The following is a 57,671-nucleotide window of genomic DNA, read 5'->3' on the forward strand; positions in this document are numbered from 1 at the left end:
AGCGCTACGCATACGCCGTTTACAGCCATAACATCGGAAATGAGCTGCAGGAGGTTCTTTCAGATCATGAAACGACCGACGCTTATAAAGAAATGGAGATACCGAGACTGATTGAGGAAGCCCTCATATACGACGACCGAATTTCTGCGGTAACCGATTTCGAGATTGAGCGTCAAGGCGATGCCTTCCACGTGTCCTTTTCGGTTGAAACCGATGAAGGGACGCTGGAAATCGAGGAGGTGATAGGGGAAGATGTTTGAAAACCAGACATTTGAAGAGATCATGGAACGCATGCTTGAGCGGGTTTCAGATGAGATTGACAAGCGTGAAAACAGCGTTATTTGGAATGCGCTTGCCCCGGCAGCTGCCGAGCTGGCGCTTTCTTATATTTGGCTTGATCAAGTGCTGAATTTGGTTTATGCGGATACGGCTGAAGGCGAATATTTGGACAGAAGGGCGGCTGAGGCCGGTCTTGAGCGCTATCGGGCGTCAAAAGCCATTTGGTCTGCGGCATTTACGGATGGAGTATCGGTTCCCCCCGGAACCCGTTTCTTTCTGGAAGACTTATATTTTACCATGCTCGAAGACGGCAAGCTGGAATGTGAAACAGCCGGGACAAAAGGAAACGCCAATTTTTCGGGGCGGCCTTTGCTTCCGCTCGATACCATTCCCGGACTTGAAAAAGCGGTTATGGGAAGGCTTGAAATTCCCGGCCGTGACGAGGAGACGGATGAATCCCTGTATGAAAGGTATTTGATCCGCGTCCGTAGGGAAGCAGTCAGCGCGAATCAGCTGCATTACAAACAATGGGCCGAAGAAGTGGACGGCGTCGGCAAAGCGAAGGTCTTTCCGCTGTGGAATGGCGAGGGAACCGTAAAAGTTGTCATTACAAACGCCAAAATGGAGCCAGCCTCTGACGCATTAATCGAAAGAGTCAAGCAGTATATCGATCCCGATCCAGGCAAAGGGGAAGGTATGGCGCCGATCGGAGCTTATACCGCAGTTGAAAGCGCGGTATGGAAAGACGTGAGCATATCTGCAAAAATCATACCTGAATCAGGCCGGACGATCGATGAGGCCAAACAGGAAATTGAAGAAAAAATCACAGAATTGTTTAAAGAAATGGCCTTTAAAGAAAGTGTCATCCGTCTCTCGCAGATCAACAATATGATCTATAAATCGTCCTCTGTCAGTGACTATTCGGAAGTCTTCATCAACGGGGAAGCGAAAAATCTGCAGTTGACAGAAACGGAAATTCCAAAGCTGGGGCAGGTGACCATCATTGAGCAAGATTGATGAAATGGCTTTTCATCTGCCGCCATACTTGACGGAAATCCGGGAGATTCAAGAAATTATAACGGCTGAAGCGCCTGAATTTGAAAGGCAAAATCAAGAGATTTTCGATATGACGGACCAGCTTTTCGTCACGACGGCCACATGGGGGCTGGACAGGTGGGAAAAGATTTTGAATGTCAGACGCGAGGCTTCAGACGGCGTCGATATTCGAAGGGCCCGTCTGTTAACCAAGATGTCCAATATTCCGCCGATTACAAGCCGCTCGATCGAGCGAGCGGTTAATGCTTTTTTAAAACAGCCGTCTGCCTCCGTCAGACTGACGGCCGGACGGTATCATTTTTTGCTGAGTGTAAACGGTGAAGATCTGCAGTTTATACCTTCGATCATTCAAACCGTCAATCATATGAAGCCCGCCCATTTGGCTTATACATTCCGGGGCGGGTTTCATTATGAATGTCGGCCGCCGAAAAGCGTTCATAACAGGCTCGTTTTAAGAAGTGAAAACGGCTTTTTCGGTACGATACCGGTCTATTTGGACGGACAGTATCTGCTTGATGATGCATTCTACTTGAACGGTTTTCGAGAAATCGACGGTCTGCCCCGCAGGTTTAAACAGCAGCTCACACTGCGCCACAAGAAGCGGCAAAACATTCGGTCCGCCTCGAGCTTTACAATGAAGGCGGCCGCTGAAAACCGGTGGAAACAGCAAGCAAAAGCAGGCATGAAAACCGGCATCAGCAATCAAAACAAACAGGTCCAATCCCTCAAAATCAGCTGCAAATGCGAGCATGAATTTAAGCAAGCAGGCGCGCTTGAAATGAGAGAGAAGTGGTGGACGCTAAACGGCGCATTTTTGCTCGACGGTACAAAGCAGCTGGCAGCAGCGGCGCAAAAAATCGCATTGTAAAGGAGAAATCAAAATGGCACAACAATTAACAGTGACAACGCTTTATGCAAGACAGCAAATGGCAAAAGCACGGGCTGAGGGCGGCAAGCTCACCAAAATCACAAAAATGGCTTTCGGAAACGGAGGTACAAACGATAAAGGCGAACCTGTTCCTCTACAGGGCAACGAACAGGCGCTGAAAAACGAACTCCTGCAAAAGGACATCGACAGCTTTGTCTTCATGGAGCCGGCGAAAGTCCGCTATACATGTACATTGGGAGAAAGCGAACTGGCAGGGGAAACGATCAACGAGCTCGCCCTTGTTGATGAAGCCGGAAAATTTACAGCGGTCAGAACGATGACAGATAAGCAAAAAGACGGCGACATCGAGTTCGTCTTTGAAATCGACGACATTTATTAAAGGAGCTGAAACAAGGTGGACATCCAAAAACCGAGACGCCCGGTTCCTGTTTTTTATCCTAAATAAGAAAACAAAATACACCAGAGTGGTGCCAAACAGAAATAAAAAAAATACAGCAATAGTCATCACAATTGAATGAGAGGCGAAGACAGGATGGATATAAAAAGACCAATGAGTTTTAAAACAACAGATCGGGCACATGCTGATCTTTTTAATAAAGTTGTCGATCAGCTCAATGAAAATGATCAACTGATTGCAAACTATATTGATGAGATCGATCAAAAAACAGCAACAAAAAAAGAGCTAGATTCACATGTAAAAGACAGCACACTGCATATTACTGAAAATGATCGACACAAATGGAATGAGAGTCAATTGTTTAATATTACTCAGGAAGATGGGCAAGGAAAAATTAATATTCGTGAAAATGAAGATTTTCATGTGGTTCTCCCGCAGCATACAGGGCTTATTCATTTTACGGCGGAGTCAGGGGCACTAAACGGCCCAGGGCCTTCTATCAGGGGAATTTGGACATGTAATCCTGAGGGAAATGAAGGACAAATTATCGCTTTTGACAGAGCAAATAAAACCTATCGAAAATCAATTTCGGGAGGCAAATGGACGGAATGGACGGAATTGGAAACTACGGAAGGGTCTCAAACAAAAGTAGATGCTCATGCGGACAACCCCGACCTTCATATTTCCGTCCAAGAACGTAAAAAATGGAGTAGCGGACAATTATACAAGTTAACGAATGATCAAGGTTCAAGGACAAGATTACAAGGTGGAGCAGATATTCTAAAACTGCCGACCGGATTTTATGTTGCATTAGGGAATGAGGTGCAAAATAACCCGGTCCAAGATAGTTCCTGGTTTACCTATGATGTCATTGAGGCTGATGCAGAACGAAAAACAATATATGCATGGCGTACTTATGATAATACATTATGGCATGGATCTGTTCATTCTGATGGAATTTTCAAGGGATGGAAGCGAATTATAACAGCTGCTGATTTAGAGCCATCATGGACCGAAGTTCCCCTTAAGAACGGAGCTTCCCATGGTGATCGAAAGGTGCGTTGTGGTTTAATGGGCGGACTTCTAATATTAGAGGGGGAAATTGTGACAAAAAGGGGTGTTGTTTTTGGGACACTTCCGGAAGCCTATCGGCCGTCAAAATTTCGAAGCAGAATTGTTCCGATTTTCGGTACCACAGGGATGACTAAGTTATATATTGAACCTGATGGAAATATGAGATTGGAAGGCCAGATTGCAGATAAACTTGAGAACATTACATCTTACGGTTTAGATGAAGTGATTCCCCTTTAAAAAGTAAGGGGTTATAAATTTCGATAACATACTTTTTTGTCAGCATAATAAATATCGAGGTACAAGTGTAAAGGGGGGATAAGAGATGGTGCAATCAAACGATATTTTTCAGAAAGAGATTACAGAATTAAAGTCCGGGCAAAAAATACTCGAAAAACGCGTCAGTACACTCGAAAGAACATCAGACCGCCACGATCAGCAAATCATCTCGATTAACGAAAAGCTGAACAAAATCGAAGAGAATACAACTTGGATCAAGCGCAGCATCACAGGCGCGATTATTACAGCGGTCAGCACCGGCATCATCGGCGGCGCGATCGCTGTTTTTTATAATTTATTGCAGAAATAAGGGAGGACATCATCATGAAACATATGGACAAAGGCACGGTCGTCAGGACGGTGCTTCTTTTTATTGCGCTGGTCAATCAGACGTTGATCATGTTTGGAAAGCCGGTTTTACCGGTCACAGAAGATCAGATTCATACATTGGCGGATGCCCTCTATTCAGCCGGGTCTGCGGCTTTTACGATCGCTGCATCGCTGATTGCCTGGTATAAGAACAACTATGTGACAAGCAAAGGGAAAATGCAAAAAGAAGTTTTACAGAAAAAAGGTTTAACGAAATGAAGCTGCTTTTCAGGCGGCTTCCTGAATTGCATTTGAAAAGGAATGATGAAGTTTGGTCAAAGTAATCAAGAACTTTGTAAAAATCAATCAATACACCCGTCCCGGGCTGAAGCTTGCGGCAGTCAAAGGAATTGTCATGCATTGGACGGCGACGCCCGGGGCTTCGGCTTTGAATGAGCGCAATTATTTCAATGGCACCTGCATTGCTGACAAGCGTTATGCATCGGCTCACTATTTTGTCGACCGTCATGAGGCGCAGCATATTATTCCCGATCATGAAGTCGCTTATCATGCGCATGATCAAAACCGCTGCTATGTCAGCTTCCTAAAGCCGAATGCCAATACCACGGCGCTCGGGGTTGAAATGTGCGTAGAAAAAGACGGTACTATCCATGAAGAGACGATTCGCAATGCGGCAGAGCTTGTAGCGGATTTGTGCAAGACATACGGTTTGTCCGCAGATCGGATTGTCCGCCATTACGATGTCACCAACAAAAGCTGTCCAACCCCGTGGGTGAGAGATGCCGGCCAATTGTCAGCTTTCCGTAAAAGAGTAGATGCCCTTTTGGGAACGAAAACCGTATCCGTGTCGGCTGCCTCCACCAGCCAGACAAGTTCGTCATCTGGCATCATACTCAAAAAAGGAATGTCAGGCGCTCATGTGAAAAAGCTGCAAACGCGCTTGATCGCTGCCGGCTTTTCGCTGCCTAAATACGGGGCGGACGGAAGCTATGGAGACGAGACGGTGCAGGCGGTTGTTTCTTTACAAAAGAAAGCGGGAATTAAAGCCGACGGCATTTACGGCCCGTCAACTGAAAAAGCCCTCTCGGCCGCTGAAGCGTCAGCGGGCAGCAAGAGCAAAACGTGGACCCTCCCGGACGGTATTTATAAGGTGAAAAACCCGCTGATGAAAGGAACGGCCGTCACACAAATCCAGACAGCCCTTGCGGCTCTTTATTATTACCCTGATAAAGGGGCCAAAAACAACGGGATCGACGGATACTACGGAGTGAAGACGGCAAATGCGGTGAAACGTTTTCAGTTGATGTACGGTTTGGGAGCGGACGGGATATACGGACCGAAAACAAAAGCGAAAATGATGGCCTTCTTGAAATAAAGGAACTTTTAAAGTTCCTTTATATTTTTGAAATTTTCGAAAAACATCTATTCCACAACCATACTTGTATGGTAGTATGGCAGAGAGGAGGTGAGAGTCATGACAATGAAACAATTAAACCCGCGTTCTGTCAGAGACCAAATCTATCAGATGCTGAAAGAAGAAATCATGAAGTTTCGGCTTGTGCCGGGTGAGCTGATATCGGAAAAAGAGATTTCAGAACGGTATGAAGTCAGCCGCACTCCGGTCAGAGAGGCTTTTTTGCAGCTATCGAGAGAAGGGCTTCTCGAAGTCTATCCGCAGAAAGGAACCCGCGTATCGCTCATCGATCTTGACCTGGTGGAGGAAGCGAGGTTTATGCGGGAAAACCTGGAAAAGGCTGTAGCTGAACTGGCGTGTGAAGACTTTCCGCAGGAAGCTATGTTTAAGTTGGAACAGAATGTGAAGATGCAGGAATTATCGATCGCACAGAAAAACTATGAAAGTTTGTTTGAATTAGATGAAGCCTTTCATCAGACGATTTTTGAAGGCTGTGGAAAAGCGAATGTTTGGGCTGCGATTCAGCAGATGAACGTTCCCTTCCAAAGAATCCGCTTTTTAAGGCTTGCCGCCGATTTTAACTGGAACACCATTCATCAGCAGCACGCGGCATTAACAGAAGCGATTCATACAAAACAGAAGGCAAAAGCCAAGGAGATTGCCGAAGAGCATTTGCAGCTGGTTATCGTCGATAAAGAGATGCTCGTTGATGAGTTTCCCGGTTATTTCAAAAAGTAAGCGTTTTAAAAGGAGTGGTGATGTGAAAGCTGCGGTGATGACGAAGCCTTTTTCGATCGAATTTCGCGACATTCCGCGTCCCGAACCGGCCAGCGGCGAAGTCCTTGTCAAGGTAAAAGCCGCCGGGATTTGCGGCAGTGATGTGCATTTTTACGACGGCTCAAATCCATATGCACAGTACCCTCAGATCTTTGGCCATGAGCTTGCAGGCATCATTGAAAAAACGGGGGCCGGTGTGAGGGAGCGATCCGCAGGCGAACGGGTTGTCATTGAACCGGCTATTCCGTGCGGAGGCTGCTACCCTTGTCGGAAAGGGAGGACAAACGCCTGTGTGAATATCGACATGATTGGGTCGGTTCGCAGAGGAGGGTTCGCTGATTTTATCATTGTTCCGGAAATGCATGTCCATCCGATTCCTGATCAAATGGATTTTGCAACCGCTGCGTTGTGCGAGCCGTTTTCAATCGGAGCGCAGGCGGTTCGGCGGGCAGATATTCAAACAGGCGAAACGATTGTCATATTGGGAATGGGTCCGATCGGGTTAACGATTTTGGCACAGATTAAAAAGCGCTTTGACGTTCGTGTGATCACTGTCGATCCTGTAAGGGAAAGGCTTGAGCTTGCCGAGGCATTCGGTGCGGATGCCGTTATTCAGCCTGGTGAAGAGGATACCGAGCAAATGATTCTGAAGCTGACAGACGGAGAAGGAGCGGGGATTGTGTTCGAAGCTGCCGGGATTCCCGCGACCATTGAGCAATCTGTCCATTTGGCAGCTGCTGCCGGGCGCATTGTTATTGTCGGCTTAACGGGGGAGAATGTGACGATTCCGGGTCTTCTTCTCACAAAGAAAGATATTGAAATTTATGGAACAAAACACAGCGTCAATCAATTTCCCGGCGTTATTCAATTTTTGAATGAAAACCCTGAAATAGCCCGGTCTTTTGTCACTGAGATCATGCCTTTTATGAAAATAGAAGAGGCGTTGAAAAAAGCGAAAAACTGTCCCCATCAGGTCACAAAGATCATTTTATCTTATTGAATCGGTGAGGAGGAAGTGTGATGAAAATGGTTTTCAGATGGTATGGAGAAGGAAACGACTCCGTCACCCTTGAGCAGATCAGGCAGATTCCCGGTGTAGAGGGCATCGTTTGGGCGCTTCACCATCAGCCGCCAGGTGAAGAATGGCCATTGGAAGAGATCTTAGAGGTGAAACGGCAGTGTGAACAGCACGGTTTTCACATTGAAGTTGTTGAAAGCGTTAACATTCATGAGGATATTAAGCTCGGGCTGCCGACGAGAGATCTGTATATTGAAAAATACAAGCGAACGATTGAAAATTTGGCCAAAGCCGGCGTAAAAGTGATCTGCTACAATTTTATGCCTGTATTTGACTGGCTGCGGACCGATTTATACAAAAAGGCTCCAGACGGGTCCACCGCTCTGTTTTATGAGCACGCAAAGGTGCACACAATCGACCCTTTTGCGCTTGTCGATCAAATCGCCAATCACCGCGAATTCACGATGCCCGGCTGGGAACCGGAGCGGCTGGAACATCTGACAAGGCTGTTTGAAGCCTATCAAAATGTGACGGAGGAGGATCTGTGGAGCCATCTTCACTATTTTCTTGAACGCATCATTCCAACCGCCGCACGCTGCGGAATCAAAATGGCGATCCATCCCGATGATCCTCCGTGGCCGGTTTTCGGACTCCCGCGCATCATGACTTCAGGAAAAAGCATCGGGCGGCTGCTTCAGCTTGTCGATCATCCGGCTAATGGCGTGACACTGTGCAGCGGTTCATTGGGGGCCAACCCCGAAAACGATCTTTCCGCCATGATCCATGCGTATGCCGACCGGATTCCATTTGCCCATATCCGAAACGTCAAAGTCTACGAAAACGGTGATTTTATCGAAACATCGCACAGAACAAAAGATGGCACCGTTGACATTTGCGGGATTGTCAAAGCCTATCATGAAACAGGTTTTTCAGGCTATGTGCGTCCGGATCACGGCCGCCACATCTGGGATGAAAAGTGCAGGCCAGGCTACGGTCTGTATGACAGGGCGCTCGGTATCATGTATTTATGGGGCATATGGGATTCGCTTAATAGAGAAAAACGGGAGGCTTCACAATGCTTGAAATCCATGAAAATTTAGCGGGAAAAACTGCGGTCATCACAGGCGGCAGCGGGGTGCTTTGCGGCGCGATGGCGAAAGAGCTCGGCCGGCAGGGTATGAATGTTGCCATTCTTAATCGAACCGTTGAAAAAGGAGAGGTCGTGGCCGAAGCTATTCGAAAAGCCGGCGGCGCAGCGATTGCCGTTGAGTGTGATGTCATCAATCAACGGAGCGTTGAACAGGCGAAACGTGTTGTGGCTGACCGATTCGGCGGCTGTGATCTATTGGTGAACGGGGCCGGCGGTAATCACCCCAATGGCACGACATCAGATGAAACATTCAACTCCGAGCACCTCTTCCAGGACAACATTAAGACATTATTTGATCTGAACTGCGATGATGTCGGTTCTGTTCTCAATTTAAACTTCCTCGGTTCTTTCATTCCAACACAGCAATTTGCAAAAATGATGCTGAATCAAAAAGGGGCATCCGTGATCAATATTTCTTCAATGAGCGCCCAAACCCCGATGACGAAAGTGCCTGCATACAGCGCGGCGAAAGCGGGCATCGACAATTTTACGAAATGGCTGGCCGTCTATCTGGCCGAAACGGGAATCAGGGTCAACGCCATTGCCCCGGGATTTTTCCTAACCAATCAAAATGAACGGCTTCTTCTTGATCAAAACGGCGAATTTACTGATAGAGCAAAGAAGATCATCTCTCACACCCCGATGAAGCGTTTCGGCAAACCGGAAGATTTGCTGGGGACGCTGCTTTGGCTGGCGGATGAGAATATGTCCGGGTTTGTTACCGGCATAACAGTGCCGGTAGATGGCGGATTTACTGCTTATGCCGGTGTCTAAAAACGCGATAAAGGGGAGGCCGATACATGAAGCAGATTGTGTGTGAAAAGCCTTATCATTTTAAAATGACGGATGTGAAAATGCCGGAACTAAAGGATGGGGAAGCATTGGTCCGCATTAAACGGATCGGAATTTGCGGGACGGATTTTCACGCTTATTGCGGAAGACAGCCGTTTTTCTCTTATCCAAGAGTGCTCGGACACGAACTGTCCGGTGAAATTGTCAGCATCAATGATACCGGCGGAACGTTCAAGCCGGGCGATCAAGTGTCAATTATTCCTTATTTGGAATGCGGGACATGCATCGCCTGCCGGAACGGCCGGCCCAACTGCTGCGTGAATCTGAACGTCCTCGGTGTCCATACAGATGGGGGAATGCGGGAATACATAAATATCCCGGCAGACCACCTGATAAAAACAGAAGGATTGACGCTCAGCGAAGCCGCTGTCGTTGAATGTTTGAGCATCGGCGCCCACGCTGCAGAAAGGGCAAATATCAAAAAAGGGGAAACGGTGCTTGTCGTTGGAGCGGGGCCCATCGGACTCAGCGTGATGAAATTCGCAAAATTGAAGGGGGCGAAAATCATCGCGATGGATGTTAGAAAAGAGCGCCTCACGTTTAGCCGCGAATGGGCTGAAGCCGATGAAGTCGTATTAGCGGGAGAACATGCGGCAGAGGAGATCAAACGGTTGACGAACGGCGACTTTCCGACGGCTGTCTTTGACGCGACAGGGCATCTTGCATCGATGAACAGCGCTTATCAGTACGTCGCACACGGGGGACGGCTCATCTATGTCGGACTGATCAACGACCATCTGGCCATGCCCGATCCTGAAATCCACAAGCGGGAGCTGACGATTTTATCCAGCCGCAACGCATTAAGAAGCGATTTTGAGACGGTGATGAAAGCCATCAGGGATGGCGGAGCGGATGCGAACCGGTTTATTACCGGACAGATTGCGTTCCGCGATGTTGTTGACAGATTTCAATCAGCACTTGCTCCGGAAACCAATCCTGTGAAAGTGTTGATCCATCTGTAAGATCGCACAAAATGAAAGCGTTCTCTAAAACTGGAAAGAGGGGGTTGCCCATGTTTTCAAACGGCCGCGGGTTTGTCATCGTGATGCTTTTTTTGGCGGGAGTAATTAATTATTTGGATCGTTCGGCATTGTCTGTCGCTGCTCCTTTTATTCAGGAAGATTTGAACATACGTCCGGCGCAGATGGGCATGCTGTTCAGCAGTTTTTTCATCGGATATGCCATCTTTAATTTTATCGGCGGCTGGGCATCAGACAAATACGGAGCGAAACATACGCTGTCGGCCGCAATGGTCGTATGGTCGGTTTTCAGCGGCGCCATTGCACTGACATATAATTTCGTTTCACTGTTCATCATCCGCGTCATTTTCGGCATGGGGGAAGGTCCGCTGTCAGCAGCAACGAGCAAGTCGGTCAACAATTGGTTTCCGCAAAAAGAAAGAGCAAGAGCGCTCGGCATGACAATGTGCGGAACGCCGCTCGGCGGAGCCATTTCAGGTCCGATCGTCGGATTGATTGCCATCCATTGGGGGTGGAAAGCTTCCTTTGTGTTGATCATGATCATCGGGCTTGTCTGGACTTGGTTCTGGATAAAATTCATGAAAGATAAGCCGGATGATTCCCACAGTTTGTCCGCTGAAAAAGAAGTGCGTCCGAAAAAGGACACCGGCATCCCGCTGTCTTTTTATTTGAAGCAGCCGACCGTGCTGTTTACGGCATTCGCATTCTTTTCCTATAACTATATTTTGTTCTTTTTCTTAACGTGGTTTCCGAGCTATTTAACGACAGCCCGGGGGCTGAGCATTCACGATATGAGCGTTGCAACGATTATACCGTGGGTTGTCGGATTTCTAGGTCTTGCGCTTGGGGGATTTATTTCAGATTATCTGTTCAAGCTGACGGGCAAACAGATGTTTTCGAGAAAAGCCGTGCTTGTGTGCTGCCTTTTGGCTGCGGCGGTATGCATTGGATTTGCCGGGCTTGTCACTACCGCGTTTGGAGCTGTTGCACTTGTCGCACTATCGGTTTTCTTTTTGTATTTGACCGGCATCACATACTGGGCGATTATACAGGATATCGTTCATCCAGACAGGGTTGGGGGCGTGAGCGGATTCATGCATTTTCTTGCCAATACGTCCGGCATAATCGGTCCGACGGTTACAGGGTACATCGTCGAGTACACCGGGGCTTTCACAAGCGCTTTTTTGCTTGCGGGAGGGCTGGCGGTGGCAGGTTCTATTTGCGTCGCTTTATTTGTGAAACCGATACGTTCTGAAAAGCTGCCTCAACCTGTTGGAGAAGGCGGACAGGGGCATCCTTTATGATGCTCCTGTAGACATGAAAATAACCCCCTTCTCAGCAGAGAAGGAGGGTGAAAGTGCAAGTTTCACGGTTTGTTTTTTCTTCTGTTCAGCGTTTTAATGATTTTCTCGCTTCTTCTTCTGAGAAGAGAGGTATAGTCCGATAGGCCAAATTTTGCGAAATCGACGTGTTTGACTTGTTTTTTCAGTTTTTTCACAGCATCACCTAATTCAGCGCTTTTAGTTGATTGGTTTATTGTATGTATGAAACGGGAAAACGGAATAAGGACGGGAGAAATTTTCCCGTCCTCGTTTAAGCTTTTTTTCTTTTATACTCGCCGATCAGCCGTTCGTTTTGCCGGAAAATCCGTTCGGTATGGGGGCTGACTTCGTATTTCGCGATATTGGTTTTGGATTGCTTTTTAAACATTTTAAAGGCGAGGCGCTTTTTTACGCTTTCCTGGTCTTGCTGAAAAGCAGGCTCCATCAGTCGTCACCTTCCTCTTCGTTTGGTAGCAGAAGATCATAGATGCTTGTTAAAGAAGTAAACAGGAGATAATCAAATTCTGTGACAAGGTCTTCTGAGGTTAACTTCATGACATAGTCAAAATCGTGGATGGAAAAAGGAATGAGGACCATTTTTCCGTTTTCTTCATAATAAACGTCTTTGCGCTCAAGCTTTTCTTGAACATCGAACCGGTTTTCCATATGCTCAAGCAAATGATCCTTGCTTTCTTCTGAATTATATTCGCAAAGTGCAGCGGATATATTCATTTTTTCGGCAAACCGTTTGATGAGCTTTTCGATGCCTTCTGCATACGCTTCTATATTTCCATAATAGATGTGGATCGGTTCGTTTTTCAATAGGTATTGAAACGTTTTCAGCCTGTTTTGATACGTGTGGAGGAGGTCGTTGTTTTCTTCGAGAAGCATTCTTGTGTCTGTCGCGAGTTCGGAGCTGCCGAGCTTTTTAAAGTAGGCGTTTAAGAAAATAAAAGCGTCTGTCAGCGTGAAAAAAACGGCAACGATCAGGTAATGAAGCGGGTTCGTGAAAATCGACTGCGGATCGTGCGTCCAATAAATCACGGCGCCGATAACATAAAGCAGGTACCACGTTTTTCGGATCGCGACCGTTTTTTCGGTGAGCTTTTTTTCAAAACACCACACGGCAGCCACGTACAGAGACAGCGCCAAAACAATGAGCCAAACAAGGAATTGATAAAATAGCAGCATAACTTGTTTCCCTCTTCCCGAGAAATAGTGCAGTTCCTATTCTATTGTTATGCCGGCTTTCTTTTAAACATGAAAACTCCCGTCCTAGATTCGGACGGGAGTGTGCTGATTAAAAGAATAAATCAAGTATGAAATAGGCAAATGCACCGATGGTTGCCGAAATGGGAAGGGTAATAACCCATGTGATCAACATCCGCTTTGCGGTGCCCCAGTTTACGCCTTTCACCCGGTGGGAGGCACCCACACCTAAAATGGATGAAGAAATGACGTGTGTCGTGCTGACAGGCAAATGGACGATCGTCGCACCAAAGATGATGAGGGCTCCAGTCAAATCTGCAGAGACACCATTGACGGGACGGATCTTCATGATTTTTCCGCCGACGGTTTTGATGATTTTCCAGCCGCCGACAGATGTTCCGAGACCCATGGCCGTGGCGCATGCAAACTGCACCCAGAACGGGATGTCGGTTGTACTGTGCAAGTTACCCGCAATTAAAGCCATCGTAATGATACCCATCGCTTTCTGTGCATCGTTCGTGCCGTGCGTATAGGACTGAATGGCAGCTGTCGCGATTTGAACGCGCCGGAACCGCTTATTCGTTTTTGCCAGATTGCTGTTCTTAAAAATGACTTTGACGATGCTGTAGATCAAATATCCTAAAACAAACGCCAAAATGGGCGATAATATAAGTGCTTCGATAATTTTAATAAATCCGTGGTATTTAATCGCGGCGAATCCTTCCGATGCGATGACAGCTCCGGCAATCGCTCCGATGATCGCGTGGGAAGAGCTGCTGGGAATTCCGAAATACCAGGTCACTAGGTTCCATGTAATGCCGGCGATAAGAGCTGCAAGGATCACGACCGATCCGTTTTCCAGCTTGAAAGGGTCGGCGATGTCGCTCGTAATTGTTTTCGCTACGCCTGTAAACGTCATGGCGCCGGCGAAGTTCATGACAGCGGCCATAATGATGGCGTGCCTTGGTTTTAACGCTTTTGTCGATACCGAGGTGGCGATCGCATTTGCCGTATCATGAAAGCCGTTGATAAAGTCAAATGCCAAAGCAAAGATGACAATCAATATGGTTAATACAAATAAAAGGTCCATTATAATCCCTCGTTACGCATTTTTCATTATGATGGTTTCTAAATTGTTTGCTACACTTTGGCATGAATCTGCGATTTCTTCAAGCGTCTCATAGATTTCTCTGTACTGGATCACTTTAATCGGATCTGTCTCTTTACCGAAAAGATTTTTCAGCGATTTGCGGTGCAGGTTATCGCAGTTATGTTCGTATTCTTTAATTTTAATGGCGTGCGGCTGAATTTCTTTCAGGCGATTTTCCGCCAGCAATTCAATCGTCATCAGAATTTCTTTTGCGCATTCTCTGATATAGCCGCTGAATTTATCAATGTGCTCATCTGAAGATGTGATCGAGAATATTTCCATCATGGCCGAAAAGTGCTCGATGCCGTCGAGTACATCATCGAGACTGTTTGTAAGCTGAAGGATGTCCTCGCGTTCGATCGGCGTGATAAATGCTTTGTTCAGCTCCTTAATCATCGTATGTACATAATTATCTCCTTTTGTCTCATACTCTTTTAAGGTATCCGCGAATTCTTTAAGGGTTGTCTGATTCGTCACTTTATAGTTAACAAAATACTCAGCTGTTTCATCTAAATTTTTTGCAATTTCCGTCAAAAGCACGGAAAACTTGTCCTTTTTTCTTTTCAACATTTGTAACCCTCCATTGTTTAAATGAGACAATGCACACATCAAAATATTATATAACTTTTTGTCGAAAAAAAACAGGTGCAGTCGAAAAAAACCATTTAATTTTAAAATCTTCACACCTTTTAGTTGGGCGCAAGCACCAGCTGCCATCCGGGATTTTATAATGATAATAGGCGGTTTATCCTTTTATATCATTGTGCCAAAAGGACGAATGACAGGATTTTTTTATAGATTTTAGGAGTTTAGGTTCAAAAAAATAGAAAATTGAGAGTTTTCCTTATTTTCAGTTCATTTTCCTGTTATAGTAGTAATAAACTGGAAAGGAAGGTGATCTGATGAGACGGTTAGCTTTCTTAGTCGTTGCGTTTTGCTTGGCGGTTGGTTGCTTTTTCAGTCCGGTCTCGAAAGCAGAAGGGGTCATGAGCGGCGGAGATGGTGATAAAGTCGCCGTCGGAAAAGACGGTATGGTGGCTACGGCCCATCCGCTTGCATCAAAAATCGGAGCCGAAGTTTTGAAAAAGGGCGGGAATGCCATTGATGCAGCTATTGCGATCCAGTACGCACTGAATGTAACAGAGCCGATGATGTCGGGAATCGGCGGCGGCGGGTTCATGATGGTCTACGATGGTGAGACGAAGGAAACGTCGATCATCAACAGCAGGGAGCGTGCTCCAGAGGGTGCCAAACCTGACATGTTTTTGGATGAAGACGGAAAGGTTATTCCTTTTTCAGAAAGGTCGAGACACGGAAATGCGGTCGGTGTGCCGGGAACGCTGAAAGGGCTGGAAGCAGCGCATAAAAAGTGGGGAACAAAGAAAATGGAAGACTTGATCTCGCCTTCCATTAAGCTTGCAGAAGAAGGGTTTCCAATCGATTCGGTTTTAGCTGACGCGATAAAGAACCATCAGGACAAGCTGAGCAAAACGGCCGCAAAGGATATTTTCCTTCCGGACGGTGAACCTTTGAAAGAAGGCGATACCCTCGTACAAAAGGATTTGGCCAAGACGTTTAAATTAATACGGAAAGAAGGGTCAAAAGCCTTTTATGATGGAGAAATCGGCCGGGCGATTGCAGATGTTGTGCAGGATTTCGGGGGTTCGATGACACCTGATGACCTGTCCCGTTATGAGGTCACAACAGATAAGCCGATCTGGGGCGAGTACCACGGCTATGATATTGCAAGCATGCCTCCTCCAAGCTCAGGCGGAGTGTTCATGCTGCAGATGCTGAAATTGATTGATGATTTTCATTTATCGCAATACGATCCAAAATCGTTTGAAAAATATCATCTGCTCGCGGAAACGATGCACCTCTCCTATGCGGACAGGGCGGCATATGCGGGCGATCCGGAATTTGTCGATGTTCCGCTGAAAGGGCTGCTCGATCCCGATTATATTAAGGAGCGGCAGCAGCTGATTAGCCTTGATTCGATGAACCGCGATGTGAAAGCGGGCGATCCTTGGAAATACGAAGCGGGAGAGCCGAATTATGAAATCGTGCCTCAGCCTGAAGATAAAACGATCGGGGAGACGACGCATTTTACCGTCACGGATCAGTGGGGCAATGTTGTCTCTTATACGACAACGATTGAACAGCTTTTTGGAACGGGGATTTTAGTGCCCGGGTACGGACTGTTTTTAAACAATGAACTGACCGATTTTGATGCGGTTCCAGGCGGAGCCAACGAAGTGCAGCCGAATAAAAGGCCGCTTTCAAGCATGACGCCGACGATCGTGTTTAAAGACGAAAAACCGGTGCTGACTGTCGGTTCCCCGGGCGGAACGACGATCATTGCTTCCGTTTTCCAGACGATCTTGAATTATTTTGAGTACGGCATGAGCCTTCAGGATGCGATTGAAGAGCCGAGAATCTATACGAACAGCCTGACTTCGTACCGTTATGAATCCGGAATGCCGAAGGATGTCAGACTGAAGCTCAATGACTTCGGCCACAGATTCGGCGCGAATCCGGTTGATATCGGCAATGTCCAAAGCATTTTCATTGACCGGGAGAACAAAACATTTATGGGGGTTGCCGATTCGAGCAGAAACGGGACGGCGGTCGGCGTCAACATTAAGACATCGGCTAAATAGCAGAGCAAGGCTTGGTCTAAGGCTTTTAGATCAAGCCTTCTTCCGTCTGTCAGCGAGCTGGGAAAAGAGGATTTTTTTCGAAAGAAGAGAAATATATTTTTTGTAAGCGTTTACTGAGAAATGAAGGAGGGATACCATGATTCACACGTTGGCAAATGGATTTTACCGCTTTTGCGAGTGGGTGATGCGGCTCGCCTATTTGAATCTGCTGTGGATCGGTTTTACGCTGGCGGGAGCGGTCATCTTCGGTTTAGCGCCGGCGACTGCCGCGATGTTCGCTGTGACAAGACAGTGGGCGCTGGGAAAGACGGAGATTCCGGTGTTTCAGACGTTTTTTCAGGCGTTTAAAAAGAAATGGGCGAAATCAAGCGTTCTCGGTTTGATATTGGGCTTGGTCGGCTTATTGCTGTTTGTTGATTTTCAAATTGCGGTCGTCTATTTTCACGATCAGCCGGTTGTCTTAAGCCTGTTCATCAGTTTGTTTATCATTTATGCCATCATCCTCTTATACGCTTTTCCAATCGATGTCCACTACGATTTAAAACGGATTGCAGTGCTGAAATACAGCTTCATCATCGGCTTTTCCCGTCCGCTCACCTCGTTTTTCATGCTGATCAGCGCGTTTGGTTTGATTCTGCTCGCTTTATTTCATGTCACATTTCTTCTGTTTTTCAGCGGCAGTGCTTTAAGCTTCATTTTGACAAAGCTTTCGTTTCAGGCCTTCCGTGCAATCGACGGGCGCCGGACAGACAAGCAGGCTGCCGTCACACGCTTGAAATGAAGGTGTTCGTTCGGTGAACCGTTATCAGCATTTAAAAATTAAAGATCAATTGTTTATTTTGATTTCACTGATCATGGCCGTTTCGCTCATCCTGATCTTGAGCGGTGTTCAATACGCGTTCCGTGTATATGACCAGCAGATTTACAGGAAGTCGTCACAGGTGCTGATGTTATCATCAAAAAGCATTGAAGATGAATTGAAAAAGATTGAGGATGTGTCATATCAAATCACCACTGACGCAGACATCCAAGCGAACCTTCTGAAAGCCGGCCGCGGCCAAAACAAATACGGGCGCTACCGGATGAAAAGCAAAATTTGGGATAAGCTTGCCGAATATACCGGCTCTAAGCGGTACATTAAATCGATTCATTTGTTTGATGCTTCAGGCACTGAGTATTCCGCAGGGGCGAATTTAACCGAAGCATTGCGGGAGCAAAAGAATGCGCTGATCGAAAAAGCGTCGCGCCAAAAAGGCAGCAACACGTGGGAGCCCATGTCGGGTGAAACCGGCGAGCTGTTATCCGTCCGGGAAATTCGCTCCTATGAACGTTTAAACCTTAACCACCTGGGAACCGTGGTGATTGTCGCCGATTTAAAACGAGTCATTGGCGACCTTCCGAAAGACTGGGGGGAAGGCGCGGGCAAGATTGCGATATCGGACGGGCGGGAGCTGTTTTTTTCTGAAATGCCTTTCAGCCAAACCGATGGACTCCGTTTATCTTCTCATGCTGAAAACGGATATGACATTGTGGAGGAAAACGGCCAGCGCTTTTTCGTTTCATATGTCAAATCAGCGTATAAGAATTGGACGTATTGGAGCCTGATCCCCTTTGACGCTATGTTTTCGAAAATCTCTGCGATGAAGACGATACTGATTTCCCTTTTTATCCTCTTCTTTCTGATTGCGGTTCTCTTTGGAAGAAAAATGGCCAAGGGCATTACGAGTCCGATTGAGAAGCTGGTGGCGGCCATGAAAAATGTCCAAAACGGCGATTTTAAACTGGCGCCGCTCACTCGTGCTCCTTTAGACCGGCAGGATGAAGTCAGCGTCTTAAACCGGAACTTTTTTACAATGGTTGAACGGATCAATGAACTGATTGCAGAGAACTACAAGAAGCAGCTGATGCTGAAAGAGACGGAATTCAAAGCGCTCCAAGCGCAAATCAACCCCCACTTTTTATACAACACGCTCGAGTCGATCAACTGGCTGGCAAAAACGAACCATCAGCCGCAAATTTCAAAGATGACGGAATCTCTCGGGTTTTTGCTCAGGAATGCCATCAATATGAAAACCGACGTGCTGACGATCGAAGAAGAAGCTGAAATCGTGCTCCACTATTTTACCATTCAGCGGTTTCGCTTTAAGGAGCGGCTTGTTTTTGAGCTTGATATTGAGCCATCGGTGAAAAAATGCCGCATACCAAAGCTTGTTCTCCAGCCTTTGGCTGAAAATGCGATTACATACTGTCTTGAGCCTTTCATTGAACCTTGCCATATTCAAATCAAAGCATATAAAAAAGGAGGGTTTGTTTATTTAACGGTTGCCGACAACGGCCCGGGCATGGATGAAGATTTTTTGGAAAAAGCGAGAAAGGAGCTTGTCCGGACAAGGGGCAGAGGAATCGGGCTGCAAAATATCGATGAGCGCATTCAGCTAATGTTTGGCAAAGGGTACGGCTTGACGATTTCAAGCGAAAAGAACAAGGGAACCGAAATGATGATTAAAATACCATTTCAAAGCGGGGTGTGATGATGTATAAAGTGCTGTTGGCGGACGATGAACGGATTATTCTTGACGGCATCTCCAGCATGATCGAGTGGAATTCGTTCGGGACGTCTTTAATCGGAGCCGCCCAAAACGGGATAGACGCTTACCGCCTGATTATGAAAGAGCGGCCTGACATTGTGATCAGCGATATTAAAATGCCTGGGATGGGAGGACTCGAACTTATCGAAAAAGTGTCCCGCGACCACCCGTCAATCCGGTTTATTTTGCTGACGGGCTTCGGCCAGTTTGAATATGCAAAAAAAGCGATGTCATACGGAGTCAGGCATTATTTGCTCAAACCCTGCAATGAGAGCCATATTACAGATTCGCTTCAAAGCGTGATCGGCGAGCTGAAAAAAGAGGAATCGGCGCAAAAAGTGAAAACCGATCTGGAGATGATGAAGCCGCATCTTATGAAGCAGATGTTAAAAGAGCTGGTTACTGGCGGCAGCTTCGAGGATGAAGCGTGCCTGCGCTTCTTTTCAGAGCAAAAGGTCATCAGGCTGATTATGTTTTCCGTCCGGGACGGGGAGGACAAAGATTATGCACATGGCGTTGAGTCCATTGCGGATAAGGTGCTGAACGGTTCTGTCATCGCTTCGGCCCGCGTTCAACAAGTGCTTGTCTGTGCAGTAGACGGAGCATTGGCTCCTGCCGTGCTTGAGGAAAAAATGAAAAGCGTCCAAGAGCTTTCACGCCGCTTGCTCCGATTTGAACCTGAGGCATCACTCAGCGAAAGCGGCAATATTAGCGAAGCCTCCTTCATGTACGAAAAGGCATACGCAAAGATCGGCCAAGATGAAGGGGAGACATCGGTTTTAATTGGGAGAGTGCTTGATCTCATTGAAAAGGAGGCCTCAAATCCGAAGCTTTCGCTAAAATGGGCAGCCCGCAACATGCTGTACATGAACCCGGATTATCTCGGCAAGCTGTTTAAACAGGAAACCGGTGAGAAGTTTTCAAGCTATGTCGCAAAGGTGCGCATCGAAAAAGCGATCGCGAAGATGAAGAAGTCTAAAAACACGGCCATCGGCACTCTGGCAGAGGAACTGGGGTTTGGCCACAATCCGAAATACTTCAGCCTTGTCTTTAAAAAATATACGGGACTCACCCCATCAGAATTTCGAAAAAAAGAAGAAAACACGTTTTAATGCCGCCGGGTCTATCCGGCGGTTTTTTTGCGCATTGACGGAATCTCTGTTTTTTTAACATTCTTCTCTGTTTTTTGAGTTTTTGGGACAGAAAGTTGAATTTAAAATGAAATGTAAGCACTTACAAATTAAGGAGGGGGAATGTTGATGAGAAGATTTGTGTGTTTCTCTTTTTGCATTTTGCTGATGCTCGGCCTGTTCGGATGCAGTTCAAACACTGAAGAGACGGCCGGTGCGGACGGCAAAAAGAAGGTTACCTTGAGGGTCGCATGGTGGGGCGGACAGCCTCGGCATGATTATACATCAAAAATCATCGAGCTGTATGAAAAGGAACATCCGCATGTCAAAATCGAAGCGGAGTTTGCGAATTGGGACGATTATTGGAAAAAGCTTGCCCCGATGTCTGCGGCGGGCCAGCTGCCCGATGTGATTCAGATGGATATGGCGTATCTCTCCCAATACGGCAAGAAAGGCCAGCTTGAAGATCTGACTCCGTATGTCAAGGACGGGACGATCAATACCGAATCGATTGATGAAAAGACGATCAAAGGCGGCGAAATCGGTGATCAGTTATACGGCTTCCCGCTCGGTGTGAATGTGCTGTCGGTGATTACCAATGACGACATGTTAAAAGAAGCGGGCGTTGAGATTGACGACGGCAGTTGGACGTGGACCGATTTTGAAAACCTGGCGCTGAAGGTCGAGGAGAAGACAGGGCAATACGGTTCAAACGGCATGCATCCGCCTGATGTCTTTTTTCCGTATTACCTGAGGACGAAGGGCGAGCGCTTTTATAAAGAGGACGGCACAGGCCTTGCTTATTCAGACGACAAGCTGTTTGTCGATTACTTCAAGCGGCAGGTGAAGCTCGTCGATGAAAAAGCTTCGCCGACACCTGATGAAAGCGCGCAAGTGAAGGGAATGGAGGACGATTTTATCGTCAAAGGCCGAACCGCTGCAACATGGAATTATTCAAATCAGTTCGCGGCGTTCGCACAGCTGACCGATGCGCCCCTGTCATTAAAGCTGCCTCCTGAACAAGGGAAAGAAAAGGCGCTGTTTTTAAGGCCGAGCATGCTGTTTTCAATTCCGAAAAGCTCCGAGCAGAAAAAAGAAGCGGCTGCATTCATCGACTTCTTTATTAACAATGAAAAAGCCAATGCCTTGATCAAAGGAGAAAGAGGCGTGCCGGTTTCATCCAAAATAGCGGAAACGGTAAAGTCAGAACTGAGTGAAGAGGAGAAAAAGATTTTCGAATATGTCGAACGGGCTTCAGAGTACGCGGGGGAAGCTGAACCGCCTGAACCGATCGGCAGCGCCGAAGTCATCAAGCTGCTAAAAGACACGTCAGACCAAATTTTGTTTAAAAAGATCACGCCTGAAGAAGGAGCCGCGAAGTTCAGAAAAGAAGCGGACGCCATACTGAAAAGAAATCAACAATGATAAGCGGGGCAAGTGAAGGAAGGCCGCTCATCAATTGCAGGAGGAAGTGAACGTGAAGCGAAAAAAAAGAATTGACAATTTGGCGGGTTATGCCTTTATTTCCCCGTTTATTATCGGATTTTTGTGCTTTACCGTCATTCCGATGGGAGCCTCGCTGTTTCTGTCTTTTACCAGCTACGATCTGTTCACCCCGCCCAAATGGGTCGGCCTTGACAACTATAAGGCGATGCTGACCGATGATGAAAAATACTGGGGCTCGCTGAAAGTGACGTTTTATTACGTGCTCGCCGGTGTGCCGCTGCGCCTCGCGTTTGCGCTCTTCATCGCGGTGATTTTGAACAGAGCCGAAAAAGGTGTCGGCATTTATCGGACGCTCTTTTATCTTCCGTCCATCATCGGCGGCAGCGTGGCAGTTGCGATTATGTGGCGCAATGTATTTGGCAATGACGGTGTCATCAATGCGCTTTTGTTCTTCCTCGGTTTTGACAAGAAAATTCTTTGGTATCAGGACCCTACAAGCGCATTGTGGACCTTGATTCTTTTGTCGGTGTGGCAGTTCGGCTCATCTATGCTGATCTTTCTTGCCGGATTGAAAAATATCCCGCCAATGTATCAGGAAGCGGCAAGCGTCGATGGTGCAAACAGGTTTCAGCGGTTTTTTCTCATTACGCTCCCGCTTCTCAGCCCGATCATCTTTTTTAACTTGGTGATGCAGACCATTTCAGCCTTCATGACCTTTACGCCGGCCTACATTATTTCAAAAGGGGAAGGCGGTCCGCTTGACGGGACGCTTCTGTATTCCCTCTATTTGTTCCAGCGGGCCTTCAACTTTTTCCAAATGGGCTACGCATCGGCGATGGCATGGGTGATGCTGATCCTGATCGGCCTTGTCACATTCATATTGTTCAAAACTTCATCCTTATGGGTGCATTACGAATCGAAGGAGGGGTAGCTGGTGGAGCCGGTAAAAGACATTTCGGGGCGGGCGGCGCCTGCCCCGCTTCCAGCAGGAAATGGAAAGAAAAGAGCCGGGCATCTCGTGTTTCATACCGCGACGGCCATTCTTGCGATCATCCTTTTGTATCCTGTGATCTGGCTGATCGCAAGCTCGTTTAAAGAAAGTGCAAGCATATTCGCAACATCCCACTCGCTCATCCCGGACCCTTTGATCCTGTCCAATTATACGGAGGGCTGGAAAGGGATCGCCGGACAGCCGTTCATCACATTTATTAAAAATTCGCTTATCATCGTCGGCCTCTCGACGGTCGGCGCGGTCTTGTCCTCTGCGTTCATCGCTTACGGATTCGCGCGGATTCCGTTTAAAGGGAAGGCATTCTGGTTTAGCTGCATGATGGTGACGATGATGCTGCCGCACGAGGTGCTGATGATTCCGCAGTACATCATTTTTGCAAAGCTAGATTGGCTGAATTCATTCAAGCCGATCGTTGTTCCCCAATTTTTCGGGCACGCGTTTTTTATCTTTCTGATGATTCAGTTCATCAGGACGATCCCGGTAGAACTCGATGAAGCAGCAAAGATTGACGGCTGCAGCCGTCTCGGCATCTTTTTCAGAATCATTTTGCCATTGATCGCCCCGGCGCTCGCGACGTCCGCTATCTTCTCGTTTTACTGGAAGTGGGAGGAGCTGATCAATCCGCTTCTTTACTTGAACAAGCCGGAGCTTTACCCGGTGTCTCTGGCACTAAAGCTGTTTTTAGATACGGAAACGGCGTCTAACTGGGGGGCGATGTTTGCGATGTCAGTCGTCTCACTCGTCCCGGTGATCCTCGTGTTTTTCGTCTTTCAAAAATCGATCGTCCAAGGAATCAGCATGAGCGGATTAAAATAAAAAAGGAGAGAAGCGTGCATGACAAAGCTTGTTTTTGATGAAGAAAAGCTGAATGAAGTGATCGACAGAATCGTCAAGCGGACATTTGAGATGGATTTCGAATGGGATTGGCCGGGCGGCGTCGCGTTTTACGGTGTGGCTGAGGCGTATGAAGCAACCGAAAATGACGAATACCTCGAGCTTTTGAAAAACTGGACAGATGAAAAGCTTGAAGACGGCTTGCCTAAGTTGTCGATCAACGGGGTATCCATCGGCCATACCCTTCTATCGCTCTACCAGGCGACAGGAGATGACCGTTATCTTGACACCGCCCGGCAAATGGCGGACTTTGTGCTTCACGAAGCGCCTCGGTTCGCAGACGGGGTTTTGCAGCACACCGTCAACTCAGAGAAACATGTATTCCCTGAACAGGCATGGGTCGATACGATGATGATGGCGGGCTTGTTCCTTCTCCGAATCGGAAAACTTGTCGGCAGCGAGGAATATTTTGAAGACGGGCTCCGCCAGTATCACGGCCATGAAGAATTTTTGCAGGACATGGAGACCAATCTCTATTATCACGGATGGGACCATGTGGCCAAAAACAATCTGTCAGGCATATTTTGGGGAAGGGGAAACGGATGGGCAGCTTTGACGATGGCAAAAGCGCTCCCTTTGATCGATGTTACGCATCCTTCATATATGATCATTGACGGTTCACTCCGAGACTTGTTGAGCGCGCTTGTCAGGCTTCAGCATCCTTCAGGTTTATGGCACACCGTACTGACGGATCCGGATTCATATCTTGAAGTGTCAGGATCTGCGGGGATTGCTTCCAGCCTGCTGTCCAGAGGCTCGCTATACCACAAATCCGTTCAGAAGGCGCTATCAGCCATTACAGATGCGGTCGCGCCTGACGGAAGGGTGGAACGCGTTTCAGCGGGTACAGCGGTGATGCGGGATGCGCAGGGCTACAAAGACGTGCCTTATAAACGGATTCAAGGCTGGGGACAGGGGCTTGCCCTGACCTTTTTGGCCGACGTCGTCCGCTCCAAGTCGCGCGCGTTCCAATAGAAATTGAAAAAGAAACATTCTTTTCATTGCAGTGGGGGGAGAGGGATGAAAAAGCTGCATCAAAGATATGTTTCACGGCGTAAAGGGAGTTTTTTTAAAAAAAGCTTTGTGCTGATCCTGCTGATTGCGTGTATTCCCGGCTTATTGACGGGTGCAGGAATCTATTTGTTTTCGGCTGCAAAAATTGAAAAAGAGCTCCAACATCTGCACGAGAACCAGGTGAAACGCCAAATCAGCCAAATCGATGACAAGCTGGAAGGGCTTGAGACCATGCTCTCCCAGCTTGCATATGATCCGCGCCTGATGAACGGTCTGGCCGATGCCGATCTGCAAACGGATTTTCAAACGACGTACAGGCTCTCAAAATCGCTGTTTTTGCTTCAGGATCAAAATCCGCTCATTCACAAGGTTGAACTGTTCATTCAAGGGAAGGAGCCGATTCTCTTAAATCCGGAATACAGCGGAATGACCGACCGGAAAATCTTAAAGGCTTATCATTCGCTGCTTGAAGGCGGTCAAAACGTTTATTGGAAAGACATGAGCGGCGCTCCTTCCGGAATGGCGCTTGTCCACAAAATTCCCGGAGGCATCTCAGAACCGTTCGGTGCGCTGATTTTGACGCTTGATCAAAGAGAAATGGGACATTTGTTGGAAAGCCTTTCACCTTATTCAAAAGGAACAGCGCTCCTCTTTCATCATGACCAGAAGCCCGTTTTTTCTGGGAGCAAACGCGGCAAAACCAATTTTGAAAGCGTTATAAAAGAGAGGCTTGAGAAACAAAAGAAGCAACAGGGCTCCTTTGTTATGGATTGGAGCGGAGGGGTGTATTCCGTTTCATATGGACGAATGGACAGATTGAACCAGGAATGGACCTATGTCTCGGCTTCACCGATGTCGGCGATTACGGCTCCGGTGTTGTTTTTATCGAAGCTCGTCGCGTCGGTCAGCATCGCCGGGATCGTTCTTGCCTTCATTCTGGCATGGTATGCGTCACACAAAATTTATTCACCTGTCGCGAGGCTGATCAAGCTCTGCTCAGGAGAGGGAAAGGCCGCCCATTTTCCTGATGAATTTCATTGGCTCGAGAAGCGCTGGGAAGACCTATCAGAGGAAAGCGGCAGACTGAAAAAGGAAATGCCCCAGGCTGCAAACGTTTTTTTTCAGCGCCTTTTAAGCGGATACTTTGCAGATGAATCAGAGAGGAATTTGAGAGATCGTCTGAAAAGATGGGGCTGGGAAGCGAAAGACAATGTGTTTACCATCATCGATGTTCAGCTGACGGGACTCTATGAAGGAAACGGATCTTTTACAAAAAAGGACGAAAGTCTGGCGGGCTTTCTGTTGGGCAACATTACGCGCGAACTTGCTGGAAGGACATTCAACCATATTTATATGAGCGATGTCCGTTCGTTATCGCTCGCGGTGCTGCTGATGAGCGGCCGGAAAACAGCCTTCAAGGAAGAAATCGCCCAATTTGTGCGTGAGCTGACGGATGTGATCTACGGCGTATCCAGACTCCACGTCACAGTGACGGTATCAAAAACCGCTGACATGTTAAAAGACATTCCCGGCATTTATGAAGAGGTGAAAGAAGGCAGGCATTACAGACAGTTCGAAAACGCCAGCCAGGTGATCGATTTAAGCCGGCGGGAAGACGTGCCTCCCGCTGAATCATACTATCCGTTCGCTCTTGAAAAAGAGGTAGTCAGGGCTTTGCGCCTTGAAGAAAGGGATGAAGTCGAAAGAAGGATCAGGCTGTTCATCCGGGAGCTGTCTGAAAAAGGAAAAACGGAAATCCGCATCCAGCCGGGCATGATGCAGCTGTTCGCAAAGATCCAAGAAGAGATCTTTCATTCCGGCCTTCACCCTTATGAATTGTTCAGCCGAAAAAATCTGCTGCAGGAGCTTTCAGAGCTGAGGGAGCCGGAAAGGGCCGTCGGCTGGATGATGGAGCGTGTCATAAGCCCTTATCTTAAAGAGATGGAAGGAAGGAAAAACAGACAGCAAAAACGGCTTGTCGAACAGGTGCTTGAGATGATTCATCAGGATTATATGAACGATATCTCCCTTGAAAGCTGCGCTGATCAAGCCGGGACGAATTCGTATACGCTGAGCAAAGCTTTCAAACAAGTAACCGGCATCAATTTTATCGACTATGTTACTCGCCTCAGAATCGAAAAAGCGAAAGAGCTCCTTCTTGAAACGAATAAAAAAATCCATGACGTTTCTGAAGAGGTCGGCTACAGACACAGCTATTTCAACCGGATTTTTAAGAAGCAGGTCGGCATTCCGCCGAGCCGCTACAGGCAGATTCATCAGGAATCTTCGTGAAAGGGAGAGTGCTATGAAACGAACAGGCAAAAAGCCAAAAGTGACAGTATATTTGGCAGGGGACTCGACAGTCGCAGACTGTCCCCCGCATGAAGCGCCGATGGCCGGCTGGGGACAGATGCTTCCGCTGTTTTTCTCAGATGAGGCGGCGGTTGTGAATATGGCAAAAGGCGGGGCCAGTTCGAACAGCTTCATTGATGAAGGCCGACTCGATGATATCACGGAGCGGCTTGAGGCTGGTGATTATGTGTTGATCCAGTTCGGGCACAACGATCAAAAGCCATACGGAACAGACCCGTATACAACCTATCAGGAGCATCTTGCCCGCTATGTGGAAGCGGTTCGTGAAAAACAGGCGACTCCGGTTTTGATCACCTCCGCAGAGCGCAGACGTTTTGATCAAAACGGAAAGCCCGCTGACACGCTTGGCGATTTTCCGAAAGCGATGAAGGCGCTCGCTGACAGCTTCGAAGTGCCGCTGATCGATTTATGGTCCAAAACAAAAGCGCTCTATGAATCTCTCGGAATCGAAGGCTCAAAACGGCTGTTTGTCCACTTTCAGCCGCATGAGCACCCTCATTATCCAAATGGAATCGAAGACAATACCCATTTTTCCGAGGCAGGAGCCCGTCAAGTTGCCAGGCTGGTAACAGAAGGAATCAGAGAGCTTGGTCTGCCTCTATCGGCCTATCTTCATTGTGGAAGGAGCGATTTCCGTGCCGGAGTATAATGTAAGAGAAGGAAGCCTGATGTATCAAAACCCTTTATCATCCCCTGAAGATCTCCGCGGCTGGGTGATGGAAGGGAAAGGAATCGTTCGTTTTCCGCAGGGCCGCATGCAGATGGAGAACGAGCTCGACGCTGAGCAATATGGAGATGATGCCCATTTTGTTTACTGGTGTCCTGAGACATTCCCTGATGGAATTGTTGTGAAGTGGGATTTCCACCCTGTGCGGGAGCCTGGCTTATGCATGATATTTTTTGCAGCCACCGGGATCAATGGGGAAGATTTATTTGACGGGCAGCTGGCGGAGAGAACAGGGAAATATCCGCAATATCATTCAGGGGACATCAACACATTGCACCTGTCGTATTTCAGGCATAAGCATGCTGATGAAAGAGCATTCCGAACATGCAACCTCAGGAAAAGCCGCGGATTTCACCTCGTCTGTGAGGGAGCCGATCCGCTTCCGCCCGCTGATGACGCTTTGCCTCCCTATCGGATGAAGCTCATAAAGGACGGGGCATGTGTTCATTTTTCAATCAACGGGCTGCCCATTTTGGAATGGACGGATGACGGCAGGCGTTTCGGTCCTGTTTACGGCGGAGGAAAAATCGGCTTCAGACAAATGGCTCCGCTGAAAGCAGCCTATGCCAACTTTGAAGTGCGCAGGCTGCTGCGCGGCTGAAAGGAGGATCGGACATGCGGGAAAAAGGCGTGATGGCGATGATATACGGCGCTTGTGAAGCGATCATGAAAATCGCCTGGCTGAACGGGCTCTGGGTTTTATTCACGCTGGGAGGAGGCATTGTTTTCGGCTGGGCTCCGAGCACGGCTGCGATGTTCACGGTCGTGCGCAAGTGGCTGCTCGGCCGGACAGACGCACCGGTATTCAAAACGTTTTATCAAACGTATAAAAAAGAGTTTTTCAAAACAAACGGACTTGGCTTCATCCTCTTCGCCGCCGGAACAATTTTATTCGTAAACTATCAATTTTTCCGCGTTCGTGCGGATTTATTTTCGATCATGATCAGCTATGCCACACTGATGGCCGGGCTGATGTATTTCGTGGTTTTCGTTTATATTTTTCCGCTTTACGTTCATGTTCAGCTGCCGTTTGCCCGCTATTTTTCACAGGCTGCGCTGATCGGTCTCGTTCGCCCTTTGACGACGGCCGGAATGGCAGCTGCAGGAGGCTTGGTCGTTTATGTGCTGTTGACGGTTCCGGGTCTGATCCCGTTTTATGGTGTCAGTTTGTTTGCTCTTGTATCGATGTTCATCGCACATCGCTGTTTTTTGCGTCTGGAAGGCTAGCTAAACCGTGCAAAAATGAGAAAAGTGAGCAAAAAAGTATCAATTGTAAAGGCTGAACCGCTTAAGACCGGACTTGAACACATCTTTTCCCTTCGGCAAAAAAGTGCAATTGAATAAAAATGGAAGCCGTAATAGAATCCCTTTTAAGTAAGCGCTTACAAAAATGACGAAGGGAGAAGATGATGAAAAAAGGAAAGAAAAGGTGGAAGAAACTGTTAGCCGCGTCATCTCTTTTATTCATCACGCTTGTGACCGGCTTCTCGGAACGAGCGGAAGCAGATGGGCACACGGCTGCGCAGGCAAGGCAAATGGAGTCGCTGAACCGGGGGCTTGTCGCTATTAAAACGGGGAACGGTGTTTTTGTCAGCTGGCGTCTGCTCGGAACCGAGCCGTCTTCTGTTTCATTTAATGTGTATCGAAACGGAAAGAAGCTGAACGGTTCCCCGATTACATCGAGTACAAACTATCAAGATGCGGGCGGGGATTCGAATGCCGTTTACCAAGTGCGCGCCGTTTTGAACGGCATGGAGCAGGCTCCTTCTGAAACCGTCGGAGTTTGGAATAAACAATACAAATCTGTTCCGCTGCAAAAACCGGCCGGGGGAAAAACGCCTGATGGGGTGTCATTCACATACAGCGCCAATGATGCGAGCGTCGGCGACCTTGATGGAGACGGCGAATATGAAATCATTCTCAAGTGGGATCCTTCCAATTCAAAGGATAATTCACAGGACGGATACACGGGAGATGTGCTGATTGACGCATACAAACTTGACGGCACCATGATGTGGAGAATCAACCTCGGCAAAAACATTCGCGCCGGCGCCCATTATACGCAGTTTCTCGTCTATGACTTTGACGGTGACGGAAAAGCGGAAATCGCCATGAAGACGGCCGAAGGGACGAAAGACGGCAAGGGAAAGGTGATCGGCAATGCAAACGCCGATTATCGCAATGCCCAAGGCAGAATTTTGTCAGGGCCCGAATATTTGACGGTTTTTAAAGGCGATACAGGTGCTGAGCTTACAACGGTCAACTACGAACCCGCCCGGGGAAATGTAGCCGATTGGGGGGACAGCTACGGCAACAGGGTTGACCGCTTTCTTGCCGGTGTCGCATACCTTGACGGGGAGCGGCCGAGTTTTGTCATGGCACGCGGGTATTACACGAGAACAGTGCTTGTCGCTTACAACTTCAGAGGCGGAAAGCTGACCAAGCTGTGGACGTTCGATTCGAATGCTCCCGGAAATGGCGCCTATACCGGTCAAGGCAACCACAGTTTGAGCGTCGCTGACGTTGACGGAGATGGAAAGGACGAAATCATATACGGAGCGATGGCTGTCGATCATAACGGAAAAGGCCTCTATTCAACCGGATGGGGACATGGGGATGCCATGCACACAGGGAATCTGGACCCGTCAAGACCGGGACTGGAAGTCTTTCAAGTGCATGAAAACAGCAATTCTCCTTATGGCTTGTCCTTCCGGGATGCGAAAACAGGAAAGATTATCTGGGGAGTTCACGCAGGTAAGGATGTCGGACGCGGAATGGCAGCTGATATCGATCCGCGCTACGAAGGAGCGGAAGTATGGGCGAACGGCGGTCTTTATACGGCAAAAGGCGTAAAAATCGGAAACACATTGCCTTCATCAACGAACTTCGGCATCTGGTGGGACGGCGATCTCCAAAGAGAGCTTCTGGACAGCAACAGAATTGATAAATGGGATTATCGAAATTCGCGAACCGTTAACTTGCTGACAGCGTCCGGAGCGTCGGCAAATAACGGAACTAAAGCGACGCCGTCCCTGCAGGCTGACATTCTCGGAGACTGGCGCGAAGAAGTGGTCTGGCGAGCGGATGACAGCAGCGAATTGCGCATCTACACGACGACAGATGTGACGGGGCACCGCATGTATACGCTGATGCATGATGCAGTCTATCGCCTCGGGATCGCCTGGCAGAATGTCGGCTACAACCAGCCGCCACACACCGGTTTTTATTTAGGCGAAGGCATGCAGACACCGGAGAAGCCGAACATTTATACACGCTGATGAAAAAGGGGAGCTGCATAATGAAGCGATATGTTCGCTGCGTATGGGTCATCCCCCTCCTTTTCTTCTTCATCACGGGAATGGGGGGACCTGCGCAGCCGAAAGCCGCTGCCGCACATCACAGTCAGGATCTTTTTCTGTTCGATTTTGGAAAAGGTCCCGCTGAGAAGGATTATGTGAAAGTGAACGAGGCCTCCGCGTATCAAAATGGTGTAGGCTACGGATTTTCACAGGCAGGGAGCGCTGTGTGCAAAAAGACGCAAAAAAAAGAAGCGCTCAAGAAAGACTATTGTGTCTTGAACCGGACGGCTTTTCTGGCGGATCTCTCCCCCGGCAAATACCGCGTGACCGTATTTGCCTCATCCCGCGGTGAATTAGAGATTTATGCCGAAGGAGAGGAAATGGGAACGATCCCGGCCGGAGCAAAGGGAAGCTCAGCCGAAAAAGCGTTCACCGTTTCGGTGGAAGACGGGCACCTCGATTTGGAGTGGAAAGGGCCTCAGCCAAAAGTGTATGCCGTCGAAATTTCGAAGGTGTATCAGTTTGATTTTGGTGACGGGCCTCTTGCTTCGGGCTTTATTCCGGTAGGCTCTCAATCGGCTTATACCCCTCTAAAAGGCTACGGATTTGACGACACGGCAAAGGTGTCTTGTACGGACCGCGGTACGGCCGACCCGCTTCGTTCAGACTTCTGCATTCCGGATGGGACGGCGTTTACTGTCGATTTGCCTGACGGTCAATATAATGTCCAGATGATAACCGGAGATGCGCGGGCAAAAACGAACATGGATGTACGGGCAAACGGCATGCTTCAGCTGTATTCGTTTGGAGCGGAAGCGGGCGGATATAACGAAAAAACGTTTCCGATTCATATTTCCGGCGGCCGCCTTTCCATTCAAGCTTTAACGGCGAGAACAGCGCCGCGCCTCAATGCGTTAGTCATGACGAAGACGGCTTATCATGTAACAGATGACAAGACGACGGTCTTTCTGGCGGGAGATTCCACGGTCTCCGATTATGAACCAGGTTATGCGCCGATGGCAGGCTGGGGGCAATTTTTAGACGGCTATTTCTCGGATGAAATCGTCATCGACAACCAGGCGAAACGCGCGAGAAGCGCGAAAAGTTTTGTGGATGAACGGTCATTGGATACGATTTTGAACCGGATGAAACGGGGCGATTATTTGTTGATTCAGTTCGGCATCAATGACGCCGGGCAAGATCCGGCCCGCCATACAGATCCGTATACGACATTTCAGGAATACTTGAGAACATATATTGACAAAGCCCGCGAAAAAGGAGGACGGCCTGTGCTCGTCACTTCTCAAAGTAAACGAACCTATGATGAAAAGGGCGTTTTTTATAACAGCATTGGAGAATATCCGAACGCAATGAGACAGCTCGGACGGGAAATGAACGTTCCGGTGATCGATTTAAACAAAAAAAGCATCGATTATTACAACGAGATCGGCGTTGAAGCGACTAAAAACGTATTTATGTTTTTAGAGCCGGGAGAAAGCCCGAATTATCCGGACGGAATCCAGGACAGGGTGCATTTTCACGAGTTCGGTGCCAACCAGTTGGCAAGGCTCGTGACAGAAGAAATCTCCAATTTGAACATGTATCCGCTGAAACATTTGCTTAAGAAATAAGGTGTCGGGAGAGCCGGTCTCCGGTTCTCCTGTTCGCCATTCCAAACCGTAAAGGGGGAGAGAGGACTATGGGAGAAAAAGACAGACATGCAGCAGCTGAACGCGTTCGGCCGGTGAAAACGGCGGCAAAACCGAGGCAAATGGAACACTTAAACCGCGGACTTGTGGCCGTAAAAACAAAAAAAGGGGTTTTTCTCAGCTGGCGGCTTTTAGGAACCGATCCGGAAGAAACGGCTTTTAACCTATATCGCAACGGCCACAGAATTAACTCAACACCTATTTCATCATCGACCAACTTTCTTGATAAACACGGAAACGGAAAATCGGTCTATTATGTGACAAAGGTTCTCGGAGATAAGGAAGTCGAGACGTCACACAAAACAGCTGTCTGGCAGAAGCCGTACTTGGATGTTCCGTTAAACAAGCCTGACGGCGGGACAACTCCTGACGGCGCAATGTACACGTACAGCGCCAATGACGCGAGCATCGGAGACCTCGACGGCGACGGAGAATACGAAATTGTGCTCAAATGGGACCCGTCCAATTCGAAAGATAACGCGCACAACGGCTATACCGGGGAAGTCATCATTGATGCCTATAAGCTTGACGGGACATTCATGTGGAGGATTCATCTCGGGAAAAACATCCGCGCGGGCGCCCATTATACCCAATTGATGGTCTATGATCTTGACGGCGACGGAAAAGCGGAAATCGCCATGAAGACGGCTGACGGAACGGTTGATGGAACCGGACGGGTGATCGGCGATCAGGCTGCCGATTACAGAAATGAAGATGGACGAATTCTGGACGGGCCTGAATATTTGTCGATTTTTCACGGGGAAACGGGACGGGAATTGGCAACCGTCGATTACGATCCGCCCCGTGGAAGGCTTGAGGACTGGGGAGACGGATACGGCAACCGCATGGACCGGTTTTTGGCAGGCATCGCCTATTTGGACGGGGAAAGGCCGAGCCTTGTCATGGCGCGCGGCTATTACACAAGAACGGTGCTAGTCGCTTACAACTTCCGGGACGGCAAGCTGACCAAGCTGTGGACGTTTGACAGCGACAAGCCCGGTAACGAAGGCTATGCAGGGCAGGGAAACCATAGTCTGAGTGTTGCTGATGTCGACGATGACGGGAAAGATGAGATTGTCTATGGCGCGATGGCCGTTGATCATGACGGAACAGGGCTTTATACGACAGGGCTTGGACACGGTGACGCCATGCACGTGAGCGATCTTGACCCGGATCGGCCCGGGCTGGAAGTCTTTCAAGTGCATGAAGATCCGCGCCTTCCGTACGGCCTCTCATTTCGCGATGCGGGTACAGGGGAAATCCTCTGGGGAGTGCCGGCTGATACAGATGTTGGGCGGGGAATGGCCGCGCATATCGATCCCCGCTATCAAGGCGCGCTTGTCTGGGCGATCGATCCCCCGGGTAATGAAGGAAAATCATACGGCCTCTATACGAGTAAGGGCGAAAAGCTTAGCGACGCCGCTCCGGCTTCGGCTAATTTTGCGATTTGGTGGGACGGTGATCTTCTCCGCGAGCTGCTTGACCACGATTGGAAAGAACCCGCCGGCATCCCCAAAATTGATAAATGGGACTATCACAGCGGCAGGCTGGTCAATCTGCTCACTGCTGATGGAACGCTGTCTAACAATTGGACGAAAGGGACGCCTGTGCTTCAGGCCAATCTATTCGGCGATTGGCGCGAAGATGTCGTGTTCCGCACGGTCCGAAGCGATGCTCTGCGAATATACACAACGACCGAGCTGACTGAACACCGTTTCTATACGTTCATGCACGATCCCGTCTACCGCTTGGGGGTAGCATGGCAAAATGTCGCTTACAATCAGCCGCCTCACCCCGGATTTTATTTGGGAACCGGAATGAAAAAGCCGCCCCGGCCGAATATTTATACCGTTCCTTGTAAGAGAAATGAAGAATGACAGAGACCGGCGGTTCATCATGCATATGCACGGGGCCCCGGCAGGATTATTAAATATACAAAAAAGTATGATTGTAATCTCACAGCCTGCTCCCATAAAATGAGTGGTAAGCGATTTCATTACAAAATGAAAAGAGGGATTCATATGGGGTATCAGGCGAGTGATTCACGCTATGAAAATATGAAATACAACCGTTGCGGACATTCAGGATTAAAACTGCCTGCTCTGTCTTTAGGGCTTTGGCACAATTTCGGAGAAGCAAGTTCCTTTCAAAATGCCAAAGCGCTGTTAAGAAAAGCATTCGATCTGGGTATCACCCACTTTGACTTGGCGAATAATTACGGTCCGCCCCCCGGTTCTGCCGAAGAAACATTCGGAAAAGCGCTGAAAACCGATTTTGCCGGCTACCGCGATGAAATGGTCATCAGCACGAAAGCCGGCTATACGATGTGGCCTGGACCATACGGCGATTGGGGGTCAAAAAAGTACCTTGTGGCAAGCCTTGATCAAAGTTTAAAACGAATGGGCATTGATTATGTCGATATATTTTATTCGCACCGCCCTGACCCCCATACACCATTGGAAGAGACGATGGGAGCGCTCGCCCACATCGTCAGGCAAGGAAAAGCTTTATATGTCGGTTTGTCGAACTACAGCGCTGAACAGACCGAAAAGGCGGCTGATATTTTGCAAGAATACGGGATTCCGCTCCTCATCCATCAGCCCAAATATTCAATGTTCCACAGAGAACCGGAAAAAGCCCTGCTGCAAGTGCTGCAGAAAAAAGGAGCCGGGGCGATCGCGTTTACACCTCTTGCCCAAGGGCTTTTAACAAAGAAATATTTGACGGGGATTCCCGCCGGGTCAAGAGCCGCTGATGCGAACAGTCCGTTTTTGCAGGCCGAGGGCATCACAGAAGACGTGCTCGGCAAAGTCCGCAAGTTGAATCAAGTGGCGGCCGAACGCGGACAGTCCCTGCCGCAAATGGCAATAGCCTGGCTTTTAAAAGATCCGCGCGTCACCTCGGTGCTGATCGGCGCAAGTAAAACCGAACAGATCGAAGAAAATGCCGCGGCTCTTAAGTCCGCTCGATTCTCAGCTGAAGAGCTCGACACAATTGATAAAATTCTTTCATAATAAGGAGTGGTCGTGATGACAATCAGCATCTATTTGGCCGGCGATTCGACCGTGCAGAATTATAAGGCGGATTCGCCTCAGGGAGGCTGGGGCGAATTTCTCCAGTCTTATTTATCCGGAAATGTACAGGTGATCAACCGGGCAATCGGGGGCCGGAGTTCAAAAACGTTCGTTGAAGAGGGAAGACTTGCATCGATTTTGGATGTGATCAAACAGGATGATTGGCTGTTCGTTCAGATGGGGCACAATGACTCGTCAAAAGACAAACCAGAACGCTATACAGAGCCGTATACGACGTATAAACAATACTTGAAAATGTACGTCGACGGCGCGCGTCAAAAAGGAGCCTCGCCGCTTCTCATCACGCCTGTCGCAAGGCTCCATTACAAGGACGGCGTCTTTTTGAACGACTTCCCGGACTACTGCATTGCGATGAAGCAGGTGGCAAGTGAAGAAAATGTCCGCTTGATCGATTTAATGGACAAAAGTCTTCAGCACTTTGCGGAAAAAGGGTACAGTGAGGTATTTAAATATTTTATGATCTCGGAAAATGTCAACGACTACACACATTTTACGAAAAAAGGGGCCCGGGAAATGGCGAAGCTCGTTTCGGCCGGCATTCGAGAGCTCGGGCTGCCGTTTGTCAAAGAGACGGTATGAAGATGAACGGAAAACTGTACCACGGCGCTTGCTTTTATCCCGAATTGTGGGACGAGGATGTGTTGGATGAAGATATCAGGATGATGAAGCGAGCCGGGATCAATGTTGTCAGAATCGGAGAGTTTGCCTGGTCAAGGATGGAGCCGGAAGAAGGGAGGATCGATGTCGGATTTTTTGCCGGCGTCATCCGAAAGCTCTACGACAACAAAATTGAAACGGTCATGTGCACACCGACTGCGACGCCGCCGATCTGGCTGACCCACGGGCACCCGGAAAGAATGCATGTGAATGAAAAAGGGGAGACGATGGGACACGGTTCGAGGCAGCATGCCTGCACAAACCATCCGCATTTCAGAGAGCGGGCCCGCCTGATCATCAAACAGATCGCCAAAGAGCTCGGACAACTGCCGGGATTGATCGGATGGCAGCTTGACAATGAATTCAAATGCCATGTCGCAGAATGCATGTGTGAAACGTGCAACACATTATGGCACAAATGGCTTGAAGACCGCTATCAGACGATAGACCGTCTGAATGAGGCATGGGGTACGGGTGTATGGAGTGAAACGTATCAATGCTTCGAGCAAGTTCCGCAGCCCGGACCGACCCCGTTTTTGCACAATTCTTCTTTAAGGACGATGTATCAGCTGTTTTCGATGGACAAGATTTCTGAATTTGCGCGTGAGCAGGCTGAAGTGATCAGAGCATACTCCAATGCCCCGATCACCCATAACAGCAGCGTCATGTTCGGGGTTGATCATGAAGACCTTTTCAAGAGCCTTGATTTTGCCTCGTTTGATACGTACGCCAGCCAGGAAAACAGCGCCGCCTTTTTGTTGAATTGTGATTTATGGAGAAACATCAAAAAAGGACGGCCGTTTTGGGTGATGGAGACGAGCCCTTCCTATAGCGCTTCGCTTGAAAGTTATGCGGTGCCTCATCAAAACGGCTATTTGAAAGCTGAAGCTGTCTCTTCTTATGCTCTTGGCGGAGCCGCGTTCTGCTATTGGCTGTGGCGCCAGCAGAGAGCCGGGTCTGAACAGCCGCACGGGGCAGTGCTCAGCGCATGGGGGGAGCCTGATGTTGGATATGAAAATGTGCTCGAAGTCGAGCGGGCGAGACGAGAGGTTGAGCACATCATGCTGGCTACGGCTCCTTTGCAGGCTGAAACAGCTGTCGTCTATTCGGACCGTGCGAAGGTGTTTTTGAACACGGAGCCTCATCGGGGTCTTCATTACAGAACGCTGATCACCGAGTTTTATGACCGACTTCTAAAGATGGGCATTCACAGGGATGTCATTCTTGAAGGGAGCCCGCTTGCCGGCTATAAACTGCTGTTTACGCCGTTTATTCACTATCTTCCGCTTGCGTTTATCAAAAAAGCCGAAGCATTTGCACAAAGCGGCGGCATTTGGATTGCGGGTCCGCTGACGGGCGGAAGAACAGAGCACCATACGATTCACACCGATTGCGGATTGGGTGATTTGGAGAAATGTTCCGGTGTCAAAACGCTTTTTACATTCCCGATGGATGAGCGGAACTCAAGCGGAACAGCGTTTGGCGTAAAGGCGCCGCTGAGCTTGTGGAGCGCTGTTTTTGAAGCCGGAGGCACCAAGGCTGTCGGGATGATTGAGAAAGGCCCGGCATCAGGTAAAGCGTTCATCACAGAACATAAATGCGGAAACGGAAAAATCGTCATGCTCGGGTCGATGCCGGCAGGCGAAGCTGGAGACATCATGATGAAAAAGCTGATCAGCCATTATGGCGAAGAAGCGGGCGTTACGCAGAAAACCGAAGCCACTCCCGGAACAGTCGTCGCGCCCCGGAAAGGAGCAGACGGTCTTGTCTGGGTCGTGATCAATATGGACGGCAAAGGAGGCGCAGTGACACTTGACGGAAACGGAACCGATCTATTATCCGACAGGCCCGTATCCGGACGCATGACACTCGGCCCGCACGAATACCGCGTGATTTTGTTTTCAGAGAATAAATGAATCGCCGCAGGCGCTTGCCCGCGGCTTTTTTGTTTCGTTTTGCAAAAAAAGGGATGATCCCTTCAAAAAAAGAGCAGGCACCTTTCTATCATAAGCAAAAAAGGAATATTGACGGTCAATAGGCTAAACAGGAAAATATTCACTGACCAACCGGTTGAACAGAAAGGAGGAACGCTTGTGAAAGCACAGGCTGAACTAAAATGGCTGAATAGGGCGCCTGCCGCGTTCGGCGGGGTGACTTGGGGAGTGCCTTGGGCAAAAGGAGTGCTGCAAAAAGGGGAGACGGTCGCCATTGCTTCGGAAAACGCCCCGTGTTTGCAAACATGGCCGCTCGCGTATTGGCCTGACGGCTCGATTAAATGGACGGGCCATGCCGCAGTATTTCCAAAAGAAAGCGGCAGCCGACTTATATTGCAAAAAGGGGAGCCCGGCGCACCGAAAAACGTCGTGCATGTCAGCGAGCAGAAAGATGAAATCACGGTGAATACGGGCGCGATAGTCTGCAAACTTGGTAAATCGGGGCCGTCACTCATCCGTTCGATTTCCATTTCCGGGGAAATGATGGCGAAAGAAGGACGGCTCATCGCTTTAAAAGAAAAAAGAAGCGGCTCAGATTCACAAAGCATGTATCATATTGCCCGGTTTGAGAGCATGGTTAAACGTGCGGCAATCGAACAAAACGGTCCGGTCAAGACAGTCATCAAGATTGAAGGCGTCCACCGCGGTGAAGGCATGGATGTTTGGCTCCCTTTTACCGTCAGGCTTTCTTTCTATGCCGGTGTCCCGTCCATCCGGATCATGCACACGATCTTCGTCGACTGTAACGCAGAAACGGAGTGGATCAAAGGACTCGCTTTAGAGATGAACGCGGTTTTGAGCGGAGCGCCAAGGAACAGGCATATTCGCTATGCAGCCGACGGAGGGATTTACGGAGAGGCTTCTCAGCTGCTTGTGACGAGAAGATTTAATGAAACAAACGGGTTCTATGAACGACAGATTGCGGGACAGCCTGTACCGGAAGAGTCGGAAGTTGTGCGCGATGCGGAGAGAAACGCCGTCTGGAACGATTTCAAGCTCATTCAGGATTCCCCTGTTCACTGGCGCTTAAAAAAGCGAACCGGCAAAGACTGCGCCTGGGTGGATGCGATTCAAGGGGGAAGAGCGAAAGGGCTGATGTATGCAGGCGGGGAAAACGGCGGCATCGCGCTCGGACTCAGGAACTTCTTTGAAAAGTATCCGTCAGCGCTTGAAGCGCAAGGTCTTGCCGGTGGCGAAACGAAATTGACGGTTTGGTTCTGGCCTCCTGAAGCTGAAGCGATGGACTTCCGCCATTATTCAAAAGACACTCATGTTGAAAGCGCATATGAAGGGTTTGCCGAAATGAGGTCGACGGCCGTCGGCATTGCCAATACGAGCGAAGTCAATCTCGCCTGTTTTGCAAATCCGCCGAGCGATGAAGAGCTGAACAGAGCGGCGGACGAATGGCAAAACCCCCTGCTGCTTATTTGTGAGCCGGACTATTATTATCACACCCGCGCTTTGGGCGTTTGGAGCCTGAAAGATAAACAGCGCCCGCTTTCAGCGGCGCTTGAAGATCAGCTTGACGAGGCACTCAAGTTTTACATGAACGAAGTCGATCAGCGGAACTGGTACGGCTATTGGCATTACGGTGATGTGATGCATACGTATGATGCCGTCCGGCATGTATGGCGGTACGACCTTGGCGGCTATGCATGGCAAAACACGGAACTCGTACCGAATCTCTGGCTTTGGCAGTCTTTTTTCAGATCCGGGAGGGAAGACGTCTTCAGAATGGCGGAAGCGATGACCCGTCACACTAGCGAAGTTGACTGCTACCATTTCGGAGAATATAAAGGCCTCGGTTCAAGGCACAATGTCCTTCATTGGGGCTGCGGCTGCAAGGAAGCGAGAATCAGCATGGCCGGCCTCCATAAGCCTTATTATTTTTTGACGGCGGACGAGAGGACGGGGGACGTGTTAACCGAGGTGAAAGATGCCGATCGAGCGCTTGAGACGCTTGATCCGATGAGAGCCTATTATCCGGAAAAAGAGTTCCCCACCCATGCCAGAGTAGGCCCCGACTGGGCGGCGTTCTGTTCCAATTGGCTGACGGAATGGGAGCGGACCGGTGATGAAGCGTACCTTGATAAAATAAAACGGGGGATCAGCCGGCTTAAAGAACTGCCGCTGCGTCTGTTATCCGGGCCGACTTTCGGATACGATCCTAAAGCTTCAGATCTGCTTCATATGGGTGACGGGAATCATGGCGGCTATCATATGGTCATCGCCTTTGGCGCCCCGCAAACATGGATGGAGCTTGCAGAACTGCTGGAGAATGACGAATGGAAGGAGATGCTCGGCGAATTCGGCGAATTTTATTTGCTGACTGATGAAGAAAAGCGGAAGAGGAGCGGCGGGAAGCTTCACGATGATTTATTTCACTGGCCTATGTTCTCCGCTGCCATGGCCGCTTATGCTGCCCGGCTCCGCCAAGACCGGAAGCTTGCCGAAAAAGCATGGCGCCTGTTGCTGGATGAAAAACAAAGCCATACACCGCTGCCGATCGCTCCAAAACAAGTCCATGCCTGGAAAACGATCACGGAAATCCCCTGGGTCACGACAAACTGCGTCTCACAATGGTGTCTCAACACAATAGCCGTGCTGGAGCTGCTCAAAGATATGCCACCTGATCAGGACATGCAAGAAAAGATCATTCAGGCAATGAAAGATCATCCCGCTCGCGGATGAAGGCAAAAAATGAAGGTTGTCGGAAAAATGTAAGCGCTTTAAATTTGAGTGGAACAATTGAGACGATCAAAAGGGGGAAATTGTAAAATGGCAAGACTGAAGCTGAAGGGAAACAAATGGCTCGCTGCACCCGCTGTCTTTTTGCTCTTGATGGGGTGCAGTGCAAATGAGACGTCCAATCAAGACGGGAAAGGAAAAGAGAAAGATGCCATTCATATTATGGCTCCGCTCCTGTCGCCGGAAAGTCCGGGAGAAAACAGCCCGTCTTTAAAAGCGCTCGAAAAATACACGAAAAAACAAATTAAAGTGACATGGGTTCCGAACTCTTCCTATAATGATAAATTCAACATCGTCATGGCCTCGGGAGATTTGCCGCAAGCCATCGTCGTCACGGACAAGTCGCCGGGATTTATCAAGTCTGTCAAATCAGGTGCATTCTGGGAGCTTTCACCTTATTTAAAAGACTACCCGAACCTAGGAAAGGCCGATGAAAAAGTGATGAAGAACAGTTCTATTAACGGCGAGATTTACGGCATTTACAGGGCGAGGGACTTGATTCGCGCTTCGATCATCATCAGAACGGACTGGCTCGAAAATGTCGGCATGGAGATGCCGAAAACAATCGACGAATTTTACGACGTGCTAAAAGCGTTTAAAGAAAAAGACCCCGACGGAAACGGAAAAGACGATACGTACGGCATGGTAGTGCCGAAATGGATGGGGCTTGGCAACGGAAGCCCATGGGATATTATGCAGACGTGGTTCGGCGCTCCAAACCGCTACGGAATAGACGAAAAAGGGGAGCTCATTCCGGACTTCACGACAGAAGAGTATATGGAAGCACTGCGTTTTTTCAAAAAACTATATGATGAAGGGCTGATCAATAAAGACTTCGCCGTAATGGACTCAGCGAAGTGGAACGATCCAGTCGTCAAAGGAAAAGCGGGTGTGATCGTCGATACCGGTTCGCGGGCATCGCAAATTCAAAGCGCAATGGAGGAAGCCGATCCCGGCAACAAGGATGTGATCGACGTCATCGGTACGGTCAAAGGCCCGAAAGGAACGTATACATTCCCGACATCAGGATACGCCGGAATGATTGCCATCCCGAAAGCGAGCGTCAAAACGGAAAAAGAATTGAAAGAAGTGCTCGGCTTCCTAGACAAAATGAACGATGAAGAGGCACAGATCATTGCCAACAACGGCATAAAAGGGCGCAACTATAAGCTTGAGAACGGAACGTACACGTCCCTTGAAAAAAACAATAAAAAACTGCTCTATGAGCACGAAGGTCTTGCACAGTTCAGCATGGGCATTCCGGAACAAAGATACTATGTGGAAAAACAAGAATCAAAGCTGTTCAAACACCGTGAACAGATTCTTAAAGAAGGGGAAAAAATCGCCGTATTCAACCCGGCCGAATCGCTTGTTTCAGATGTATACACCCAAAAAGGGGCACAGCTTGACAACATCATCCTCGATGCCAAAACGCAGTTTATCATCGGCGACATCGATGAAAAAGGCTTTCAAGATGCCGTTCAGCTTTGGTATAAAAGCGGCGGCGAAGATTTGATGAAAGAACTGAACAAGCGCTACAAGGAGACTAAATAGCTCAGGTCTTTAAACAGCATACGAAGGGGGGATGCGGCACATGGAAATCACCGCAAAAACAGGAAAGACCGCTGTTAAGCCAGAAAAGAAACCGACTGGGCTGCAAGCCGTAAAACGGGATAAATGGCTCTATCTTCTGCTTGTTCCCGGTGTTTTATATTTTCTCATCTTTAAATATTGGCCGATGTGGGGCGTGTTAATTGCATTCAAAGATTATTCGCCTTATCTCGGATTTTGGCAGAGCGAATGGGTCGGGTTCGAGTATTTTAAAGATTTCTTTATGAACCCTGACTTCTTCCGCCTGCTCCGCAACACACTCATGCTGGCCGCTCTCGATTTGATTTTTGCATTTCCGGCTCCGCTGATTGTCGCACTCATGCTGAATGAATTGCGGCACGCCATCTATAAACGGTGCATTCAGACGTTTATATATGTTCCGCATTTCGTCTCATGGACGATCGTCGTCAGCATGACGTTTGTCTTTTTTACGGTTGATACGGGCGTAATTAATAAAATGCTGCAAAGCATAACAGGCAAAGAGATTGCGTTTCTCTCGGATCCCGAATGGTTCAGGCCGATGATTGTCCTGCAAAGCATATGGAAGGAGACGGGCTGGGGAACGATCCTGTTTTTGGCGGCGCTCGCGTCGGTTGACCAAGAGCAGTATGAAGCGGCAGTGATGGACGGTGCAGGAAGATTGAGGAGAATGTGGCACATTACCCTTCCGGCCATCAGAAGCACGATCGTCGTGCTTCTCATCTTAAGAATCGGCAGTTTTTTGAACATCGGCTTTGAACAGATTTTTTTAATGACCAACTCCTTAAACCGGAGCGTGGCTGAAATCTTTGACACGTATGTCTATGTTGTCGGAATTACGCAGGGCGCCTACAGCTACAGTACGGCAGTCGGGCTTTTCAAATCGGTTGTCGGGATCATCCTGATATTCGGAGCCAATTATATCGCGAAAAAGTTCGACCAGGACGGTCTGTTTTAATGAATGGAGGTGAAAGGGATGTCCGGTGCGGAAACGATCCATAACACAAAAGCGGGTCGGGTGTTCGATTGGTTTAATGTGATCTTTCTCGGCTGCTGCGGGCTGATAACCGTTTTGCCTTTTCTGTATATTATCGCGGGGTCTTTTGCCACGGAGGCCGAGCTGGCGGAAAAGAGCTTCTTTATCTTTCCTGAGACATTTTCGCTTGATGCGTACCGCTATATTTTTTCAACGCCAACATTTATCAGGAGCATGGGGGTGTCTGTGTTCATTACGGTCGTGGGAACGATCGTCCAGCTCTTTTTTACATTTACGATGGCCTATCCCCTTGCAAAACGGCACATCAAGGGAAGGAACCTGCTTTTGAATCTCGTTATTTTTGCGATGCTTTTCAGCGGAGGAATGATTCCGACGTATATCGTCGTCAAATCACTGGGGCTGCTCGATTCCTACTGGGCGCTGATTTTGCCGATGGCGATCAATCCGTTCAATCTCATTATTATTAAAAACTTTTTTCAGCAGCTTCCGAAAGAGCTTGAGGAGTCGGCAAAGATTGACGGCTGTTCAGAAATCGGCGTGTTCTTAAGAATCGCACTGCCGCTTTCAAAGCCGATTATTGCGACTTTTGCGCTGTTTTATGCGGTCGGCATTTGGAACGACTTTTTCCATGCTTTGCTGTACATCAATGACAGCGCGAAATGGCCGCTGCAAATGGTACTGCGCCAAGTGACGATTCTTTCGGATCTGACGGGGACGACGAATGATATGATGGAAACGGTGCCGCCTGAACAATCGATCAAACTGGCCGTCATCGTCATTGCGACGCTTCCGATTTTAGCCGTGTACCCGTTTTTGCAGAAGCATTTTGCCAAAGGCATTCTGATCGGGTCTGTGAAGGGATAAAAAAACCGCCGGGCTCATGAGCCGGCGGCTTGCGGCTCAGGCAGCTGAGCCGTTTTTATTTCTTTTTTTCATCCAAAAATAAACCGGGAGACCGACGAGGCCGATCAAGATCGACCACAGGCAGCTGTAGAAGTCTGTGATGAGCGTGCTGACAAGGACAAACAATGACCCGAGAATAGCCGCAACAGGCAGGTAAGGGTAGAGCGGCACACTGTAAGATCTCCCTTGGCCGTTCTTCCGTCTCCGCAAAATAAACACTGCGAAAAACGCCATGACATAAAAGATGTAAATCATAAAAATCGAAACCTCTGACAGCTTTTCAGGATTGCTGATGATCATTAAGATGACAGCGAAAATCATCTGGACGATGACTGCGATCCACGGCGTATGAAATGCCGGATGAACATGCGAGATCCAGCGGGAGAACGGAAGCTGTTTTTTCTCAGCCATCGCAAAGATCACGCGCGGAAAAGACAGAACTTTTCCGTTTAAGCAGCCGAAGATGCTGACGATAATTCCGATGGAGATCAGCTTGCCGCCGATCGGCCCGAACAGCATGGTCGCTGCTGTGCTTGTCGCATTTTCGCCGAGCTTGACAATCTGATCGGCAGGAAGAATGTGAAGCAGCGCCAAGTTAATGAACAGGTAGCAGGCTGTGACGATCAGTATGCCGCCTGTCATCGCTTTCGGGAGCACTTTTTCCGGATTCTTCATTTCTCCGCCGAGTGCTGCAAGAAGGATCCAGCCGTCATACGCAAATAGCGTCGCCAATACCGCCGCTCCAAAGTTTTGGCTGGCGATGCTCTCCGTGACAGAACTGAAAATATGTTCATCGCCCTGCCATAGACCGAACACAATGATACATACAATGGGAATCAGCTTTCCGATCGTTGTGACCGCCTGAACCGCTCCGCCGTATTTTGTTCCGACGATGTTGATGAGGCATAAAAAGGCGACGGTGATGATGCCGATGAGTGCAGTCCATGATTTATCCCAGGAAAACAAGTTGGCCACAAGCGAGCCGAAATATAATCCGAGTGCGCCGATGATGGCCGGTCCGTAGATGATGATCTGCACCCAGCCGCATAGGAATCCCCAGAACTCGCCGTAAATTTCTTCAAGATATGTGTAAAGCCCGCCCGTTTTTGGAATCTGTGCGCCCAGTTCGGCGATTGTCAGCCCGCCGGCAAGCGTTAAGATTCCGCCGAGGAGCCAGGCGAAAAGAGCAATTTGTGCGTTTCCGGAATAGGAAAGCACGCTGCCGGGTTTCATAAACACACCGGAACCGATGATCGTTCCAATCACAAGAGATAGCGCAAATAACAAGCCTATCTCTTTTTTTAGTCCGTTTGCTTCTGCATTCATAGCTATGCCTCCCATTGATGTGATCTCTTTTATAGAAAACTATTTTTATATTGTAATACCTTTTTTAAAAAAGAAAAATTAAATAAATTTTCTGATTTTCGTATTTCTTGTATATGTTAAACGTTTTAAGGTCTTAAAACCCGGAGGAACTATCAATAACCGAACTTTAATAAATGCTTTTGGATTCATTGTTAGTTTTTTCGGGAAGCGGCAGGAATCGCCCGACCGGGAAGACGGTTTGGTTGACTTTTCAAATCAAATCGCCTATTTTGGAGAAAGAAGAAATCTCGAATTCGAGATATTTGATGAGGAGATGATAGAATGAACGTAAATGGCATTCACCACGTATCCGCTTTAACGGCAAACGCCCAACATAACCTGGATTTCTATGTCAAAGGGCTTGGCATGAAACTGATAAAGAAATCGGTCAATCAGGATGAACCGACGATGTACCACTTGTTTTACGGGGATGAAGTCGCGTCTCCAGGTTCAGATTTGACATTTTTCGAGATTCCGATGCTTGCCCGGAGGCGGGAAGGGACGAACTGCATTTCGGCCGTATCACTTCGGGTTCCCGGCGAACAAGCACTCGAATTTTGGAAGAAGCGGCTTCATGAGCTCGGCGCAGAGATTGACGGTATCGAGACTCGTGCGGGGCGGAGCGTTCTCCGCTTTTTAGACCATGAAGGACAGAACATGATGCTTGTGGTTGATGAAAAGGGAAAAGATCATGGAGTGCCTGTGAAAAACGGCGTCATTCCTGAGGATGTCGCGATCAGGGGGCTCGGCCCGGTCGAACTGACTGTCAGGGACGCCGGTCCGACGGCGGCGGTGCTTACCGATATTCTCGGCTTTCATAAAATCGGTGAGGAACAGGCTGATGAAACCGGCCGAACGCTTCACATTTTTGAATCGGGTGAAGGAGGAGCAGGCACGGAGGTGCATGTGAAAGAGTCAGATGAAAGCAGAAGAGAGCGTCCCGGAAGAGGAAGCGTCCATCATGTCGCATTCCGCGTCAAAAATGAAGAAGAACTTAAGCAGTGGCATGAGAAAATCAGTGAGAACGGCTTTACGAATTCTGGGATTGTGGAGCGCTATTATTTTAAGGCGCTGTATTTCAGAGAACCGAACGGCATACTTTTTGAACTGTCGACTGACGGGCCGGGCTTTGCCGTTGATGAATCAATCGATGAGCTCGGACAGAGCCTTGCACTTCCGCCGTATCTCGAACATCGGCGGAAAGAGATTGAAGCGCGGCTGAAACCGATCCGATAAAAAAACGAGGTCCCGAAAAGGACCTCGTTTTTTATATAGGCTCTGTTAAACGTAAATGTTGATATTTGATAAATTTCCAAAATATTGGTATAATCAAGATGGGAACAAACATTCGGTTAGAGATTATCAAGGTGAGCAAAGCGTTTGCAACTGTTAAAGTATATCGGCAAATTACCAGTTTTCAACAATCGAACTATATTGCTGAATAGAAATTTATAAAATGTTGAGTTATTAAATATGAAAAGTGAGGTTTGTATATGAATACTGTTAGCCAAGAAATCCAAGATTTGTCCATTAAATCTTTGGAGTCAACTTTTAATAAACTAACAAATGCTTATAAAAGCACGACAGAAAACGGTTCAAACACAACTCTTGTCAAAAAGAGACTAAACGCAGTGAAAATTGGTTTAGAAAGCCTAAAAGGTACTTGGAATGGAGAAGATTTCGGCTATAACGAAGAAATCATATTGACTACTAAAGAAGTTTTGAAAGGTATCATTCCATCTATTGAAAAACAAATAGCAAAAGCAAAAGAAGGCAGTCCTCAAAAAACATTAAATGAGCGTCGCTTGACTGCACTAAAACTGGCAATCGAATCTTTAGAGAACCGTCTTATATAAGACGGTTCTTAAATTTTTTAATTGTTCCAGAATCGGGTGAGTTACATATCCCTTTATTTTTGCGTATTTAACAACATCCAAATTTAACAGAGCCTTTATATAAAAGGCATCCGGCACAGCTGGCGGCCTTAAGGGGGGGCATGCTGTTAAGATGATGCGGATTCTTTTTGGTCAAGTGTGATTTGTTTTGTTATTGTTTTGCCGTTTCGAATAAGGGTAACCTTTACCGTATCTCCGACTTTTGCATCGTTGTAAAGAAGGTTGCGCAGGGCGCTTCCGGTATCGGTTTCTTTTCCATTAAAGCTGACGATGACATCGTTCTCTTTAAGGCCCGCTTTTTCAGCGGGGGAGCCTGAAGCGACCTGGCGGATGTAGACGCCTTTGTTTAGCTGGCTCCCGCTTAATCCGAGGGTGCCTGTTTGATAGTTTTCCGGCACCTGCTCAAGATCCATCATGCCGATTCCGATGTACGGGCGTTCGATTTTTCCTTTAGACATCAGTTCTTCCGCGATCGGTTTGACATCATTGCTTGGAATCGCAAATCCGATGCCTTCTACTCCGCTTTCACTGATTTTCATGCTGTTGATGCCGATCACTTCACCCTTTGTATTCAAAAGGGCGCCTCCGCTGTTGCCGGGGTTGATGGCCGCGTCTGTTTGAATGACGTTCATCTCGGTTTGCCCTGCGGATGTATCTACTGAAACGGTTCGGTCAACACCGCTGATGATGCCTTGCGTCACCGTGCGGGACAGATCTTTGCCGAGCGGGTTTCCGATTGCAATGACCGATTCGCCAGCTTTCAAGCTTGACGAATCGCCGAAAGATGCGACTTTTTCCACGTGATCAGCGGAAATTTCAACAACAGCAAGGTCTGTCAAGGAATCGCTGCCAAGCAATTTACCTTCCACTTCTTTGCCGTTTGACAGGGAAACCGTCAGTTTCGACGCGCCCTCGACAACGTGGTTATTTGTAATAATGTATGCTTTGCCGTTTGCTTTTTTATAAATGACACCTGAACCTGTGCCTGTTTCTTCTTCGTTTGAACTGCTGCTGCTGTTGCTTTCAAAACCGAACATACCGTTCTCTGTTTGTTTTTGATAGTTTGAAATACCGACGATGGCGGGAGATACATTTTCCACCATTGTTGAAATGTCAGACGAATTGGTGCTGGACAATTTTTCGGTGTTCGCATGATTGGAAGAAGCCGCTGAATTCGTCGTCTCGTTTGTTTGTGTCTGGACGGATGCATTGGCCGTTTCGTCTTTGCTATGCTGATATGTCGTGACGCCGAGAACGAGGCTTCCTCCGATGATGCCGCTGAGGATCGGCGTCATCCACGAGAGTCTCCGCTTTTGCTGTTCTGCTTTTTTTATCGCCTGGTCAGGCTTTTGATCGGAGACGATGAGTTCGTTTTTCGTTTCAAGCTGATCTTCTCTATTATATTCCATCATTTTCACGCTCCTATTGTTATCATATCCTTTGATGCTTCAATCATAAACAAAGACTGTGGGATAAACATGAAAACATTGTGGGAAATTGTCAAAGAAAAAGAATATTATAAATAGGGTCCCTATTTATAATATGACATGTCAGAGGTGTTCTAAACGTTGAAAAAGATTGGATTTATCGGATACGGAAGCATGGCCCGGATGATTGCGGCCAAACTGCTTGATCAGGAGAAAATCAGCGATGACATGGTGATCGTCAGCTCAAGGAATGACGGGAAAACAGGGGAGCTGAGAAAGCTTTACCCAAATGTCGCCTGTCAATCAGCGGACGAGCTCGCCAAACAGTGCGGCCTGATCTTCATCTGTGTTCCGCCGATGGCGGTAAAAGAAACGCTTGAGAAAATACAGCCGTTTCTTCAGGAGGATGTGCACATTGTTTCGATTGCCGCGGGAATCGAGCTTGACCGTCTTCACGACTGGACAAGCGGACAGGTGACGAGATACATTCCGACACTTACATCTGAAGTCGGGATCGGCGTTTCGCTTGTTGTCCACGGCGAGCGGGTCGCTGAGGCGGACAAAAGCCGGCTGGAAGAATATCTTTCCGCTTTCAGCACAGTCAAACAAATACATGAAAGAGATATTGACGCTGCGAGCAATTTAACAAGCTCTTCACCGGGGTTCATCGCTTCGATTTTTGAAGAATTTGCTCAGGCTGCCGTCAGAAACAGCAGTCTCACGAAAGAAGAAGCGTTTCAATTTCTGATTCATTCATTAATGGGAACGGGCAAGCTGTTAATGGAAAAAGACATGACGTTTGCACAAACGCTTGATCGGGTCGCGACAAAAGGCGGCATAACCGCAGAAGGAGCGGAAGTCATCCAAGATGCCATGCCGGAAGTCTTTGACGAGCTGTTTGCCAGAACGATGAAGAAATATCGAGAAATAAAAATTAAAATATAAAGTTTAAAAGATGTTTTAATTAAAAAAATTAATTAAAACATCTTTTTTATTTTATAGTTTTTTCAAATTGAATTTGTCTTCTAAAAATTTTTCTAAAATTATTATCTCGATTTTATATGGTCTCCCATCATCTAAGTAAAATCTTCTGTATGGCAAATCATTATCTGCCTGATAAGACTTAAATTTGAATGTCTTTTTTTGAATATCCGTGATTTCTGCATCGTCTGATAATTTACAATCCCAGCAAATAATTTGATGCAAGAAACTTAAAGAGTGATTAAAATCTTCTTCATCTCTTAATTGAAATTTAAACTCTACAAATCTATGATCAGTAGTATTTGTGAGGCTGTGGATCTCTTTAATTAGCATATCATAACCAAAATGAGAGTTAAGATCAGCTAGTTCCCATCTAAACGTGTCCGGCCAAAGAGCTAAAATTTGTGCAGTTAGCCAAATAACTCCTTGTTCACTGCCAGGTTCAATAAAATTCAACTCTTTCCCATTTTTGGATATTTGATATGTAGTTTTTCCTTTACTTTTTTTAATTCTTCTAGTTACACTTTTTCGTTCATTTTCCGCTTTTCTTCGGCCAATTTCAGCCCGCACTCTATCTGCGAAGTCTTGGTACTCATCAGTATCAATAATCTTTTGAATAATTTTCTCAGCGGTTATCAGAATACTTTCTAATAATTTTTTATTAGTATTGTCAACAGTTGCCCTATTTGCTGTGAGTTCAAAACCTTGGCAGTTAATAAATGCATGCCATTTTGTCCATTCAGATCTTTCAGCAAAACGTTCATTTTTTCTTTGAACAGGAATATAATCTTTACACAAATATATTCCGTATCTATCAGAGACTGTATATTGATCCTCACCGTGGTATCTCCCGGGTTTAGGCCGTCCAGGCCACTTTAACATTTCATTATGATTCCTTTTTGCACTATCTCCCTCAACATAAAATAATACCTCAATTTTATGTTGAGGATAATCAATAACTGTAGCAGTTTCTTTCCATGAACGAACATAGTGATTTTCAGGTCTTCTATCATCTATTTTGCGAAGTTCCGTGAAGTTATAGCATTCTTTAGGAAAAGAGTGTCCGTAAGGTATTGGCTCAAATTCTTCTTTACCAAAACCTTTAAGTAAAAGTTCACAGTCTGGAAGAAAATCATCTTTCAATTTAGCTTTAATACTCCCCCAAGCTGTAAACCATTGAATATAATCCTTTAAATATTCATGCTTAAAAGTAGCTGTGTTATTTTTATCATATCCTTTTACGATAATGTAAGTCCCGGAAATAACCTCATCTAAATAGTTATTGGCATGTTCGAGTTTTTCTATCAGTATAGAAGGTGGATCATCTATGCCTCGATTAATAGAAGCATTCAATTGTGCAAAAGGATCTCTTAGAGTAGCTTTTAAAATGTTTCCATCTTCTAAAAACTTTGTATAAACTATTACTTCTTTGCTATTATAAAAAATTTTAGTTCCGTGTCCTTTTTCTCCGATTTTATCTACATCATTTCTTTTACTGCTTCTTCCTAAATCGAAAAAACCTTTAAGTTCGTCTAAATTCATACCAACTCCGTCATCTTCAATTTCAACAATTAGATCTTCATCTCCATATGTCGTATCTATTGAAGAGTGAATTCGTATTTTACTTGCTTTAGCATCAAGAGAATTCGCAATAGCTTCTCTAATCATTTCTTCTGGCCTTGTAAAGTCCCGAGAAATTTCCCTTAATTCTTTGGCTACAAAAACTTTTGGAATATGGGCTTCTAAAATTTCCTGTGTATTCATTCTAAACCTCCATTTTTATTAAGTAATTCTAAAATTTGGACGACATAATTTATTATAACAATTTGATAATAAAGAACCAATTATTATTTTTTTATGAGTATAATTTAGTTTTTTTGATTTTTTGTATTATGACTATTAAATCTAAAGAACTATTGCAATCCCATTAAAATTCCAATATAATTTTTTAGAATATTCCCAAAATAATAAAAAATTTGAGACGTTTTTCATAAGGGGTGGTTTTTTGTGAAGCTTTATCTGTCTGTTGATATGGAGGGAATTTCCGGGCTTCCGGATGATACGTTCGTCGATTCAAGCAAGCTGAACTATGATAGAGGCCGGAAGATCATGACGGACGAGGCCAATCATGTGATTGACGAAGCGTTCAAAAGCGGATGCAGAGAGGTGCTTGTCAATGACAGCCACTCTAAAATGAACAACCTTTTAATTGAGCGGCTTCATCCTGAAGCGCAGCTTATTTCGGGAGATGTCAAACCGTTTTCGATGGTTCAGGGACTTGATGATACATGCGATGGAGCTGTGTTCGTCGGTTACCATGCGAGAGCATCGATGAGAGGCGTGATGTCGCACAGCATGATTTTCGGCGTCAGACATTTTTACATAAACGATCAGGCGGTGGGCGAGCTGGGGTTCAACGCTTATGTTGCCGGTTATTACGGCGTCCCGGTCATCATGGTTGCCGGTGACAGCGAGGCGGCGGTTGAGGCGGAGGAGCTGATTCCAAACGTAACGACAGCGGCCGTTAAGGAAACGGTCTCCCGTTCGGCGATCAAATGCCTGACTCCGGAGAAAGCGGGGCGGCTTTTAAGAGAACGGACGGCATATGCGATTCAAAACCGCGGTCAAGTCAAGCCGCTCACGCCTCCGGACAGGCCGGTGCTGCGGATAGAATTTGCCAATTACGGCCAAGCCGAGTGGGCGAGTTTGATGCCGGGTGCTGAAATCGAACCGCAAACGACGACTGTCCGCTATCAAGCGAAAGACATTCTTGAAGCCTATCAAGCGATGCTTGTCATGACCGAGCTAGCGATGAGAACGACATTCTCCTAGGAAGGTGGGATGAAGATGGCAGGTTACATCATGAAGCGGCTCTTGTCGATGCTGGCGACCATTTTGGTGATCACGACATTGACTTTTGTGATGATGAAAGTGATTCCGGGCTCTCCCTTCAATGAAGAAAGAAACACGAATGAAGCGGTTCAGCGCAACCTTGAGGCTTACTACCAGCTGGATGAGCCTCTCTTTGTTCAATATTTGTATTATGTAAAGTCGATCGTTACCTTTGATTTTGGGCCGTCGATCAAGCAGCCTTCGCAAAGCGTGAACGATCTGCTGTCAAGAGGGTTCCCTGTTTCGTTTGAACTGGGGATGACGGCGCTTATTGTGGCGGTCATTTCCGGGATCGCACTCGGAATCTTTGCCGCGCTGCGGCAAAACGGCATCATCGACTATATAGCGATGACCATTGCCGTTCTCGGCATTTCGGTTCCCAACTTTATTATGGCGACCTTGCTGATACAGCAATTCGCTGTAAATTGGAACATATTTCCTCCGTCGACATGGACAAGCCCGCTTCATATGGTGCTTCCGACTGCGGCTTTGGCGATGGGGCCGCTGGCGATTATCGCAAGGCTGACCCGCTCCAGCATGATCGAAGTGCTGACACAGGATTATATCCGAACAGCCCGGGCTAAAGGGCTTTCCCCTTTTAAAATTGTCATGAAGCACGCGTTGAAAAACGCCCTTATGCCTGTCGTAACGATTCTCGGGACGCTTACCGCTGCGATTTTAACGGGGAGCTTCGTCATCGAAAAAATCTTTGCGATTCCGGGCATGGGAAAATATTTTGTTGAAAGCATCAACTCCCGCGATTACCCCGTGATTATGGGCACCACCGTTTTTTACAGCATCATCCTCATCATCATGTTGTTTCTCGTCGACATGGCCTACGGAATACTGGATCCGCGTATTAAACTGCATAAGAAAGGGTGAGCTTATGAGCCTTCCAGTTCGCACAGAAAACGAAGCGTCTTCAGGCAGTGATATCCCTGTTGAATGGTTTGCCCCGCTGAAACAGAAGCAGGATGAGCGTGAATCCGTCGCAAGGCCGAGTCTGTCATACTGGCAGAACGCCTGGCGGATTTTAAGGAAAAACAAGCTGGCGATGGCGGGGTTGGGCGTGTTAATCTTCCTGTTCATCATGGCTGTACTCGGACCGGTTCTTTCTCCGCACAGCGTCACCCAGCAGACGCTTTCCGAGCAAAACCTGCCTCCGTCGATGGAGCATTGGTTCGGAACCGATGAGCTCGGCCGCGATGTGTTTACAAGAACGTGGTATGGAGCGAGGATTTCTCTGTTTGTCGGTGTAATGGCGGCTTTGATCGATTTTGCAATCGGCGTCATCTATGGCGGCATCGCCGGCTATAAAGGCGGCAAAACAGACCATGTCATGATGCGGGTCATCGAAGTGCTGCACGGACTGCCTTATTTATTGGTCGTCATTCTTCTCATGGTCATGATGGGGCCTGGACTCGGGACGATCATCGTTGCGCTGACTGTCACCGGCTGGGTCGGCATGGCGCGGATCGTCAGGGGGCAGGTTTTGAAGGTGAAGCATGATGAGCATGTCCTCGCATCCAAAACCTTCGGAGCGAAAACGGTAAGGATCATCAGGCGGAATCTCCTTCCGAACATGATGGGAGCGATCATCGTCCAGATGACCTTGACGGTGCCGTCGGCCATTTTTGCCGAAGCATTTCTCAGTTTCCTCGGTTTGGGCATTCAAGCCCCGTTTGCGAGCTGGGGTGTCATGGCGAACGACGGCCTTCCGGTGATCTTGTCGGGTCACTGGTGGCGGCTGTTTTTTCCCGCTTTCTTTATTTCATTAACAATGTTCGCTTTTAATGTTGTTGGAGACGGGCTGCAGGATGCGTTAGATCCGAAGCTGAGGAGGTAATGTATTTTGCGGAAAAAAGTATTGGAAGTCGAGAATCTGCATGTTTCATTTACGACATACGGCGGAACGGTCAAAGCCGTCCGCGGTGTGAGCTTTGAGTTATATGAGGGGGAGACGTTTGCGATTGTCGGCGAGTCGGGATGCGGAAAAAGCGTGACATCGCACAGCATCATGCGGCTGTTGCCGAAATTTTCGGCAACGATCACAGACGGCGCGATCCGCTTTAAGGGAAAAGACTTGCGCAATCTGTCCGAAAAAGAGATGAGAAAGATCAGAGGGGCCGAAATCTCAATGATCTTCCAGGATCCGATGACGGCCCTGAATCCGACCTTGACCGTCGGAGACCAGCTGACAGAAGCGCTGTTGGAACATCGGCCCGTATCTAAAACAGACGCTCGAAAAGCGGTCATTTCGATGCTTGAGCTTGTCGGGATTCCGAATCCGCAAGAGCGTTTGAGGCAGTATCCGCATCAATTCAGCGGAGGGATGAGGCAACGGATCGTGATTGCCATGGCGCTCATTTGCGAACCGGAGATTCTGATTGCGGATGAACCGACGACCGCGCTTGATGTTACCATTCAGGCGCAAATTCTTGAGCTGTTTAAAGACATTCAGCGGAAAACCGGGGTATCCATCATTTTAATCACCCATGATTTAGGCGTAGTCGCACAGACGGCGGACAGAATCGCCGTGATGTACGCCGGGAAAATAGCTGAAACGGGAGCGAGGAGGGATATTTTTTACCGTCCGCAGCACCCGTATACAAAAGGCTTGCTGCATTCCGTTCCGAGGCTTGACCTTGAAGGTGGAGACCTCGTTCCGATTGACGGGACGCCGCCAGATTTGTTTTCTCCGCCTGAAGGGTGTCCGTTTACGGCGCGCTGTTCCCATGCAATGGAAGTGTGCGGCAGGGTTCATCCTGCCGTTACAGAAGTCTCGGCGGGTCATCGTGTGTGCTGCTGGCTTCAAGATGAAAGGGCGAAACGTGCTTTACTGACGACATAACATGAGATCGATTTTCAAATGGGGGGATTTGATGAAAAGGCTAGCGAGCGTGTTGGCTGCCGCATTTGCGATCATTTTGCTGTTCGGATGTACGGCAAATGAACAAGCGGGGCAGGAAACGAAGAAGAAAGCGAAAGAAACGGCTGGAGAACAGGTCCTGAGGCTGAACAATGAAAATGAACCGACATCTTTTGATCCGCCGATCGGCTTTAATAATGTCTCATGGCAAGCGCTGAATAATTTGATGGAAGGTTTGACAAGGCTTGGCGCAGACCATGAACCAGAAGCTGCGTCCGCCGAAAAGTGGAACATTTCCGACGATGGGAAGACATATACTTTTACAATCCGTGATGATGCCAAATGGTCAAACGGAGACCCTTTAACCGCTGGGGATTTTGAATATGCGTGGAAGCGTCTCCTCGATCCGAAAACGGGCTCCTCTGCCGCGTTTTTAGGCTACTTTATCGAAGGCGGTGAGGCCTTTAACAGCGGAAAAGGTGCAAAGGATGATGTCAAAGTCAAAGCGGTGGATGAAAAGACGCTTAAGGTGACGCTCGAAAGTCCGCAGCAGTCGTTTTTGAGCATTGTAGCCAATCCGGCTTTTTTCCCGGTTCCTCAGAAAGTCGCCGAAAAAAACCCGAAATGGCATGAGGAAGCTGCTACATTCGTCGGCAACGGTCCGTTTAAACTGACAGAATGGAAGCATGATGAAAGCTTTACGATGGTAAAGAGCGATACGTATTGGGACCGGGATACTGTGAAGCTTGATAAAGTGATATGGGCAATGGTCGATGACAGAAATACCGACTACCAAATGTTCGAGTCGAATGAGCTCGATACGGCTTATGTGCCGGCTGAAATGAGCGAGAAGCTGATGGGCGCTGACGAGGTGAAGGTGTTCGATCAGGCAGGTCTTTACTATTACAGGTTCAATGTCAATAAAGAACCGTTCCAGAATGAAAAGATCAGAAAAGCGTTTGCGATGGCCGTCGATCAGCAGGAAATCGTCGATTATGTCACGAAAAACGGTGAAAAACCGGCTCGCGGGTTTGTGTCTCCGGGGATCAAAGGACCGAACGGCAAGGATTTTCGCGAGGAAGGCGGCGACTTGCTCAAATATGACGCCGATGAAGCGAAACAGCTGCTCGAAAAAGGCATGAAGGAAGAAAACTACGAAAAGCTGCCTGCCGTTACGCTGACATACAGCACAAAACCGGAGCATAAAAAAATGGCGGAAGCGATTCAGCAAAA

51 protein-coding genes (2 of these 51 running past the window's edge) are annotated in these 57,671 nt (G+C 47.9%); 44 read left to right on the plus strand and 7 right to left on the minus strand.

What is annotated here, in order from left to right:
* The 14 genes from MKX80_RS07100 to MKX80_RS07165 form a co-directional block, all read left to right on the plus strand.
* Positions 1 to 260, plus strand: partial view of a DUF2634 domain-containing protein gene (locus tag MKX80_RS07100; RefSeq protein ID WP_043925288.1) — the 3' portion only. Its footprint begins 166 nt before the window's first position; 260 of the gene's 426 nt are visible here — the last part of the coding sequence; the start codon falls outside the window, past its left edge; its stop codon occupies positions 258 to 260.
* Positions 253 to 1,296, plus strand: coding sequence for a baseplate J/gp47 family protein (locus tag MKX80_RS07105; protein WP_268327878.1), 1,044 nt, complete (start codon positions 253 to 255; stop codon positions 1,294 to 1,296). The genes MKX80_RS07100 and MKX80_RS07105 overlap by 8 nt, the downstream gene beginning before the upstream one ends.
* The gene (locus tag MKX80_RS07110) at positions 1,283 to 2,203 is read left to right on the plus strand and encodes a YmfQ family protein (RefSeq protein ID WP_182070824.1); all 921 of its coding nucleotides are present in this window, start codon (positions 1,283 to 1,285) and stop codon (positions 2,201 to 2,203) included. Before MKX80_RS07105 ends, MKX80_RS07110 begins: the two co-directional genes overlap by 14 nt.
* 13 nt (positions 2,204 to 2,216) lie before the next feature.
* Positions 2,217 to 2,603: a phage tail protein gene (locus MKX80_RS07115; protein WP_268324576.1), complete on the plus strand. Its 387-nt coding sequence runs from the start codon at positions 2,217 to 2,219 to the stop codon at positions 2,601 to 2,603.
* A gap of 153 nt (positions 2,604 to 2,756) precedes the next feature.
* Positions 2,757 to 3,932 carry a hypothetical protein gene (locus MKX80_RS07120; protein WP_182070822.1) on the plus strand — a complete coding sequence of 392 codons (1,176 nt, stop codon included), beginning with the start codon at positions 2,757 to 2,759 and terminating at the stop codon, positions 3,930 to 3,932.
* An 85-nt stretch (positions 3,933 to 4,017) separates the two neighbouring features.
* The gene (locus MKX80_RS07125; protein ID WP_176275900.1) at positions 4,018 to 4,281 is read left to right on the plus strand and encodes a hemolysin XhlA family protein; all 264 of its coding nucleotides are present in this window, start codon (positions 4,018 to 4,020) and stop codon (positions 4,279 to 4,281) included.
* A gap of 14 nt (positions 4,282 to 4,295) precedes the next feature.
* Complete coding sequence (locus MKX80_RS07130; RefSeq protein WP_154994969.1) at positions 4,296 to 4,559, plus strand: phage holin; 264 nt, start codon at positions 4,296 to 4,298, stop codon at positions 4,557 to 4,559.
* Between the two features lie 52 nt (positions 4,560 to 4,611).
* Positions 4,612 to 5,676 (plus strand): N-acetylmuramoyl-L-alanine amidase, encoded by a 1,065-nt coding sequence (locus tag MKX80_RS07135; protein ID WP_268342667.1) that lies wholly within the window; start codon positions 4,612 to 4,614, stop codon positions 5,674 to 5,676.
* A 99-nt stretch (positions 5,677 to 5,775) separates the two neighbouring features.
* Positions 5,776 to 6,453, plus strand: a complete 678-nt coding sequence (locus MKX80_RS07140) for a GntR family transcriptional regulator (RefSeq protein ID WP_268310231.1) — start codon at positions 5,776 to 5,778, stop codon at positions 6,451 to 6,453.
* Positions 6,454 to 6,475: 22 nt separating this feature from the next.
* A complete protein-coding gene (locus tag MKX80_RS07145) occupies positions 6,476 to 7,492 on the plus strand; it encodes a zinc-binding alcohol dehydrogenase family protein (RefSeq protein WP_268310233.1) in 1,017 nt (338 codons plus the stop codon).
* Positions 7,493 to 7,512: 20 nt separating this feature from the next.
* Positions 7,513 to 8,610, plus strand: coding sequence for a mannonate dehydratase (gene uxuA / locus MKX80_RS07150; protein ID WP_268310234.1), 1,098 nt, complete (start codon positions 7,513 to 7,515; stop codon positions 8,608 to 8,610).
* Positions 8,586 to 9,434, plus strand: a complete 849-nt coding sequence (locus MKX80_RS07155; protein WP_216929107.1) for an SDR family oxidoreductase — start codon at positions 8,586 to 8,588, stop codon at positions 9,432 to 9,434. The genes uxuA and MKX80_RS07155 overlap by 25 nt, the downstream gene beginning before the upstream one ends.
* A gap of 26 nt (positions 9,435 to 9,460) precedes the next feature.
* The gene (locus tag MKX80_RS07160; protein ID WP_182070816.1) at positions 9,461 to 10,474 is read left to right on the plus strand and encodes a zinc-binding alcohol dehydrogenase family protein; all 1,014 of its coding nucleotides are present in this window, start codon (positions 9,461 to 9,463) and stop codon (positions 10,472 to 10,474) included.
* A gap of 50 nt (positions 10,475 to 10,524) precedes the next feature.
* Positions 10,525 to 11,796, plus strand: coding sequence for an MFS transporter (locus tag MKX80_RS07165; RefSeq protein ID WP_154994984.1), 1,272 nt, complete (start codon positions 10,525 to 10,527; stop codon positions 11,794 to 11,796).
* A gap of 289 nt (positions 11,797 to 12,085) precedes the next feature.
* On the opposite strand, the gene MKX80_RS07170 is transcribed toward MKX80_RS07165, so the two are convergent.
* The 4 genes from MKX80_RS07170 to MKX80_RS07185 form a co-directional block, all read right to left on the minus strand.
* Complete coding sequence (locus MKX80_RS07170; RefSeq protein WP_043925301.1) at positions 12,086 to 12,259, minus strand: type II toxin-antitoxin system SpoIISB family antitoxin; 174 nt, start codon at positions 12,257 to 12,259, stop codon at positions 12,086 to 12,088.
* On the minus strand, positions 12,259 to 13,005 hold the full coding sequence (locus MKX80_RS07175; protein ID WP_154994986.1) for a type II toxin-antitoxin system SpoIISA family toxin: 747 nt from the start codon (positions 13,003 to 13,005) through the stop codon (positions 12,259 to 12,261). Before MKX80_RS07175 ends, MKX80_RS07170 begins: the two co-directional genes overlap by 1 nt.
* Positions 13,006 to 13,114: 109 nt before the next feature.
* A complete protein-coding gene (locus MKX80_RS07180; protein ID WP_075753239.1) occupies positions 13,115 to 14,113 on the minus strand; it encodes an inorganic phosphate transporter in 999 nt (332 codons plus the stop codon).
* A gap of 12 nt (positions 14,114 to 14,125) precedes the next feature.
* A complete protein-coding gene (locus MKX80_RS07185) occupies positions 14,126 to 14,743 on the minus strand; it encodes a DUF47 domain-containing protein (RefSeq protein ID WP_339228238.1) in 618 nt (205 codons plus the stop codon).
* A 332-nt stretch (positions 14,744 to 15,075) separates the two neighbouring features.
* Between MKX80_RS07185 and ggt the strand changes: the two genes are divergently transcribed.
* From ggt to MKX80_RS07295, 22 genes are all read left to right on the plus strand, one after another.
* Positions 15,076 to 16,833: a gamma-glutamyltransferase gene (gene ggt, locus MKX80_RS07190; protein ID WP_154994988.1), complete on the plus strand. Its 1,758-nt coding sequence runs from the start codon at positions 15,076 to 15,078 to the stop codon at positions 16,831 to 16,833.
* 136 nt (positions 16,834 to 16,969) lie between these two features.
* Entirely contained in the window at positions 16,970 to 17,614 is a 645-nt protein-coding gene (locus MKX80_RS07195) for a YesL family protein (protein ID WP_154994990.1), read from the plus strand.
* Between the two features lie 13 nt (positions 17,615 to 17,627).
* Positions 17,628 to 19,364: a sensor histidine kinase gene (locus MKX80_RS07200; RefSeq protein WP_326171377.1), complete on the plus strand. Its 1,737-nt coding sequence runs from the start codon at positions 17,628 to 17,630 to the stop codon at positions 19,362 to 19,364.
* A gap of 2 nt (positions 19,365 to 19,366) precedes the next feature.
* Positions 19,367 to 20,533: a response regulator gene (locus tag MKX80_RS07205; RefSeq protein ID WP_182071044.1), complete on the plus strand. Its 1,167-nt coding sequence runs from the start codon at positions 19,367 to 19,369 to the stop codon at positions 20,531 to 20,533.
* A gap of 186 nt (positions 20,534 to 20,719) precedes the next feature.
* The gene (locus MKX80_RS07210) at positions 20,720 to 21,976 is read left to right on the plus strand and encodes an extracellular solute-binding protein (protein WP_234113181.1); all 1,257 of its coding nucleotides are present in this window, start codon (positions 20,720 to 20,722) and stop codon (positions 21,974 to 21,976) included.
* Between the two features lie 34 nt (positions 21,977 to 22,010).
* Positions 22,011 to 22,928: a sugar ABC transporter permease gene (locus tag MKX80_RS07215; protein WP_182070813.1), complete on the plus strand. Its 918-nt coding sequence runs from the start codon at positions 22,011 to 22,013 to the stop codon at positions 22,926 to 22,928.
* A gap of 87 nt (positions 22,929 to 23,015) precedes the next feature.
* Positions 23,016 to 23,825, plus strand: coding sequence for a carbohydrate ABC transporter permease (locus MKX80_RS07220; protein WP_234113182.1), 810 nt, complete (start codon positions 23,016 to 23,018; stop codon positions 23,823 to 23,825).
* Positions 23,826 to 23,843: 18 nt separating this feature from the next.
* The gene (locus MKX80_RS07225; RefSeq protein ID WP_182070812.1) at positions 23,844 to 24,878 is read left to right on the plus strand and encodes a glycoside hydrolase family 105 protein; all 1,035 of its coding nucleotides are present in this window, start codon (positions 23,844 to 23,846) and stop codon (positions 24,876 to 24,878) included.
* 45 nt (positions 24,879 to 24,923) lie between these two features.
* Positions 24,924 to 27,209: a helix-turn-helix domain-containing protein gene (locus tag MKX80_RS07230; protein ID WP_326207689.1), complete on the plus strand. Its 2,286-nt coding sequence runs from the start codon at positions 24,924 to 24,926 to the stop codon at positions 27,207 to 27,209.
* Between the two features lie 13 nt (positions 27,210 to 27,222).
* Positions 27,223 to 27,939, plus strand: coding sequence for a rhamnogalacturonan acetylesterase (locus MKX80_RS07235; RefSeq protein WP_268343142.1), 717 nt, complete (start codon positions 27,223 to 27,225; stop codon positions 27,937 to 27,939).
* Between the two features lie 19 nt (positions 27,940 to 27,958).
* A complete protein-coding gene (locus MKX80_RS07240; RefSeq protein WP_234113183.1) occupies positions 27,959 to 28,618 on the plus strand; it encodes a YesU family protein in 660 nt (219 codons plus the stop codon).
* A gap of 14 nt (positions 28,619 to 28,632) precedes the next feature.
* Positions 28,633 to 29,244: a YesL family protein gene (locus tag MKX80_RS07245; protein ID WP_154994596.1), complete on the plus strand. Its 612-nt coding sequence runs from the start codon at positions 28,633 to 28,635 to the stop codon at positions 29,242 to 29,244.
* A 182-nt stretch (positions 29,245 to 29,426) separates the two neighbouring features.
* Positions 29,427 to 31,295, plus strand: a complete 1,869-nt coding sequence (locus MKX80_RS07250; RefSeq protein WP_268343141.1) for a rhamnogalacturonan lyase — start codon at positions 29,427 to 29,429, stop codon at positions 31,293 to 31,295.
* Between the two features lie 20 nt (positions 31,296 to 31,315).
* Complete coding sequence (locus MKX80_RS07255; RefSeq protein ID WP_234112936.1) at positions 31,316 to 32,947, plus strand: rhamnogalacturonan acetylesterase; 1,632 nt, start codon at positions 31,316 to 31,318, stop codon at positions 32,945 to 32,947.
* A 68-nt stretch (positions 32,948 to 33,015) separates the two neighbouring features.
* Entirely contained in the window at positions 33,016 to 34,902 is a 1,887-nt protein-coding gene (locus tag MKX80_RS07260) for a rhamnogalacturonan lyase (RefSeq protein ID WP_154994598.1), read from the plus strand.
* Positions 34,903 to 35,046: 144 nt separating this feature from the next.
* Positions 35,047 to 36,039: an L-glyceraldehyde 3-phosphate reductase gene (gene mgrA, locus MKX80_RS07265; RefSeq protein ID WP_182070808.1), complete on the plus strand. Its 993-nt coding sequence runs from the start codon at positions 35,047 to 35,049 to the stop codon at positions 36,037 to 36,039.
* Positions 36,040 to 36,054: 15 nt separating this feature from the next.
* Entirely contained in the window at positions 36,055 to 36,699 is a 645-nt protein-coding gene (locus tag MKX80_RS07270) for a rhamnogalacturonan acetylesterase (protein WP_154994602.1), read from the plus strand.
* The gene (locus MKX80_RS07275; protein WP_268343140.1) at positions 36,696 to 38,693 is read left to right on the plus strand and encodes a beta-galactosidase; all 1,998 of its coding nucleotides are present in this window, start codon (positions 36,696 to 36,698) and stop codon (positions 38,691 to 38,693) included. Before MKX80_RS07270 ends, MKX80_RS07275 begins: the two co-directional genes overlap by 4 nt.
* A gap of 177 nt (positions 38,694 to 38,870) precedes the next feature.
* A complete protein-coding gene (locus MKX80_RS07280; RefSeq protein WP_268328621.1) occupies positions 38,871 to 41,462 on the plus strand; it encodes a hypothetical protein in 2,592 nt (863 codons plus the stop codon).
* Between the two features lie 96 nt (positions 41,463 to 41,558).
* Positions 41,559 to 43,073, plus strand: a complete 1,515-nt coding sequence (locus tag MKX80_RS07285; RefSeq protein ID WP_268293988.1) for an extracellular solute-binding protein — start codon at positions 41,559 to 41,561, stop codon at positions 43,071 to 43,073.
* A 40-nt stretch (positions 43,074 to 43,113) separates the two neighbouring features.
* Positions 43,114 to 44,067, plus strand: coding sequence for a sugar ABC transporter permease (locus MKX80_RS07290; RefSeq protein ID WP_182070805.1), 954 nt, complete (start codon positions 43,114 to 43,116; stop codon positions 44,065 to 44,067).
* Positions 44,068 to 44,085: 18 nt separating this feature from the next.
* Complete coding sequence (locus MKX80_RS07295; protein WP_154995030.1) at positions 44,086 to 44,970, plus strand: carbohydrate ABC transporter permease; 885 nt, start codon at positions 44,086 to 44,088, stop codon at positions 44,968 to 44,970.
* Positions 44,971 to 45,006: 36 nt separating this feature from the next.
* Here the strand turns inward: MKX80_RS07295 and MKX80_RS07300 are convergent, their stop codons facing one another.
* Entirely contained in the window at positions 45,007 to 46,335 is a 1,329-nt protein-coding gene (locus tag MKX80_RS07300; protein ID WP_182070804.1) for an amino acid permease, read from the minus strand.
* A 321-nt stretch (positions 46,336 to 46,656) separates the two neighbouring features.
* Here MKX80_RS07300 and MKX80_RS07305 point away from each other — a divergent pair, with 321 nt between their 5' ends.
* Together MKX80_RS07305 and MKX80_RS07310 are read left to right on the plus strand one after the other, a co-directional pair.
* Positions 46,657 to 47,610, plus strand: coding sequence for a ring-cleaving dioxygenase (locus MKX80_RS07305; protein ID WP_154995026.1), 954 nt, complete (start codon positions 46,657 to 46,659; stop codon positions 47,608 to 47,610).
* 257 nt (positions 47,611 to 47,867) lie between these two features.
* Complete coding sequence (locus MKX80_RS07310; protein ID WP_154995024.1) at positions 47,868 to 48,230, plus strand: hypothetical protein; 363 nt, start codon at positions 47,868 to 47,870, stop codon at positions 48,228 to 48,230.
* A gap of 146 nt (positions 48,231 to 48,376) precedes the next feature.
* Here the strand turns inward: MKX80_RS07310 and MKX80_RS07315 are convergent, their stop codons facing one another.
* Complete coding sequence (locus MKX80_RS07315) at positions 48,377 to 49,681, minus strand: trypsin-like peptidase domain-containing protein (protein WP_186807171.1); 1,305 nt, start codon at positions 49,679 to 49,681, stop codon at positions 48,377 to 48,379.
* A 156-nt stretch (positions 49,682 to 49,837) separates the two neighbouring features.
* Here MKX80_RS07315 and proG point away from each other — a divergent pair, with 156 nt between their 5' ends.
* Positions 49,838 to 50,641: a pyrroline-5-carboxylate reductase ProG gene (proG, locus tag MKX80_RS07320; protein ID WP_268310253.1), complete on the plus strand. Its 804-nt coding sequence runs from the start codon at positions 49,838 to 49,840 to the stop codon at positions 50,639 to 50,641.
* A gap of 51 nt (positions 50,642 to 50,692) precedes the next feature.
* On the opposite strand, the gene MKX80_RS07325 is transcribed toward proG, so the two are convergent.
* The gene (locus tag MKX80_RS07325) at positions 50,693 to 52,441 is read right to left on the minus strand and encodes an ATP-binding protein (protein ID WP_268310255.1); all 1,749 of its coding nucleotides are present in this window, start codon (positions 52,439 to 52,441) and stop codon (positions 50,693 to 50,695) included.
* Positions 52,442 to 52,684: 243 nt separating this feature from the next.
* Between MKX80_RS07325 and MKX80_RS07330 the strand changes: the two genes are divergently transcribed.
* The 5 genes in view from MKX80_RS07330 to MKX80_RS07350 are tightly spaced (at most 31 nt apart) and all read left to right on the plus strand, a layout consistent with a single transcriptional unit that may run on beyond the window.
* Positions 52,685 to 53,509, plus strand: a complete 825-nt coding sequence (locus MKX80_RS07330) for a M55 family metallopeptidase (protein ID WP_154995020.1) — start codon at positions 52,685 to 52,687, stop codon at positions 53,507 to 53,509.
* Positions 53,510 to 53,524: 15 nt separating this feature from the next.
* On the plus strand, positions 53,525 to 54,451 hold the full coding sequence (locus MKX80_RS07335) for an ABC transporter permease (protein ID WP_020451079.1): 927 nt from the start codon (positions 53,525 to 53,527) through the stop codon (positions 54,449 to 54,451).
* 4 nt (positions 54,452 to 54,455) lie between these two features.
* Positions 54,456 to 55,415 carry an ABC transporter permease gene (locus MKX80_RS07340; protein WP_154995016.1) on the plus strand — a complete coding sequence of 320 codons (960 nt, stop codon included), beginning with the start codon at positions 54,456 to 54,458 and terminating at the stop codon, positions 55,413 to 55,415.
* 6 nt (positions 55,416 to 55,421) lie between these two features.
* On the plus strand, positions 55,422 to 56,420 hold the full coding sequence (locus MKX80_RS07345; protein ID WP_326166445.1) for an ABC transporter ATP-binding protein: 999 nt from the start codon (positions 55,422 to 55,424) through the stop codon (positions 56,418 to 56,420).
* Between the two features lie 31 nt (positions 56,421 to 56,451).
* Positions 56,452 to 57,671, plus strand: partial view of a peptide ABC transporter substrate-binding protein gene (locus MKX80_RS07350; protein ID WP_182070800.1) — the 5' portion only. The gene runs 406 nt beyond the window's last position; the window shows 1,220 of its 1,626 coding nt (coding positions 1-1,220); the start codon lies at positions 56,452 to 56,454; its stop codon lies beyond the right edge, outside the window.

Origin of the sequence: Bacillus sp. FSL K6-0972 (assembly GCF_037976035.1) — a bacterium.
In the GTDB taxonomy this organism is placed as follows: domain Bacteria; phylum Bacillota; class Bacilli; order Bacillales; family Bacillaceae; genus Bacillus; species Bacillus haynesii.

Excerpts from the sequence above, each read along its gene's own strand:
- MKX80_RS07290 (WP_182070805.1), top strand. The coding sequence starts at position 43,114 with ATGGAAATCACCGCAAAAACAGGAAAGACCGCTGTTAAGCCAGAAAAG.
- MKX80_RS07180 (WP_075753239.1), bottom strand. The coding sequence starts at position 14,113 with ATGGACCTTTTATTTGTATTAACCATATTGATTGTCATCTTTGCTTTG.
- MKX80_RS07270 (WP_154994602.1), top strand. The coding sequence starts at position 36,055 with ATGACAATCAGCATCTATTTGGCCGGCGATTCGACCGTGCAGAATTAT.
- MKX80_RS07185 (WP_339228238.1), bottom strand. The coding sequence starts at position 14,743 with ATGTTGAAAAGAAAAAAGGACAAGTTTTCCGTGCTTTTGACGGAAATT.
- MKX80_RS07340 (WP_154995016.1), top strand. The coding sequence starts at position 54,456 with ATGAGCCTTCCAGTTCGCACAGAAAACGAAGCGTCTTCAGGCAGTGAT.
- MKX80_RS07105 (WP_268327878.1), top strand. The coding sequence starts at position 253 with ATGTTTGAAAACCAGACATTTGAAGAGATCATGGAACGCATGCTTGAG.
- MKX80_RS07310 (WP_154995024.1), top strand. The coding sequence starts at position 47,868 with ATGAATACTGTTAGCCAAGAAATCCAAGATTTGTCCATTAAATCTTTG.
- MKX80_RS07160 (WP_182070816.1), top strand. The coding sequence starts at position 9,461 with ATGAAGCAGATTGTGTGTGAAAAGCCTTATCATTTTAAAATGACGGAT.
- MKX80_RS07125 (WP_176275900.1), top strand. The coding sequence starts at position 4,018 with ATGGTGCAATCAAACGATATTTTTCAGAAAGAGATTACAGAATTAAAG.
- MKX80_RS07275 (WP_268343140.1), top strand. The coding sequence starts at position 36,696 with ATGAAGATGAACGGAAAACTGTACCACGGCGCTTGCTTTTATCCCGAA.
- MKX80_RS07130 (WP_154994969.1), top strand. The coding sequence starts at position 4,296 with ATGAAACATATGGACAAAGGCACGGTCGTCAGGACGGTGCTTCTTTTT.
- MKX80_RS07325 (WP_268310255.1), bottom strand. The coding sequence starts at position 52,441 with ATGAATACACAGGAAATTTTAGAAGCCCATATTCCAAAAGTTTTTGTA.
- MKX80_RS07245 (WP_154994596.1), top strand. The coding sequence starts at position 28,633 with ATGCGGGAAAAAGGCGTGATGGCGATGATATACGGCGCTTGTGAAGCG.
- MKX80_RS07225 (WP_182070812.1), top strand. The coding sequence starts at position 23,844 with ATGACAAAGCTTGTTTTTGATGAAGAAAAGCTGAATGAAGTGATCGAC.
- ggt (WP_154994988.1), top strand. The coding sequence starts at position 15,076 with ATGAGACGGTTAGCTTTCTTAGTCGTTGCGTTTTGCTTGGCGGTTGGT.
- MKX80_RS07175 (WP_154994986.1), bottom strand. The coding sequence starts at position 13,005 with ATGCTGCTATTTTATCAATTCCTTGTTTGGCTCATTGTTTTGGCGCTG.
- MKX80_RS07255 (WP_234112936.1), top strand. The coding sequence starts at position 31,316 with ATGAAGCGATATGTTCGCTGCGTATGGGTCATCCCCCTCCTTTTCTTC.
- MKX80_RS07260 (WP_154994598.1), top strand. The coding sequence starts at position 33,016 with ATGGGAGAAAAAGACAGACATGCAGCAGCTGAACGCGTTCGGCCGGTG.
- MKX80_RS07300 (WP_182070804.1), bottom strand. The coding sequence starts at position 46,335 with ATGAATGCAGAAGCAAACGGACTAAAAAAAGAGATAGGCTTGTTATTT.
- MKX80_RS07295 (WP_154995030.1), top strand. The coding sequence starts at position 44,086 with ATGTCCGGTGCGGAAACGATCCATAACACAAAAGCGGGTCGGGTGTTC.
- MKX80_RS07230 (WP_326207689.1), top strand. The coding sequence starts at position 24,924 with ATGAAAAAGCTGCATCAAAGATATGTTTCACGGCGTAAAGGGAGTTTT.
- MKX80_RS07240 (WP_234113183.1), top strand. The coding sequence starts at position 27,959 with ATGTATCAAAACCCTTTATCATCCCCTGAAGATCTCCGCGGCTGGGTG.
- MKX80_RS07155 (WP_216929107.1), top strand. The coding sequence starts at position 8,586 with ATGCTTGAAATCCATGAAAATTTAGCGGGAAAAACTGCGGTCATCACA.
- uxuA (WP_268310234.1), top strand. The coding sequence starts at position 7,513 with ATGAAAATGGTTTTCAGATGGTATGGAGAAGGAAACGACTCCGTCACC.
- MKX80_RS07335 (WP_020451079.1), top strand. The coding sequence starts at position 53,525 with ATGGCAGGTTACATCATGAAGCGGCTCTTGTCGATGCTGGCGACCATT.
- MKX80_RS07305 (WP_154995026.1), top strand. The coding sequence starts at position 46,657 with ATGAACGTAAATGGCATTCACCACGTATCCGCTTTAACGGCAAACGCC.
- MKX80_RS07205 (WP_182071044.1), top strand. The coding sequence starts at position 19,367 with ATGTATAAAGTGCTGTTGGCGGACGATGAACGGATTATTCTTGACGGC.
- MKX80_RS07315 (WP_186807171.1), bottom strand. The coding sequence starts at position 49,681 with ATGATGGAATATAATAGAGAAGATCAGCTTGAAACGAAAAACGAACTC.
- mgrA (WP_182070808.1), top strand. The coding sequence starts at position 35,047 with ATGGGGTATCAGGCGAGTGATTCACGCTATGAAAATATGAAATACAAC.
- MKX80_RS07165 (WP_154994984.1), top strand. The coding sequence starts at position 10,525 with ATGTTTTCAAACGGCCGCGGGTTTGTCATCGTGATGCTTTTTTTGGCG.
- MKX80_RS07115 (WP_268324576.1), top strand. The coding sequence starts at position 2,217 with ATGGCACAACAATTAACAGTGACAACGCTTTATGCAAGACAGCAAATG.
- MKX80_RS07195 (WP_154994990.1), top strand. The coding sequence starts at position 16,970 with ATGATTCACACGTTGGCAAATGGATTTTACCGCTTTTGCGAGTGGGTG.
- MKX80_RS07235 (WP_268343142.1), top strand. The coding sequence starts at position 27,223 with ATGAAACGAACAGGCAAAAAGCCAAAAGTGACAGTATATTTGGCAGGG.
- MKX80_RS07170 (WP_043925301.1), bottom strand. The coding sequence starts at position 12,259 with ATGGAGCCTGCTTTTCAGCAAGACCAGGAAAGCGTAAAAAAGCGCCTC.
- MKX80_RS07210 (WP_234113181.1), top strand. The coding sequence starts at position 20,720 with ATGCTCGGCCTGTTCGGATGCAGTTCAAACACTGAAGAGACGGCCGGT.
- MKX80_RS07140 (WP_268310231.1), top strand. The coding sequence starts at position 5,776 with ATGACAATGAAACAATTAAACCCGCGTTCTGTCAGAGACCAAATCTAT.
- MKX80_RS07120 (WP_182070822.1), top strand. The coding sequence starts at position 2,757 with ATGGATATAAAAAGACCAATGAGTTTTAAAACAACAGATCGGGCACAT.
- MKX80_RS07250 (WP_268343141.1), top strand. The coding sequence starts at position 29,427 with ATGAAAAAAGGAAAGAAAAGGTGGAAGAAACTGTTAGCCGCGTCATCT.